The sequence below is a fragment of the Ruegeria sp. BHSB196 genome (genome assembly GCF_059613135.1).
In genome coordinates this window covers 1-54360 of record NZ_JBXWRY010000026.1, presented here as the reverse complement: position 1 = coordinate 54360, position 54360 = coordinate 1, and the positions used below count along the sequence as shown (strand labels likewise).

Genomic DNA, 54360 nt, shown 5'->3' with positions numbered 1-54360 from the left:
TGCCGACGCCGCCGCCCAGCGGCACGTCGTCGCCCACGAACATCAGTTCGCCGCCCGACTCCGCGACCAGCGGCACCAGATAGTCCTTGTCGGCGAAGACGGCATCGGCCTCGCCGTTGCGGACGGCGGCGATGGTTTCCTCGGGGGTGGCGAACTCGACCAGGGTGGCGCCGCTTTCCGCGACATAGCCGGCCTGGATGGTGGCGGTCTGGGCCGCGATCACGCCGCCGGTCAGGTCAACCCCTTCGGAGGCGGCGACAAAAGCCGAGGCGGCGGGCGGGATGTAGTTCTGGGTGAAGTCGATGACCTCGTCGCGTTCGTCGGTGATCGACATGCCGGCGATGATGGTGTCGTAGTTGCCCGAGACCAGGTTCGGGATGATCGAATCCCAGTCGTTCTTGACCCATTCGCAGGTCAGGCCGGCGCGCTTGCACAGCTCGTCGCCCAGTTCACGCTCGAACCCGTCCACTTCGCCGGCATCGTTGATGAAGTTGTACGGAGGATAGGCGCCTTCGGTGCCCATGCGGATGGTTTCGGCCATGGCCATGCTGGCGCCCAGCGCCAAGGCCGCGGTGGTCAGAATCAGGTGTTTCATCGGTTGCTCCCCTGTTTGGTTCTGTCTTGAAGTTATGCCGCCTGGGTGGCGGAAAGAAAGCCCTGAAGCCGCGGGGATTCAGGGGCGGTGAAAATGTCCTCGGGCGAGCCTTCTTCCTCGATCAGGCCCTGATGCAGGAAGACGACGTGGCTGGAAATGTCGGCGGCCATCTTCATGTCGTGGGTCACGATGATCATGGTGCGGCCTTCGGCGGCCAGGTCCTTGATCACCTTGATCACTTCCTGTTCCAGTTCCGGGTCCAGCGCCGAGGTGGGTTCGTCGAACAGAAGCGCCTCGGGCTCCATGCAGAGCCCGCGGGCGATGGCGGCGCGTTGCTGTTGGCCGCCCGAGAGCTGTGCCGGGTAGGCGTCGCATTTGTCGCCGATGCCGACCTTGTCCAGATACCGGCGCGCGCTGTCCTCGGCCTCGGCCCGGTCGCGGCCCAGCACGGTCACGGGCGCCTCCATCACGTTCTGGAGAATGGTCATGTGCGCCCACAGGTTGAACTGCTGGAACACCATGCTGAGATTGGTGCGGATGCGCAGAACCTGTTTCGGGTCGGCAGGGCGGCGGTTGTGGCCGGTGCCGGTCCAGCGCACGGGTTCGCCCTTGAACACGATCTCGCCCTGCTGGCTGTCCTCGAGCAGGTTGCAGCAGCGCAGCAGGGTGGATTTGCCCGATCCGGAGGATCCGATCAGCGAAACGACATCGCCCCGGTGTGCGGTGATATCGACCCCTTTGAGCACCTCGAGCCGACCGAAGCTCTTGTGCAGGTTTCTGATCTCGATGACAGGGTCGGTAGTCGTCACGGGCGGTCCAGCGGTTGTTGGCGGTGTTGGTGCGGTACTAGGGCCGAAAATTCGGGGCAATGCAATGCGCAATTGAAACGATTGGGGGTGGATTTGGCCGAAATGGCAAGAATGACTGCGCGAAACGGTCAGGACGCCGTGGCGTAAGCGTCCGGTCCGGCAGGCGTGGGAACGGCGAGATAGGTTTCGGGCGGAATATCCACCAGGCCCTTGAGGTGCAGCAGGCGCCGATCGGGTTCGGAGAGGTCGGAAATGGCGCGTCGGACGGCGCGGGCGATGGCGCGCGCGTCCCGGCCCGGCGCGGTCACGTAGGGCAGGGTCGGGGTGGGTTCGGTGCGCGCGACGGCGCGGAGCCGGCCGCCGAGATCGGTGTGTTCGCGCAGAAGCTCCCAGGTCAGCGCGTCCAGCGCGGCCAGATCGGCGCGCCCCTCGGCGACCGCCTGGGCCGAACGCGCGTGGCCGCCGGTTTCGAGCAGATGCGCGGGGCGCAGTGCGAGGGCGGCAAGATGCGTCACCGGCGCGGCCCAGCCGGATTGCGACAGCGCCTCGTTATAGGCAAAGACGCCCCCGGTCAGTTCGGTGAGCGGGCGGGCGTCATCGGCGCGGGCGACGAGGACCGAGCAATAGTGGCCGGGCGGACAGCCGGGCAGGCCGTAGTCGGGCGTGCCGACGATCTGCACCCGGCCGTGCAGGCGGGTGCGGTAGGGCATGCCGCAGGTCTGGGCGAACACCAGCTGCGGATCGAGCCAGATGTCCCAGAAGTCCCGGTCGCGGGTCAGGTGTTCGGGTCCGTGGCCGAGATGGGTGCGAATCAGCGACCAGAACCGGTCGTTGGCAGAGTGCAGGGCCGGCATGTCGTACATGCCGAGCATCGCCGTCATGCGCGGGCCGCCTTTTGCCGCGCCTGCGCCGAATCGACATCGCTCACCCCCAGCAGGCTGGTGACGAGGCGCAGCAGCGAATCCTCTTCGCCGGTCCGGGCGCCGTCCGCCAGCACCACCGACCACATCGCCTCGACCACGGCGAGGCGGTCGTCATAGGGCACCGCCGCCTTGATGGCGCGGGTGAAGCGCACGGTGTCGGGGGCCTGCGCCTCCAGGTCTTCGCCGCGGCTGCGCAGGGCGGCGGCCTCGAAAGGCGACAGGCCGTAGCGCCTGGCGGTGATGCGGTCGATCCGTGCCATTTCGGTATCGGCATAGTCGTTGTCGGACCGGGCGATGCGCACCAGAAGCGCGGTCAGCGCCAGCCGGGCGTCTTCGTCGGACAGCGGGTCGGGCTGCGGCTGCGACAGCCGGGAAAGGAAATTGCCAAACATGGACCGGTTATAGGACGGCTCTAGCGCGTGTCCAAGCGGCTTTGCACACGTTCGCGCGACTCCTTGCTGTCATTGAAGCTGAGCCCCATGGCGATGCGCGCCTCTTCGACGATCTTGAGCTCGCCTTCCTCCAGATCGCCGTCGGCCAGCACCACTTCCCACAGCGCGTCCATCGCGGCGAGCCGCTCCTCGAGCCCGGTGGTTTCCCGGATCAGCTTGCCGAAGGTGTCGGTATCGGGGGCCGCCGCATGCAGCTTTTCGCAGGTGGCGCGCACTTTGGCGGCCTCGATGGCGTTGTGCTGATAGAGCCGCGCGAGGATCTTGTCGATCAGGCTGATCTCTTCGACCTGATAGTCGCGATCCGCCTGAGCCACACGCACAAGCAGAGCCCCCAGCGCCAGTTCGGCGTCAGGATCGGGGAGCGCGGTCTGCTGCGGCGGGCGGAAAGCCTGAAAGAATTTCTTCAGCATGTGTTCAGGTTATTCCAGATCTAGGGGTTCTCCAAGCGGGATCTACCCGTCATAGCCCTTGATGATCACTAAATCACCGGTTGAGACGGGATCGCGCAGGGCCTTGGCATCCTGATAGCTGACGCTGTCATAGCACGCCACGGCATCTTCGTAGGAGGGAAACTCGATCACGACCGTGCGGTCACGGACCCGGCCCTCGCGCACCTGATATTCGCCGCCGCGGACCAGGAACCGGGCACCGTATTCCGCGAACGGCGCGGCATTGGCGGCGATGTAGTTCTTGTATGTGTCCATGTCGTCCACATCCACATGGGCGACCCAGTATCCCTTGCTCATATCTGCCTCTTTGCCTCGCGTCGGCGACAGGGTGGCGCGAATTCGCGCGTCGCGCAAGTTCGTTGGCGTCAATTTCGCGGCACTTGCCAAATCCGCCGCGCCGGCACAGGCTCGGGTCGGGGCTGCCGTGTGACACCGCAGCGGCGAGTCGGATCACGGGAGCCGGGCATGGAGCACCTTTTCGTCAATGTTTTCAACGTCGTCCTGCCGGTGCTGATCTGCGCCGGCATCGGGTATCTGCTGGCGGTGACGCAGGCGCCGTTCGACAACAAGATCATCGGCGGAATCGTGTCGAGGGTGGGGTATCCGACCCTGATCATCTCGCATCTGTCCACCACGCATATCGATGTTTCGACATTTCTGGACATGATGCTGGCCAGCGCCCTTGCCGTGGCGGCGTTCGGGGTGCTGGGATTTGCCGTGCTCAGGGCGCTGCGGCTGCCGGTGCGGGCGTTCCTGACGCCGATGATGCACGCGAATGTCGGCAATATCGGGTTGCCGATCACCCTGCTGGCGCTGGGCGATGCGGGGATGGCCTATTCCATGGCCTTTGTCGTGATCGTGGTGATCAGCATCTTCACGGTGGGCGTGTGGGTGCCGGCCGGGTCGTTTTCGTTCCAGGGTCTCGTGACCTCGCCGGTGATCTGGGCGGTCGTCGTCGCGCTGGGGCTGATGGCCACCGGGCAGCACCTGCCGAAACCGGTCGAGAAGTCGTTCGACATCCTCGGCGGATTGTCGATTCCGCTGATGCTGCTGACGCTGGGTCATACGCTGGCCACGCTGCGGGTCGCCGGGCTGTGGCTGGCAGTGCTGCTGACGGGAGTGCATCTGGTTCTGGCGGTGGTGATCGCCTGGGCGCTGGTATGGCTGTTCGGGTTCACCGGGGTCGAGCGGGGGGCGCTGATCCTGTGCTGCCTGATGCCGGTTTCGGTCGCCACCTATCTGTTCATCGACCAGCACGTGCCGGACTATGCGCCGGATGTGGCCGGGTTCATCCTGGTTTCGACCCTGGCCACGATCCTGGTTCTGCCGATTGCCCTGTCCTACTGGATCTGACGGCGCGCCGGGTCGTGGCGATGCTTGATCAAACCAGACGCAGCCGCGCGGTCTGCAGGAAGCGGGAGACCTCCAGCCCGAGACTGGCCTCGATCGCAATCTGCAGATCGGTGTCTTTCGCGAACTGCGCCTTCAGGTCCGACAGGTTCCACACGATGAGGCGCGACGGTTTGGCGGCCGTCACCGTGACTGGCGCGGTGAAGTGCCGGTTGTCGCTCAGCAAGGCCGTGCCGCCGAGGAAGCGGCCCTGTCCAAGCCGGTCCATCGGCGCGCCGTCCATTTCGACATCGACCGCGCCATCCACGATGAGCGACAGGCTTTGGACCTTTTCGCCCTGTTTCAGCAGCGCGGTTCCCGCCGGAACCGAGGTGGCGGCGCCCATGCGCAGGAGTTTGAACGCCTCCCGCTCGCCGAAGTTGCGGAGCGCGGTCTGGTAGAGGTGCCGTTCCTCGTCGGTGAAGGGGGCCGGGCGGCGTTCGAGCAGCAGGCGGGCGATCCACAGGATGTTGATCGCGGTGAAGAACAGGTTCCATCCGATCGGCGCCCAAAGCGGCGTGCTTTGAAGATAGTAGTACGGCAGCAGGATCGCGGCGCCGACCACCGACAGCGCGCGCAGCCACAGGATGTCTCGTACCGAATAGGACAGAAGGTAGAATACGTTCGCCGCGTTCACCAGCAAGTCCAAGCCCGACATGATCCTACCCCCGTCCTGCGCGCGCCGGTCATCGTAGTCGACGACGGCGGCAGGGCAAGCTGCGTGTCGGGCCTTGTCCGGGACGTGCGGTTCGGATCGATCCTTGCGTTGCGACCTCAGACCAGGCGCGAGGTGTCCTTGGCGGCGCGCACGAAATCGCGGAACAGCGGGTGCGGGTCGAAGGGTTTGGACTTCAGTTCCGGGTGGTACTGAACGCCGATGAACCACGGGTGATCCGACCATTCGACGATCTCGGGCAGGCGGCCGTCGGGGCTCATGCCAGAGAATTTCAGGCCCGCTTCCTCGAGCTTTTCCCGATACTTGATGTCCACCTCGTAGCGGTGGCGGTGGCGTTCCTCGATATTGCAGGCGCCATAGACCTGCGCCACTTTCGAGCCTTCGGTGAGAATGGCGTCATAGGCCCCCAGCCGCATCGTCCCGCCCTTGTCGTCGCCCACCTTGCGTTCGACCTTGGCGTTGCCCTGGATCCATTCCTTGAGGTGATAGACCACCGGCTCGAACCGTTTCTTGCCGGCCTCGTGGTCGAACTCCTCGGAGCCCGCCCCGGCGATGCCGGCCACGTTGCGGGCGGCCTCGATCACCGCCATCTGCATGCCCAGGCAGATACCCAGATAGGGGACGTTGTGTTCTCGGGCATATTGCGCGGCCTTGATCTTGCCTTCGGTGCCGCGCTCACCGAATCCGCCGGGCACCAGGATGGCGTGGAAGCCTTCCAGATAGGGGCCGGGATCCTCGGTGTCGAAGATCTCGGCATCGACCCATTCGACCTTGACCCGGACCCGGTTGGCCATGCCGCCGTGGGTCAGCGCCTCGGCGATGGATTTGTAGGCGTCCTCCAGCTGGGTGTACTTGCCGACGATGGCCACCTTCACCTCGCCCTCGGCGTGGTGGATGCGGTCGCTGACATCTTCCCACTTGCTCAGGTCGGGCTTGGGGGCCGGGCTGATCTGGAAGGCGTCGAGCACCGCCTGATCCAGCCCTTCCTTGTGGTAGGCCAGCGGCGCGTCGTAGATGGTGGACAGATCCTGCGCCGCGATCACCGCATCGGGGCGCACGTTGCAGAACAGGGCCAGCTTGGCGCGTTCCTTTTCCGGGATCGGGCCTTCGGAGCGGCACACCAGGATGTCCGGGGCCAGGCCGATCGAACGCAGTTCCTTGACCGAGTGCTGGGTGGGCTTGGTCTTCAGCTCGCCGGACGCCTTGATGTAGGGCAGCAGGGTCAGGTGCATGAAGATGCACTGCCCGCGCGGCTTGTCCTGGCTGAACTGGCGGATGGCCTCGAAAAAGGGCAGGCCCTCGATGTCGCCCACGGTGCCGCCGATCTCGCACAGCATGAAATCGACCTCGTCCTCGCCGATGGCGATGAAATCCTTGATCTCGTTGGTGACGTGCGGGATCACCTGGATGGTCTTGCCCAGATAGTCGCCGCGGCGCTCCTTTTCGAGCACGTTCATGTAGATGCGGCCCGAGGAGATGGAATCGGTCTTGCGCGCCGGAACGCCGGTGAAGCGTTCGTAATGGCCCAGGTCCAGATCGGTCTCGGCGCCGTCATCGGTGACGAACACCTCGCCATGCTCGAACGGCGACATGGTGCCGGGATCGACGTTCAGATAGGGGTCGAGTTTGCGCAGCCGCACCGAGTATCCCCGCGCCTGCAGCAGCGCGCCCAGCGCCGCCGAGGCCAGCCCCTTGCCAAGCGAAGAGACCACACCGCCCGTGATGAAAATGAATCGCGCCATGTTTTCGGCTGCTCCCGTGAGACGTCTTTATCTGCTGCCCGGCGGCCTAAAAAACCGCAGCATCACGGGACTTCACATATAAGAGATTCGCGCAAAAGGCGCAAGAGAACCGCAAGATGCTGTTGCCGTTCCCGTGCGGATTTCTAGGTTTTGTGGATCAGTCGGCCTGCGGAATCAGCGGTGCATTGTCCCCCTCGGCCGGGGGCAGAAGATCGTCCGCCGAAGGTGCGACCGGTGCGGTCTGTTCGGTCTCGGCCGGGGCGGGAACGCCCAGCCGGTCGATGACCGAACTGCCCGCCGACTTGCGCGCCGCGATGATGGTGAGCGTCATCGAAGTGATGATGAAGCAGATCGCCAGCACCCAGGTCAGCTTGCCCAATGCGGTCGCCGCCGCGCGGCCGGTCATGACGCCGCCGCCACCACCGCTGCCCATTCCCAGACCGCCACCTTCGGACCGCTGCATCAGGACGACGGCGATCAGGCCCAGGGCCAGGAGAAGGTGAATGATGAGAACGACGTTTTCCATGGTGTTCCTGCGCAGCGTGGCGTGTATCGCGTGGTATCTATGCAAGTTTGCCCGAAGGGGCAAGGGAGGAGTTTCCGCCCCCCGGGCATCGGGCCGGATCGCGCCAAAGGGGCTGGACAGGATGACGTCCCTCGCGCACCCTGCGGTCATGCCGCATGACGATCCCGACCATCCCCACGCCCTGCTGCCGCCCGAGCCGGCGCTGCGCGTCAAGGCGCTGGAGACGATTCTGACCCGGAAGGGGCTGATCGACCCGGCGGCGCTGGACGAGATCATCGACACCTACGAGAACCGGATCGGCCCGAAGAACGGCGCCCGGGTGGTGGCGCGGGCGTGGCTGGACCCCGAGTTCCGGGCGGCGCTGCTGGAGGATGCCACGCCGGTGGTGGCCGATCTGGGGTACTACGGCCGGCAGGGCGAACACATGGTGGTGGTCGAAAACACGCCGGCGCGGCACAACATGGTCGTCTGCACCCTGTGCAGCTGCTATCCGTGGCCGCTGCTGGGCATTCCGCCCGGCTGGTACAAGTCCGACGCCTACCGCGCCCGGGCGGTGCGCGAGCCGCGCAGGGTGCTGGCGGAATTCGGCGTCGCCCTGCCGCCGGAAACCGCGGTCAGGGTCTGGGATTCGACGGCCGAGGTCCGCTATCTCGTCCTGCCGATGCGGCCTGCGGGAACCGAGGGCATGGACGAGGACGCGCTCGCGGCGCTGGTCACGCGCGACAGCATGATCGGCACCGGCCAGCCGCAGGTGCCGTCATGACCCGCGTGCATGACATGGGCGGGCGGTTCGGGGACGGCCCGGTGCGCCCCGAAGCCGAAGGCGATCCGGTCTTTGCCGAGGACTGGCACGCGCGGGCGCTGGCGGTCACGCTGGCCGCCGGGGCGCTGGGCCAGTGGAACATCGACATGTCGCGGCACGCCCGCGAGCGGCTGTCGCCCGGGGATTACGCGCGGTTCAGCTATTACGAGAAATGGATTTCGGCGTTGGCCGATCTGCTGGTCGGGACCGGGGTGCTGACCGAGGACGATCTGCGCGGAACGGGCGGGTCCGGGGCGCACCCGCTGGCGGAGCGGGCGCTCGGGGCCGGGGCGGTGGCCGGTGTCCTGGCCAAGGGCGGCCCGGCCGACCGCGCCGGCGGGCCGGCGCCGCGCTTTTCCGCCGGCCAGGCCGTGCGGACGCGGCTGCCGTCGGACAACGCGCTGGTGCCGGGCGGCCATACCCGCCTGCCGAAATACGTGGCGGGGGCGCTGGGCTACGTCCATCGGATCCACGGCGCCCACGTGCTGCCGGACAGCAACGCGCATGGGCTGGGCGAGGCGCCCGAGCCGCTCTATGCCGTGCGGTTCTACGCGCGCGAGCTGTGGGCGCATCCCGAACATCCCGAGGATGAGGTGGTGCTGGACCTCTGGCAAAGCTACCTGGTGCCGGCATGACCGCCGGTGCCGCGCCCGAACCGGTCTTCGAGCAGCCCTGGCACGCCCAGGTCTTCGCGCTGACGGTTGCGCTGAACGAGGCCGGGCGGTTCGACTGGCCGGATTGGGCGGCGCGGTTTTCGGCGGTGTTGAAGCGGCGCGGCCTGGACCGCGCGCTGGACGGCGGCGACGACTATTTCAACGCCTGGCTGGAGACGCTGGAGGCGCTGCTGGCCGAAACCGGCACCGCCGCCCCGGACGAGGTCGCGGCGCTGCGCAACGCCTGGGAAGACGCCTATCTGTCAACGCCCCATGGCCGGCCGGTGCGCCTGCCCCGGCGGTAGCAGGGGGGCGCTGCCCCCGTCGCGGCAAGCCGCGACTCCCCCGGGATATTTCGGGCCAGATGAAGCAGGGGCCCCTCGTTCATCTGGCTGAAAATATCCCCGCCGGAGGCATCGCGCGGCATGCGCGATTTTCCAAAGGCGCACCGCCCGGTGCGTCGAAATTGCGGTTTCACTGACTCGCGCGCCCCGGTATACGGGCCGGGTTCGAAGCATCGCAGCAAAAGGACCGGATATGGCCAATGTGGTTGTGGTCGGCGCCCAGTGGGGCGACGAGGGAAAAGGCAAGATCGTCGATTGGCTGAGCGAGCGGGCGGATGTGATCGCGCGCTTCCAGGGCGGGCACAATGCCGGGCATACCCTGGTCATCGACGGCAAGGTCTACAAGCTGCACGCGCTGCCGTCGGGCGTGGTCCGCGGCGGCAAGCTGAGCGTGATCGGCAATGGGGTCGTTCTGGATCCGTGGCATCTGATCCGGGAGATCGAGACCGTCCGCGCACAGGGCGTCGCCATCACGCCCGAGACTCTGATGATCGCCGAGAACACGCCGCTGATCCTGCCCATCCACGGAGAACTGGACCGCGCGCGCGAGGAAGCCGCCAGCAAGGGCACCAAGATCGGCACCACCGGGCGCGGCATCGGCCCGGCCTATGAGGACAAGGTGGGGCGCCGCTCGATCCGGGTGGCCGATCTGGCGGATGCGGCGACGCTGGAGGCGCGGGTGGATCGCGCCCTGCAGCATCACGACCCGCTGCGCAAGGGGTTGGGGATCGCGCCGGTGGACCGGGACGCGCTGATTGCGCAGCTGAAGGAGATCGCGCCGGAAATCCTGAAATATGCCGGGCCGGTCTGGAAGGTGATGAACGAAAAGCGCAAGGCGGGAAAGCGCATCCTGTTCGAGGGCGCGCAGGGCGCGCTGCTGGACATCGATTTCGGCACCTATCCCTTCGTCACCTCGTCGAACGTGATCGCCGGGCAGGCGGCGACCGGCGTCGGCATCGGGCCGGGGTCGATCGACTTCGTGCTGGGCATCGTCAAGGCCTATACCACGCGCGTGGGCGAGGGGCCGTTTCCGACCGAGCTGGACGATGCGGACGGGCAGCGCCTGGGCGAGCGGGGGCATGAGTTCGGCACCACCACCGGCCGCAAGCGGCGCTGCGGCTGGTTCGACGCCTGCCTGGTCCGGCAGACCTGCGCCACCAGCGGCGTGAACGGCATCTCGCTGACCAAGCTCGACGTGCTGGACGGGTTCGAGACGCTGAAGATCTGCGTCGGCTACGACCTGGACGGCGCGCGGCTGGACTATCTGCCGATCGCCGCCGATCTGCAGGCGCGCTGCAGGCCGATCTACGAAGAGATGGAAGGCTGGAGCGAGTCCACCGAGGGGGCGCGCAGTTGGGCGGACCTGCCGGCCAACGCCATCAAGTATGTGCGCCGGGTCGAGGAACTGATCGAATGTCCGGTGGCGCTGCTGTCCACCAGCCCGGAGCGGGACGACACCATTCTGGTGACCGACCCGTTTGCCGACTGATGGGCGGGCCGGAAAAGAGGGGCCTCGGCTACAAGGCCCGGCGGCGCTGGTCGCTGGTCATCCTGCTGGTCGGCCTGCCGCTTTACATCGTGGCGGTGGTGACGGTTCTGAACCTGATGGACCGGCCGCCGATCTGGCTGGAACTGTTGGTCTATGTCGTGCTGGGCATTCTGTGGGCCTTGCCCTTCAAATTCGTGTTCCGGGGCGTCGGCCAGGAAGACCCGGACCGCAAGGGCGACTGACCGCGCCGGTGGCCCTCACGGTTCGGGCCAGCTGAAGATCGCGCGGGCGATGGCGTGATACTCTCCGGCGATTTCCGCAGCCATGGTCAAGGGCGTCGGCCAGGGCGCGGTCACGGTGGCCTCGACCTGGCCGGGAACGAATCGCAGTTCGGCGCGGTGCTTGTGCGCCAGGTGGCGCATCTTCTGGTTCCCGGCCAGACAGATCATGTGAACCTCGCGGATGCCCCGGTTGCGCGCGACGGTGATCAGGCGGGACAGGAGCGCATCGCCGATCCCCCGATCCTGCCAGTCGGTTTCCACCGTCAGGGCCATCTCGGCGGCGCGGCTGTGGCTGTCCGGCAGGGGCCGCAATTCGGCCAGGCCGCGCAGCCGGTTGTCCGGAAAGGCGCCGTGAACGAGCGCGCCGGGGTCCAGGATGCGGGCCACGTAGGTCCAGAGGAAGTCGGCGGGAACCGCACGCCCGAAGCGCGAGGTCAGGGCCTCGGCGTCAAGCCGGTGGAAATGCGCCTCGATCGCGGGCTGGTCAAAACTGCGCAGGCGTCGAATGGCCGGTTCGGACATAGGAGACACTCCGTTTGACCCGGTTCATCTCCTCCCCTTGACCGCAGTCTAGCACGTTTTCTGCAATGCAGCATCAGAATCGTCCCTCGCGGCCTGCGACAAACCGAACCTGCCCGAGGGCGGCGGGTTCGACCTTGCCTCAAGGGCAAAGGAAAGGGGCCAGGGCGCAGGCCCCGGCCCCCAAGTCCGTGTGTCGCCGCGGGTTCAGCCGACGGCGCGTTTGTCGTCCGGGCGGTATCCGATCTGGCTGGAGGCGGAAAAGCGGCCGCCGCCCGCCTTTTCGATCTTGCCGTCGCGCAGCAACTGCCCGAACGACCGAAGGCTGTCTTCGCGGTCGAAACCGGCGCGGTCCACCGACCGGACTTTGTTCATCAGCTGCGGGCGCGAAAACTGCTTCTGACCTTCGACAAAGGACAGGTAGGCGGCGGCGGCTTCAAGAAGTTCGGGCATGGATTGCGCGCCCTGTTCCTCGGCAAACCGCTTGAAGCCCGCGTTGGCGCCGTCGTCCTCGTCCTCGGCCGCGACACGGCGGGGCTGCACCGGGCCGTCCGTGTCGGCCTCGGCGGTGTCGTCGATGCGCTGCGCGGCGACGAGCCGCAGAAGGCCCTCACGAGGTCCGGCTTCCTCGGGCGCTTGCGTGTCGCTGTGTGTCTCCCGGGCGGCGGGTGCGGCCGGCGGTTCCGGTTGGTCCGCGACCGGGTCGAGTTTGCCGGTCTCGCGCAGTTTCTGTTCCGCGGTGGCCATCAGGCGCAACAGCTCGTCGGCCTTGTCGTCTGGTTCTTCCGGGGCCGTTTCGGGCGCGGCCGGATCGGAGGCTTCGGCCGGCTGCGCCGGGGAAGCGGCCTGATCCGCGGGCGCTGCCGCCACAGCGGCGTCTTCCGGTGCCGCATCCCGGTCTTCCGGTTCGTCCGGCTGCGCGGTGTCGGGCATCTCGTCGGCGTCAGCCTTGTCCGTGGGCCGGTCCTTGGCCGCCGCCGGCTTGCCGATGTCGGAGAACAGGAACCCGTCGCTCAGTTCCTCGACCGATTTCGTGCCAAGGATCAGGACCGCCTCGCTGTTGCGCTCGGCCTCTTCCTTTTCGGCATTGGCGAAGGCGGCCGAGATCGCGTCGATGGTCTGCTGCGCCTCGGGCGGCTTGAATTCGGCGTGTTCGTCCTCGGAGTACTTCGTGGCTTCGGTGTCGTGGCGCGAGACCACGGCGCGGATGCGCTGCAACTTGGCGGCGATGCTGTCGGCCGGCGGCAGTTTCTCCGGCTTGCTGACGCCGGTTTCCTGAAACGGGTCGCCCAGCACCGGCATCTTGGCGGCTGCATGTTTCGTCATATGATCGCGGTCCGTCGATGTTGGGGCAGAGGGACGCCCTGCGGATGTCTGAGTGGCCTTCAGGACGATCCCGCCGGCGTCATGTCGGGCCTCTATATGGCGGGCCCGGTCGCGGCGTGCAATGTGGGTGAGCATCTCGGGGTCGGGTTGCGGCGGTTCTGAGCCGAAATAGCGGTCATCGGCGGCGAGATCCCGGAAGTATTCGGCAATCGCCTTCATCGTCTCGAAGGAATCGTCAAATCCTTCCAAGGTGCAGGAAAATGATCCATATGAGACGGTTAAGACCTTGTTGCTCTGTACCATGCGACGCTCGTCCTCTACATACCAATTGTCTAGCTTATATTGCGCCCAGAGCCATTTTCGGCGCAAAACTGTGTAATTCAAGGTATCATTTTGTGGTTGGAATGTGTCGGAATTCACCAAATAAGTCCAATGAGCCTCATTCTGGCGCAATTGTTCAGTCTTTTGAGCCAATTGGATTGGTTGGTGGGGGTGAAATCGGCGAAAATGACTTCGATCTGATGCTGAACGCCGTCAAGACGGTCGTGGCCGCCGATGGCGGCGCGCGCGCGGTACTGGCGAGTGGCCGAATGCCCGATGCCGTTATAGGCGATTTTGATTCGTTCACGCAGGCCGAACTGAGCCGGCTTCCGGCCGAACGGCTGTTTCCGATTCGCGAACAGGACAGCACCGATTTCGACAAGGCGCTGCGCAGTATCGAGGCGCCGGTGGTGGTCGGAATCGGCTTTCTGGGGCGGCGGATCGATCATCAGCTGGCGGTGTTCAACAGCCTGGTGCGCCACGCTGATCGGCCCTGCGTGCTGGTCGGTGCGCATGAGGTGGTGTTTCACGCGCCGCCGCAGATCCGGCTGGAGATCGCGCCGGGCAGCCTCCTGTCATTGTTTCCGCTGCGGCGGGTGACGGGGCGCAGCCGCGGGCTGGAATGGCCGATCGACGGGCTGGTGTTCGAGCCGGACGGGCAGATCGGAACCTCGAACCGGGTTCTGGGCGCGGTCGAGATTGCGTTCGACGAACCGGGGCTGCTGGCGATGGTGCCGCGCGCGGCGTTCGGTACGGTCATGCGGGCGTTTCTGTCGGGGCGGACCGGGCGATGGCCCGCTCGCGCAGGATGACGTAGAGCCCGGCGGCGACCGTGATGCAGATGCCCAGCGCGGCCAGACCGTTGGGCAGGTCGCGGAAGATCAGCCAGCCGATCACCGTCGCCACCGGGATTTCGAGATACTGCATCGGGGCCAGCGTGGCCGAGGGCGCGTAGCGCAGCGACCAGGTCATCAGCAGATGCGCGACCGTTCCCAGAACGCCGATGGCCAGCAGCAGCCATGCGATGAAAAGGTCGTCGAGGGGGGCCAGCGACACTTGCGGCCAGCCGAACAGGTCGCCGGCGATCAGCACGGGCAGCAGAGCCGCCGAGGCCAGCACCCCGGACACCGCCTGAAGCGAGACCGGATCGGTTTCCTTGGCGATCTGCCGGGTGACGAGCATGAAGAGCGCAAAGACCACCGCGACCACCAGCGGCAGCAGGGCGGGCAGGCCGACCTCGGCAAAGCTGGGCTGGATGACCAGCAGCGTGCCGGAGAACCCGACGATGCAGGCGCCCAGCCTGCGCGCGCCCACCTCTTCGCCCAGCACGTATTTGCCCAGCAGCAGCATGATGAACGGCATCACGAAGGCAATCGCGATGGCATCGGCCAGCGGCAGGTATTGCAGCGAGGTGAACATGGCGCCGATGCCGACGATGTGCAGCGCGGTGCGGATCACGGTCAGCCGGAACACCCGCCCGCGCATCCGCCAGGGCCGCCCGGTCACGGCGATCAGCGGAATCAGGAGCGCCGCCTGCACCGCGAAGCGCACCAGCAGGAGCTGGCCGATGGGCAGGGTCTCGCCCAACAGCTTGGCCAGCGCGTCGCCCATCGGTGCGAGCACGCAGAAGCCGAGCATCAGAAGGATGCCGAGAACGGGGCGGTCCTGGGTCATTGCGCCAAGCTAGGCCAAGGGGTCGGAATGCAAAAGGGTGAAACGCTGCCTCTTGGCCCGCGCCGGTCCTCAGCAGTTGGGGACGTTCACCGCCAGACCGCCCAGCGAGGTTTCCTTGTACTTTTCGTTCATGTCGGCGCCGGTCTGGCGCATGGTCTCGATCACCGCGTCCAGCGGCACGAAATGCTTGCCGTCGCCGCGCAGCGCCAGCGAGGCCGCCGACACCGCCTTGATTGCGCCCAGCCCGTTGCGTTCGATGCAGGGCACCTGCACCAGCCCGGCCACCGGGTCGCAGGTCATGCCCAGATGGTGCTCCAGCGCGATCTCGGCGGCGTTCTCCACCTGTTCGGGCGTGCCGCCCATCACCGCGCAGAGGCCGGCCGCCGCCATCGCTGCGGCGCTGCCGACCTCGGCCTGGCATCCGGCCTCGGCACCCGAGATCGAGGCGTTGTACTTGACCAGCCCGCCGATGGCGGCGGCGGTCAGCAGGAAATCCTCGATATGGCTTTCCGAGGCGCCGGGCACGTGGTCGAGGTAATAGCGCAGCACCGCCGGCAGCACGCCCGCCGCGCCGTTGGTGGGGGCGGTGACGACCTGGCCGCCGGCGGCGTTTTCCTCGTTCACCGCCATGGCGTAGACGCTCATCCAGTCGTTGATCGTGTGCGGGGCGTTCAGGTTCATGCCGCGTTCGGCCATCAGCGCGTCATAGATCCCCTTGGCGCGGCGGCGGACGTTCAGCCCGCCCGGCAGGATGCCGTCGGTGGTCAGGCCGCGTTCGATGCAGGCGTTCATCACTTCCCAGAGGCGGGCGGTTCCCTTGGCGAAACTGTCGGCGCAGCCGCGCGCGATCTCGTTGGCGCGCTTCATCTCGGCGATGGACTTGCCCGAGTCGGCGGCCATCTGCAGCATCTCGGCGGCTGATTTGAACGGGTAGGGCACCGGCGGGCCGTCATTGGTGTCCTTGCCCTGGGCCAGTTCCTCTTCGGTCAGGACGAAGCCGCCGCCGACCGAGTAATAGACCTGCCGCAGGATCACGTCGCCCTGCGCGTCGGTGGCCATCAGGATCATGCCGTTGGCGTGGCCGGGCAGGGCGTTGTCATAGTCGAAGATCAGATCCGCCTTGGGGTCGAACCCGAGCGTGGGCAGGCCCTGGGGCGTGACGGTGCGGGTTTCGTTGATCGCCGTCAGCGTGGCTTCGGCCTTGTCGCGGTCGTAGGTGTCGGGCACGAACCCCGCCAGCCCGAGAATGGTGGCGCGGTCGGTGGCGTGACCGACGCCGGTGAAGGCGAGCGAGCCGTGCAGCGAGGCCCGGAGTCCCGAGAACTCGAAGGGCGAGGCGCGCATGAGGTCGAGAAACCGCGCGGCGGCGACCATCGGCCCCATCGTGTGCGAGGACGAGGGGCCGACGCCCACCTTGAACATATCGAAGACGGAGAGGAACATGTCAGGTCGCTGAGCCTTCTGAAGGAGTGGCGTAGACGGGTGATGTGAAGGGCATCGCCCCCAGCCCCTCGGCCGCGATGGCGGCCCGGGTCGCGGGGCGGGATTCCAGCCCTTGCAGGATGCGTTGCAGGTGCGGCGTGTCGGCGATGTTGAACCAGCTGCGGTCGCTGGCCTGCGGATAGAGGCTCATCCAGCGCATCTGGCAGGCGATGTAATAGGTCAGGACCGACGGAGTGTCGGGGTGCAGCCAGTCCGGCTTGGCCGCCGCAGCCTCGTCGAGCAGCGCCAGGTGCCGGCGCAGGCGGGGACGGATGCCGGCGCGCAGGGTCTCGGCCGCCTGCGGGTCGATATAGGTGTCGGCGTAGAACAGGATGCGCAGATCGGCATGCAGCGTGTTCGAGGCGAAGAACAGCCACTTCAGGAACGCGCCGCGGTCGGGGTCCGCAGGAGCGGGGGCCAGCGCCCCATGGGTATCGGCCAGCCACAGCAGGATGGCCGCGGTTTCAAAGATCGGCCCCTGCGGCGTTTCCAGAACCGGGATCAGCCCGTTCGGGTTGAGCGCGCGATAGGCCGCGCCGTCCTGCGCGCGCCGGCTGCGGTCCACCAGCGCGGTGTCGTAGGGCAGGCCCATCTCTTCCAATACCAGCCGGACGATCAGCGAGGCATTGTCGGGGGCGTAGTGCAGGCGATAGCGCGTTTCCATACCGCCTATTTAGGCCCAAGCCCCGATTCCCAAATCTCCATTTGCGACGTTTCCTATCGGAAACCCGCATTTTCCCGACATCTTTGGTCACTCCGGCCCGGGCAACCGCCGCGCCACGCAGACGAAATGGGTGATCGAAAAGAAGAACCGCCCCTGTTCGGCCAGCTTCTCCTGTTCCCGTGCCCAGGCGTGCACCCGGTCGGCGGGCATCCCCTCGGTTCCCAGCGCGTAGGCGGTCATCAGGCGAATCATCATGTTGGCCAGGCCGTCGGGCCGCAGCACCGTGTCGGTCAGGCACAGGGGTCGGACGGCCTCCACCTCGAACCCGCAGTCGCGCAGCTGCGGCGGCAGGTGGGCGGGAGCGTCCCGTTGCGCAAGGTGCCCGTCCCAGATCCGGATCATGTGCGCCATCCGGGCGGGATCGTCGCTGTGCCAGGCCAGCGTGTCCCAGTGGACGTCGCCGATCACCAGCCGGCCGCCGGGGCGCAGCACGCGGTGGAGTTCGCGCAGGGCCGGGCGCATGTCGTCGAAATACTCGAAGACCTGCAGCGCCACCGCCTTGTCGAACTGGCCCGCGTCGAAGGGCAGGGATTCGGCCACGCCTTCGACGAGGTCCACGTTGTCCCGCTCCGCACATCGCGTGCGGGCGGCGCTCAGCATGTCGGGGCTGGGGTCCAGCCCGGCCACCCGTCCGCCAGGGCCGACGGCGCGCGACAGCTCCAGCGTCATCAGGCCGTTGCCGCAGCCGAGATCGAGGATGGTGTCGTCCGGCGCGGGCGACAGGGCGTCGAAACTGGCGCGGCGCCGGCGGGACACGTCCGCACCCTGATAGGCGATCTCCAGCAGCTGCGCCGTGGCCTCGTCGAATTTCAGCATATGCGCCCCCCCTGACCGCACAGCATAGCGTTTTTCCCGGCCTGCGGCGAGGAAAGCGGTGCAAGCCCCCTCGCACCGCCGGACGACATTGCCTATAAGGGCGCAACATCTGAATTCGGAGTTGCTGCCATGACCGGAGAGTTGTCGCCCATCGACAAGGCCAAATTCGTTGCCGCGCGCCGCGCTGCCGACATGGTCGAGGACGGGATGCGGGTCGGGCTCGGGACCGGTTCGACCGCGGCCTGGCTGGTGCGGTGCCTGGGCGAGCGGGTGCGGGAGGAAGGATTGCGCATCAAGGGCGTGCCGACCTCGACCCGGACCGCGCAGCTGGCGCTGGAGGAAGGGATCGAGGTGGTGTCGCTGGATCAGGCCGGGTGGCTCGACCTCACCATCGACGGCGCGGACGAGTTCGACGGCGACCTGAACCTGATCAAGGGCGGCGGCGGGGCGCTGTTGCAGGAAAAGATCGTGGCCACCGCCAGCGAACAGATGGTGGTGATCGCCGATGCCGGCAAGGAGGTCGAAACGCTGGGCGCGTTTCCCCTGCCGGTCGAGGTGATTCCGTTCGGCTGGCAGACCACCCGCTCGCTGATCGAAGAGACCCTTGTGGCGATGGATGTGCTGGGCCGCTCGACCTCGTTGCGGATGAACGGCGAGGCGCCGTTCATCACCGACGAGGGCAATCACATCCTCGACCTGCACCTGCAGCGGATCGGCAATGCCCGGCAACTGGCGCTGGTGCTCAACCAGATCCCCGGCGTGGTTGAAAACGGCCTGTTCATTGATATCTGTGACAGGGTCGTGATCGGCTTCGGCGATGGCCGGGTCGATGTGCGCGACATCAACGAAGGCACCATTGAGCATGATCAGATGAACCTTGCCGAAAGCGACAACCTGTTTTCCGATCTCGCGGACTGAGGGTGAAATCCATGAGTTTTGACTATGACCTGTTCGTCATCGGCGGCGGTTCCGGCGGTGTGCGGGCGGCGCGCGTGGCGGCGGGCGAGGCGGGGGCCAGGGTGGCGCTGGCCGAGGAGGACCGCTATGGCGGCACCTGCGTGATCCGGGGCTGCGTGCCCAAGAAGCTCATGGTTTTCGCCAGCGAATATTCCGGCATGGTCGAGGATGCGCGGTCCTACGGATGGGACATCCGGCCGGGCGCGTTCGACTGGTCCACCTTCCACGGCAAGCTGACCGCCGAACTGGACCGGCTGGAGGGCATCTATCGCAACATCCTGAAGACCAACGGGGTGGAGAGTTTCGATCTGCGGGCGCGGCTGGTCGATCCGCACACCGTGGAACTGGCTGACGGCACCCGCAAGACCGCCAAGCATATCCTGATCGCCACCGGCGGGCGGCCCGTGGTGCCGGAGTTTCCCGGCTCGGAGCTGGCGATCACCTCGAACGAGATCTTCCACCTGGAAAAGCTGCCCGACAGCATCCTGATCGTCGGCGGCGGCTACATCGCCTGCGAGTTTGCCGGGATCATGAACGGGATGGGGGTGAAGACCACGCAGTTCTACCGCGGCGCGCAGATCCTGCGCGGCTTCGACGACGAGGCCCGCGGGCTGATCTGCGAGGAGATGTGCCAGAACGGCATCGACGTGCATCTGGGCACCAACGTGCTGGAGATGACCCGCGACGGCGACAGGATCCGCGTCAAGGCCACCAACGGCACCGAGCGGTCGTTCGACGTGGTGATGTATGCCACCGGCCGCCGGCCCAACACCGACGATCTGGGGCTTGAGGGTCTGGGCGTGGACCTGGGCCGCAAGGGCGAGATCGTGGTGAACGAATACAGCCAGACGGCGGTGCCCTCGATCTACGCCATCGGCGATGTCACCGACCGGGTGAACCTGACCCCGGTGGCGATCCGCGAGGGCATGGCCTTTGTCGAAACGGTGTTCAAGGGCAATCCGACGCCGGTGGATCACGAACTGATCCCGACCGCGATCTTCACCCAGCCCGAGATGGGCACGGTGGGCCTGAGCGAGGAAGCCGCGGCCGAGCAGGAGCCGATCGACGTCTACGCCACGTCGTTCAAGCCGATGCAGCAGGCGTTTGCCGGCCGGTCGCAGCGGGTTCTGATGAAACTGATCGTCTCGAAGGCTACCCGCAAGGTTCTGGGGTGCCATATCGTCGCTCCGGGCGCGGGCGAGATGATCCAGTTGGCCGGCATCGCGATAAAAATGGGAGCGACCAAGGAGGACTTTGACCGCACCGTGGCGGTGCATCCGGTCATGGCCGAGGAATTGGTCACATTGCGGCAACCCGTACGCAGCGCTTGATTTGCAAGCCGGCGTACACAGGTTAGAAGAGACCCCGTGATCACACGGGCCATAAAAAGGGATTGAAAACACATGGCGGGCAACAGCGGCGGCCCCTGGGGGGGCGGAGGCTCTTCCGGCGGCGGAGGAAAACGGGGCAACAACGGGGATGGGCGTCGCCCACCCGAAGGTGACGGTCCGCAGATCCCCGAGATCGACGAGCTGATGAAGAAGGGCCAGGAGCAGCTGCGCGTGCTGATGGGCGGGCGCGGCGGCGGTGGCCGTGGCGGCGGCCAGGGTCAGGGCGGCGGCGGCGGGCCGGTCTTTACCCGCGGAACTCTCATGTTGGGCGGCGTCGTGGCCGTGGGCCTGTGGGCGTTTGCCAGCCTCTACACCGTCAAGCCCGAGGAACAGTCCGTCGAGCTGCTGTTCGGCAGCTTCTCGGGCATCGGCACCGAAGGTCTGAACTTTGCCCCCTGGCCGGTGGTGACGGCGGAAGTGATCCCGGTGAAGGTCGAACAGACCGAAACCATCGGGTCCGGCGGGCGCGGCAGCGATGCCGGGCTGATGCTGACCGGCGACGAGAACATCGTCGATATCGATTTCCAGGTGGTGTGGAACATCAACGATCCCGCCAACTATCTGTTCAACCTGCGCGATCCGCGCCAGACCATCCAGGCGGTGTCCGAGTCGGCGATGCGCGAGATCATCGCGCAATCCGACCTGGCGCCGATCCTCAACCGGGACCGGGCGATCATTGCCGAGCGGCTGGAAGAGCTCATCCAGTCCACGCTGGACAGCTACAATTCCGGCATCAACATCGTGCGTGTGAACTTTGACGGGGCCGATCCGCCGGAACCGGTCAAGGACGCCTTCCGCGAGGTCCAGTCGGCCGGACAGGAACGCGACCGGCTGGAGAAACAGGCCGACGCCTATGCCAACCGGGTTCTGGCCGGGGCGCGCGGTGAAGCCGCGCAGGTGCTGGAAGAGGCCGAAGGGTATCGCGCCCGCGTCGTGAACGAGGCGCAGGGTGAGGCCAGCCGTTTCAGCGCGGTGCTGGAGGAATACGTGAAGGCCCCCGAAGTGACGCGCAAGCGCCTGTATCTGGAACGGATGGAGCAGGTCTTGGGCGACGTGAACAAGATCATTCTGGACGAGAACGCGACCGGGCCGGGGCAGGGGGTCGTGCCCTACCTGCCGCTCAACGAGCTGCGTCGCAATACCACCGAGGGGAACTGAGACATGCGCAAATCGACGTTTATCCTTCCGGTCATCGTGATCGCCGTGGTGGTCGCCCTGTCCTCGATCTTCATCGTGGACGAACGCGAAAAGGCGCTGGTGCTGCAATTCGGCCGCGTCGTGGATGTCAAGGAAGAGCCGGGGCTGGCCTTCAAGATCCCGCTGATTCAGGAAGTGGTCCGCTATGACGACCGGATCCTGAGCCGCGAGGTCGGGCCGCTCGAAGTCACGCCGCTCGACGACCGGCGTCTGGTGGTCGATGCCTTCGCCCGCTACCGCATCGCCGATGTCCGCCAGTTCCGTCAGGCGGTGGGTGCCGGCGGTGTCGCGACCGCCGAATCGCGTCTGGATTCGATCCTGCGCGCCAAGACCCGCGAAGTGCTGGGTTCGGTTAGTTCGAACGACATCCTCAGCTCGGACCGGGCGGCGCTGATGCTGCGCATCCGCAACGGCGCGATTTCCGAGGCGCGCGATCTGGGGCTGGAGGTCATCGACGTGCGGCTGAAGCGCACCGACCTGCCGCAGGCGAACCTGGAGGCGACCTTTGCCCGGATGCGCGCCGAGCGTGAACGCGAGGCCGCCGACGAAGTGGCGCGCGGTGAGGAAGCCGCGCAGCGGATCCGCGCCCAGGCCGACCGGACCGTGGTCGAGCTGGTGTCGGAAGCGCGCCGCGAGGCCGAGATCATCCGTGGTGAGGCCGACGCGCAGCGCAACGCGATCTTCGCCGAAGCCTTCGGCAAGGATCCGGGCTTTTTCGAGTTCTACCGGTCGCTTTCGGCCTACGAACGCGCCCTGACCGGCGGCAACAGCTCGCTGGTTCTGAGCCCGGACTCAGAGTTCTTCAACTACCTCGGCTCGGCCACGGGCCGGCAGACGGATTGATGGGACTGATCCTTCTGGCCCTCGGGCTGGTTCTGATCGTCGAGGGGCTGGCCTATGCGCTGGCCCCTTCGCTTGTCGAGCGGATGCTCGAGGCGCTGCGCATGCTCCCGGAAAGCGCGCGCCGCAATGTCGGGCTGTTGTGCCTGGTGAGCGGGGCGATCCTGCTGTGGGCGGCGCATCAGATCGGATTCTGACCCGGTTCGGCGGCGCGCGTGGCGGGGCAAGCCCCCACCGCGTTCGGCCGGTATCGGCTCACGCGCCGGTGAATTGGCCGTTTTCCCGAGTTGCGGGCAGGGCCAAACTGACTACATTGGGGTTAAGGAACCGGCCTCCCGTTGGCGGCCGGATGAGTTGCTTGGTGATAAGGAGACCTCCAGTGCAGGCACAGGCACGCGGTATTTCGTTGACGCAGGACGACACAAGGATGCGTTTGAGCCTTTTGTGGCTGGCCTTGCTGACGACGCTTTTCGTGCTGGCGCAGTCGCTGACGGCCCTGGCAAAGCCAGAAAGCCTGGCGCCGCTGGCCGAACAGGTCAGCCCGGCGGTCGTCAACATCACCACCACGACGCTGATCGAAAGCCAGGCCGGCCCGCGCGGCATCGTGCCCGAGGGGTCGCCCTTCGAGGACTTCTTCCGGGAATTCCAGGACCGCAACGGCGACGGCAACCGGCCGCGCCGCAGCAACGCGCTGGGGTCGGGTTTCGTGATTTCCGAGGACGGCTTTATCGTGACCAACAACCACGTCATCGCCGAGGCCGACGAAATCCTGGTGGAGTTCTTTCCGGGCGAGGGGCAGCCGGCCAAGGAAATGCCGGCCAAGGTGGTCGGCCGGGACGAAAAGACCGACATCGCCCTGTTGAAGGTCGAAGCGGAAGGCCCTCTGAAATTTGTCAAATTCGGCGACAGCGACACGGCCCGCGTGGGCGACTGGGTGGTGGCCATGGGCAATCCGCTGGGACAGGGGTTTTCGGTCTCCGCCGGAATCGTGTCGGCGCGGAACCGCGAGTTGAGCGGATCGTATGACGACTACATCCAGACCGACGCGGCCATCAACCGGGGCAATTCCGGCGGGCCGCTGTTCAACATGGAGGGCGAGGTCATCGGGGTGAACACCGCGATCCTGTCGCCCAATGGCGGCTCGATCGGGATCGGGTTCTCGATGGCGTCCAACGTCGTGGTCAAGGTGGTCGAACAACTGCGCGAATTCGGAGAGACCCGCCGCGGCTGGCTGGGCGTGCGCATCCAGGACGTGACCGAGGACATGGCCGAGGCGATGGGGCTGGACAAGCCCGGCGGCGCGTTGATCAGCGACGTGCCGGACGGTCCCGCCAAGGAAGCCGGCCTGCTGGCCGGGGACGTGATCGTCAGTTTCGACGGCGTGGAGGTCGAGGACACCCGGGCGCTGGTGCGCCAGGTCGGCGAGACCACCGTGGGCAAGTCGGTGCGGGTGGTGGTCTATCGCGACGGCGCGACCCAGACCTTCCTGGTGACGCTGGGACGCCGCGAGGATGCCGAACGCGCGGAAAACGGCGACTCGTCGTCGACGGCGGAACCGCCGGCCGAGGCCGAACAGGACATCCTGGGCCTGACGGTCATGCAGCTCAACGCGCAGACCCGCAGCGATCTGGGTCTGGACGAGGACGCCACCGGTCTGGTGATCACCAATGTGGACGAAGCGTCCGAAGCCTATGAAAAGGGGCTGCGCGCTGGCGATCTGATCACCGAGGCGGGCCAGCAGAAGATCAACTCGCTCGAGGATCTGGATGCACGGATCGAAGAGGCGCGCGAGGCCGGGCGCAAGTCGCTTCTGCTGCTGGTGCGCCGGGGCGGGGAGCCGCGTTTCGTGGCGTTGAGCCTGTCGGAGTGATCGACGCTTGATCAAAATGGCGGCCGGGCAAGGCCCCGGCCGTTTTTCTTTGGATACCGGTCCTTTGCGGGATCGGATCGAAAGGAAAAGAGCCATATGCCGAAGCATATGGCTCTGGTTACAGGGAGAGGCCAGTTCGGACAGAAATCGGGGATGATCACCCGGCCTCGGTACGGTAACACCCTATGTGTAGCCCACGGACGCGGACGGGTCTGTGAACCGGATCACACCGCGAACAAGTCAGATCAGATCGGATTCCGCCAGCGCCTCCAAAGCCTCGAAATCCTTGATGCGCAGACCGCCGCGGGTCGCCTCGACGATGCCGTCCTTTTTCCAGGCCGACAGGGTCTTGGACACCGCCTCGCGCGTGGCGCCGACGAATTCGGCCAGATCGGTCTGCGACAGCGCCAGCTTTTCCTCGGGCTTGGGCTGAAGCTCTGCCAGGTGCAAGAGCTTGCGCGCCAGCCGGATCGGCATCGGCAGGAACACCTGTTCGGTCATTTGGGAATTCATCCAGCGCATCCGCAACCCGGCCAGCCGGATCATGTCCACCGCCATGTCGGGATGGGTCCGGATCTGCTGGAGCACGTCGCTGCTGCGCACGCGCAGAACGCGCGACGGTTCGGCGGCCGAGATGGTGGCGGTGCGCGGTCCGGGATCGAACAGGGCGATTTCGCCGAACACCATGCCGGGGCGCATGAAGTCGAGGGTCAGCTTCCGCCCGCTCATCGACAGGTAGGACACTTCGAGCGTGCCTTCGAGAATGGCGTAGAGCGCGTCGCCCTCGTCGCCCTGTTCGAACAGGACGTCGCCGCGCGCAAGCACGACTTCGGAGGCCTGGGCGGAAAGCATGGCCTTGAGACGGTCGGAGGCATCGGACAGGAATCCGGTGTCAGGAAAGGCTGTCATGAATTGGACAGGGCTCCGGTGTGAGTGAGTGTGGTGCGCTATTTTTCACAGGTTTGCGGCCAAACCAAGTGTTTTTCAGGGTCTTTCTTTCACCACCGTCGATGCCCGCACCCTGTCCGGCTGCGCCTCAGCGTTCGTCTGAGTCGTCCATATAGCCTTGCAGCATGTTGAACTGCATCATCAGGAAGGCCATCAGCGCCAGCGGGAAGCCGAAGGTTTCGATCTTGACCCAGAGATCGGTGGACAGGGTGCGCCACACCAGTTCGTTGGCGAGGGCGAGCGCGGCAAAGCCGGCGCAGAGGCGCCGGGTGAGGATCATCCAGCCCTCCATGCGCATCGGCAGCATGTCGTCGAGGATGTAGGCCAGATAGGACCGGCCCTGCAAAAGCCCGATCCCCAGCATCGCCGAGAAGAAGCCGTAGACCAGCGTCGTCTTCATCTTGAAGAACCGCTCGTCGTTGAACCAGGCGGTGAGGCCGCCGAAAAACACGACCATGAAGGCGGTGAAGATCTGGATGCGGCTCAGCTTGCCGGTCAGAACCCACAGGATGCCCATCGCGGCCAGCATGATCGGCACGAACAGGACGGCGGCGACGATGAACCCGGAATATTCGGTGCCGGAGACCACGAAGGTTTCATCCCGAAGGCGCAGGTAGATCACGAAGAAGGCCAGCGTGGGGCCGAGTTCCAGCACCTGTTTCAGAAACGGATTGATGTCTTTCCCGGTCGCCATGTCTTTCCACCTGCCGCTCAGCCGCCCATTTCAACTATCACAGCGCCGAGCGCAATCAATGCCATTAGGGCAATTCGTCTCGGCCCGACGGTCTCTTTCAGGACCAGCCAGCCGATCAGCGCGGCAAAGACCGTGGAGGTCTCCCGCAGCACCGCGGCTTCGCCCACCTTGTCGAGCCGCGTCGCCAGCATGATCGCGCCGAAGGACAGGAAGGCGACGATGCCGCCGACGACCCCGCGCAGCATCAGCGGGCCGGGCGCGGGCCGGTGCACCATCGCCCGCCAGCGCAGGAAGGCGTAGAACGGCAAGACCGCGCCGTCGATCATGAAGAACCAGGCCAGAAAGGTGAACGGATCGGCGGTGGCGCGGATGCCATAGGCGTCATAGGTGGTGTAGAGCGCCACGAACAGCCCGGTCACGAAGGCCAGCCCCAGCGCCACCACCAGCGTGTCGCGTTCAGTCTCGAGATATCTGAGATTGTAGACCGCAAGCCCGAAGATCCCCGACAGCAGCACCAGCACGCCCAGCCATTGCACAGGCGAAAACACCTCGTCGAACAGCAGATAGGCGCCGATCACCGCAAACAGGGGTCCGGTGCCGCGGACCACCGGGTAGACCACCGTGTAGGAACCCTTGGTATAGGCCATGGCCTGCAGGATCTTGTAGAGGATGTGGATGAGCCAGGCGGTGGCGACGATCGGCCACATATGCGGCTCGGGCCAGGGCACGACGAAGAGCGCGAAGGGCGCCGCCATGAGGCCGTAGGAAGCGTCGATCGCGCCGCGCGACAGCCAGGGATCGTGGCGGCCTTTCTGCAGGGCGCCGAACACGGCATGCAGGAAGGCGGCCATCAGGGCGAGGCCGAGGGCCAGGCGGTGGCCGGAGTCGGTGCCTTCGAGGGAGATCAGCCAGTCGCTCACGGCCGGGCCTTTCGCGGGGCGCAGAGGCCGGGGGCTGCCTGCCCCCGGACCCCCGGGAGTATTTTCGGCAAGATGAAGATCAGGACCGCTCGAGCCCGGTCAGGGCGGCGGCGAAGTCCTCGGGGTCGAAGGGGGCGAGGTCGTCGATCTGCTCGCCGACGCCGATGGCGTGGATCGGCAGGCCGAACCTGTCGGCCAGCGCCACCAGCACCCCGCCCTTGGCGGTGCCGTCGAGCTTGGTCATCACCAGGCCGGTGACATCGGCCAGCTTGCGGAAGGTTTCCACCTGGCTGAGCGCGTTCTGGCCGGTGGTGGCGTCGAGCACCAGGAGCGTGTTGTGGGGGGCGGTGTCGTCGATCTTGCGGATCACCCGGACGATCTTGGCCAGCTCCTCCATCAGGTCGGCGCGGTTCTGCAGGCGGCCGGCGGTGTCGATCAGCAGCAGGTCGGCGCCGTCCGCCTGCGCCTGGGTCAGGGCGTCGAAGGCCAGCGAGGCCGGATCGGAGCCTTCGGGCGCGGTCAGCACCGGCACGCCGGCGCGGTCGCCCCAGATCTGCAGCTGTTCGACCGCGGCGGCGCGGAAGGTGTCGCCGGCGGCGATCACCACCTTCTTGCCGGCGGCCTTGAACTGGCTGGCGAGCTTGCCGATGGTCGTGGTCTTTCCGGACCCGTTGACGCCGACCACCAGCACCACCTGCGGGCGCTTGGGGTAGAGCGGAAGGGGTTTGGCGACGGGCTCCATGACGCGGGCCACCTCGCGGGCCAGAAGCTGCTTGATCTCGTCGGTCGAGAGCTTCCTGCCATAGCGCCCTTCGGCCATGTTGGCGGTGACGCGCAGGGCGGTGTCCACGCCCATGTCCGAGGCGATCAGCAGTTCCTCGAGCTGTTCCAGCATGTCGTCGTCGAGCGTGCGGCGCATCACCCTGCGCGCATCGCCGCGGGAGAACAGGCGGCCCAGCAGGCCCTTTTGCGACTCCGGCGCGGGGTCCTCGGGCGGCGGGGGCGCGGGCGTCGGATCGGCCGGAGCGGGCGACGGCGTTTCCTGCGGTTGCGGGGCCGGGGCGGGCTCAGGGATCTCGGGCACCGGCTGCGGTTCCGGCTCGGGTTCGGGGATCACCGGGTCGGGCGTGCCGGGCGTTTCCTCGCCGCCATCCTCGACGATCGCGTCGAGCCCCTGTTCGAGCTTGGACGAGGATTTGAACAGCCGGTCCTTGAGCTTGGAAAAAAACGCCATCTTCGGTCTCCGCGGGTGTTTCCCTCACCTAATGCGGAATGGCGGCGGTTGCAAAGGGTCAGACGAAGGCTGCGACAAACCCGGCCTGGGCGCCCCAGTAGAGCGGCCAGACCAGATAGGGCGCCAGCCTGAGCGTCGGGTGGCCTTCGGGCAGGAGGAACTTTTCCGTGGCCAGGATCAGGTCCGAGGCGATGAAGGCCAGCGCCGCGGGCAGCGCCCAGCGCAGCGCGCCGATCTCGGGCAGGGCCAGCACCGCGATGCCCATGCCGAGGATGACCGGGATGTAGGCCAGGACCGGCCCCCTGAGATCGCCGGCGCGCGCCGCCAGCAGCGTGGCCATGACGATCCCCAGAATGACCAGCGACCAGACGATGGTGGGAAACTCCAGGATCCGGGCCGCATCGCTGCCCGGAAAGGTCAGGAACAGCGCGATATAGGCCAGGTGGCCCGCCGCAAAGGCGCCGACACCGCCCATGAAGGTCGCGTCGCTGTCGCGCGACAAAAGCGCATCGCCAAGCGCGCAGAGCGCCAGGGCCGCGACCAGCAGCCAGGGCCCGTCGGCAACCGCGGCCAGCACCGCCAGAAGCGCCACCGCTCCGGTTTTCAGCACCGTGCGCAGGAGGCCGGCCGGATGCGCGACCTTGGGCAGATAGGCCACCGCGCAGGCGGCCGCGGCCAGGAACAGGAAATGGGGCATGGGACGCATCCTCGGTTGGTTGGGCAAGGGGGGCAAAAACCGGCGCGGATTTCAACCGCAAAGGCGGAAACGGTGGGCGGAATGACGCGATGTCAATCCGGCCCGGACGCGGGCGTGTGGCGCCGGGCGGCGCGATCTGACAGAATTGGCGCATGTTGACGCGTATTGTGATTCCTCTGGTTCTGGCGGGCAAGGTCGCCGCCGCGGCCGAGCCGATGTCGGCCGATGAGTTCGACGCCTACACGCAGGGAAAGACCTTGTTTTACGGCTTTGACGGCGTGGCTTACGGCGTCGAGCGGTATCTGCCCAACCGGCGGGTGATCTGGTCGTTTCTGGACGGCGACTGCAAGGAAGGCGTCTGGTACGAGCAGGGCGAGCAGATCTGTTTCATCTACGAAGACCGGCTGGACCCGCAATGCTGGGTGTTTCTGCAGTCGCCCGCGGGCCTGATCGCGCAATTCGAGGGCGACCCGGAAGCCACCGAGCTGTACGAGGCCGAGGATATCGGCGAAGAGATGATCTGTTACGGGCCGGATGTGGGTGTGTGAGCCTCCGCTCCGGGGCTCAGAACAGCGAGCCCTGGGTGGGCGGTTCGGGTTTTGGCTTTCGGCTGGACGGTTTTTCGGGGGCTGCCGTTCCCGCGGTCATCTTGCCGTCGGCAAATTCGATTTCCAGCGTCCCGTGGCGGGCGGCCTCGGCCCTGGTCTTGATCAGCGCCCCCTCGGCCCGGACGACCGCATATCCGCGCTCCAGCGTCGCCTTGTAGCCGAGCGTTTCGCGCAGCCGGTCGGTGGCGTCGAGATTCTGGCGCAGCCGGTCGATGCGGGCGGTCTGCGCGGCGGTCAGCCGGTCGCCGAGGCGGGTCAGGTCGTCGCGGCGGGATCTGAGCTCGCGTGCAATCGGGCGCAGCGACAGGCGCGAGGCCAGGTTGCGCCAGCGATCCCGGCGCGCGTCAACCAGGTTGCGCAGGGTTGACGGGCGCAGGTGGGCCGACATGTCGAGCAGCCGGACGCGGCGGTTCTGGACGCCGCGGATCAGCGCGTTTGGCAGGCGCTCGGACGCCTGGTCCAGCCGCTGCCGGGGCGTGTCCAGCAGGGTGTCGGCGCGGGGCAGGGCGCGGGACAGGTCGCGCAGGCGCTGGGCGCGGCGCTGCACCGCGTCGGTGGCCGCGCGCGACAGGCGGGCGCCCTGTTCGCCGGTCCAGGCCAGCAGCTCCATCCGCACCGGCACGGCGAGTTCGGCGGCGGCGGTCGGCGTGGGCGCGCGGCGGTCGGACACATAGTCGATCAGGGTGGTGTCGGTTTCGTGGCCGACCGCCGAGATCAGCGGGATTTGCGAGGCGGCGGCGGCGCGGGCGACGATTTCCTCGTTGAAGCCCCACAGATCCTCGATCGAGCCGCCGCCGCGGGCGACGATGATCAGGTCCGGGCGCGGCAATGCGCCACCGGGGGTCAGGCGGTTGAACCCCTCGATGGCGCGGGCCACCTCGGGGGCGCAGCTGGACCCCTGCACCGCGACCGGCCAGATCAGCACCTTGCGCGGAAAGCGGTCGCGCAGGCGGTGCAGGATGTCGCGTATCACCGCGCCCGAGGGCGAGGTGACGACACCGATGATTCCCGGCAGGAACGGCAGGGGTTTCTTGCGTTCGGACGCGAACAGGCCCTCGGCCTCAAGCTGCTTCTTGCGTTTTTCCAGCAGCGCCATCAGCGCGCCCTGACCCGCGACGGCCACCTCGTCCACGTTCAGGTTGTACTTGGACTGCGCGCCAAAGGCGGTCAGCCGGCCGGTGACGACGACCTCCAGCCCCTCTTCAGGGATGACGGACAGCCCCGCGACCTGGCCTTTCCAGGTGGTGCAGGCCAGCACGTTGCGGTCATCCTTGATGTCGTAATAGAGATGCCCCGAACGCGCCTTGAACACGCGCCCCACCTCGCCGCGCACCCGGATGCGCCCGAAGCTGCCTTCGAGCGTGCGCTTCACCTCGCCGGAGATTTCCGAGACGGTGTATTCGGGCATGTTCTGCCCCGGAATCGGATCGTCGAGAAGGTCGGACATTTGATCGCCTTGTTTCGCCTGCCGGCCCAGCTTAGAACGCCGCGCAGGCAAGGCCAAGCAGATCGGAGACAGCTTCATGAACATCCTCATTCTCGGCGGCGGCGGGCGCGAGCACAGCTTGGCCTGGGCGGTGATGCAGAATCCCAAATGCGACCGCCTGATCGTCGCGCCGGGCAATGCGGGGATCGCGCAGATCGCGGAATGCGCGGCGCTGGACATCGAGAATGGCGGCGCGGTCGTCAACTTCGCCGAGGAGAACGCCATCGACTTCGTGATCGTGGGGCCCGAGGCGCCGCTGGCCGCGGGCGTGGCGGACCGGCTGCGCGAGGCGGGCATTCTGGTGTTCGGCCCGTCTGCCGAGGCGGCCCGGCTGGAAGCCTCGAAAAGCTTCACCAAGGAGATCTGCGATGCGGCGGGCGCGCCCACCGCGGCCTATGCCCGGTTCACCGAAGCCGCACCCGCCATCGCCCATATCCGCGCGCAGGGCGCGCCCATCGTGGTCAAGGCCGACGGTCTGGCCGCGGGCAAGGGGGTGATCGTCGCGATGGACGAGGAAACCGCGATTGCCGCCGTCGAGGAGATGTTCGGCGGCGCGTTCGGCGGGGCCGGGGCGGAAGTGGTGATCGAGGAATTCATGGAGGGTGAAGAGGCGTCGCTCTTCGTGCTCTGCGACGGCGAAAACATCCTGTCCGTCGGCACCGCGCAGGACCACAAGCGGATCGGCGAAGGCGACACCGGCCCGAACACCGGCGGCATGGGCGCCTATTCCCCCGCGCCGGTTCTGAGCCCCGAGGTCGAGGCACGGGCGCTGGACGAGATCGTGCGCCCCACCATCGCGGAAATGGCCCGGCGCGGCACACCGTTTCAGGGCGTGCTCTATGCCGGTCTGATGATCCGCGACGGCCGGCCGCGGCTGGTGGAATACAACGTGCGCTTCGGCGATCCGGAATGCCAGGTGCTGATGATGCGGCTGGGGGCGCAGGTTCTGGACCTGATGCAGGCGTCGGCCGAGGGGCGTCTGGCCGAGGCGCGGGTGAACTGGGCCGACGATCATGCGATCACGGTGGTGATGGCGGCGCAGGGGTATCCGGGCAGCTACGAGAAAGGGACGGTGATCCGGGGGCTGGATGCGCTGCCCGAGGACAGCGGCAACATGGTGTTCCACGCGGGAACCAAGGCGTCCGAAGGCGCGGTTCTGGCCAGCGGCGGGCGGGTTCTGAACGTCACCGCGCGCGGCGACAGCCTGCGCGAGGCGCGCGACCGGGCCTATGCCATGGTCGAGTCCATCGATTGGGCGGATGGCTATTTCCGCCGCGACATCGGTTGGCGGGCGCTCTGACCGGCCCTTGCGGGCGGCTTTTTCGGGCGCCGGCGTCACAGGAGGTTTTCTTTCGTCTTTCCGGTGCATTATGATCGGAGCGAGGAGAGACCGATGCCCGGACCGATTGCCCAGGCGGAACTGGACGCCGCTTATGCGGCCCGCGACCTGCGCGCGCTGGCCTTCGACTGGGTTCCGGTCGGGATCGTCGTGACCGAGTCGCGGGTGATCCGCGAGGTCAATCGCCGGTTCTGCCAGATGTTCGCCTATGAGCGCGAGGAGCTGCTGGACCGGTTGTTCGCCTTCCTCTATCCCAGCGAAGAGGAATTCTCGAACATCCTGCATCGCGGCGACAAGGAGCTGGGCGAGGGCAACCTGTACTGGGACGAACGGGTGATGCGGCGCAAGACCGGCGACCTGTTCTGGTGCCGGGTGCGGGGCCAGACCTTCACGCCCGAGGATCCGCTGGGGCGGGCGGTGTGGAGCTTTGCCGATCTCTCGGCCATCCGGCCCTACCAGCCGCTGACGCGGCGCGAGCGCGAGGTGTTCTCGCTGTTGAGCGAGGGGCGCACCAGCAAGGAGATCGCCCGCGAGCTGGATCTGAGCTATCGCACCGTCGAAGTGCATCGCGCGCGGCTGCTGAAGAAGTTCGGGGCCAGCAACACCGCCGCCCTGTTCCAGTCGCTGGGCGGGATCGACGGCGATCACGTGGTGCGGACCGGACCCTGACGGGTCAGTCGCAGGCGAGCGCGCCGGACATGGCCTTGGCGGTGAAGGGGCCGAGGGCCTCGGTGATCCAGCCCCCGTCATACCGGACCGCGACGATTTCGCGCCAGTCGGCGCTGGCGATGATCAGCTCCGGTCCCGCACCGCAGTCGCGCAGCCCGCCCGAGATGAAATCCTCGCCGATGCGGTGGTTGGTCAGGCCGGGCAGGGCGGCGATTTCGCTCAGCGCGCCGTTTTCATAGCGCCAGATGCGCAGGGTCTTGGCCAGGTGCGGGCGATCCACATAGGCGATTTCCACATGACCGTCGCCATCCAGATCGGCCGCGCCGACCGGGGCCAGCCAGCGGAACCGGGTGCCGATATGCGGGGTGGCGGCCAGCTTGCCGCCGGGGCCATAGATGGCGAGGCTCGCGCCGGTCTGCGCCTCGCTTTCCACCACGATCACCTCGGGCGTTCCATCGCTGTCGAGATCCGCGAGGCGCGGGCTCAGATCTTCGAAAACCCGGTTCCGGTCCAGCCGGTGGGTGACGGTGCGGCCATCTGCCAGGGTCAGTTCCAGCGCGCCCCATTCCAGCGCATCGCCCAGGACCGCATGGGGGTAGCGCGGGGTCGGCTCGGCATACCGGGCCGCCGCGATCGTGTCGGCCTGGACCGCGGCGCCCATGCCGGCCACCAGCCACAGGCCCAGAGCCGCGGCACCGCCGCGAAACGGCCGCCGGCAGCCGGCGCGGCGCGGCATCAGATCTGTTTTTCCGGCATCTGCACGACCAACCCGTCCAGCGCATCTGTGACCTTGATCTGGCAGGTCAGGCGCGAGCGGGCCGGGTCGGGTTCATAGGCAAAGTCCAGCATGTCCTCTTCCATGTCGTCCTTGGCGGGCAGTTTTTCGACCCAGTCGGGATGGACATAGACATGGCAGGTCGAACAGGCGCAGGCGCCGCCGCAATCGGCTTCGATGCCGGGAATGTTGTTGTCGCGGGCGCCTTCCATCACGGTCAGACCGTTGGCGACCTCGACGGTGTGCTCGGTGCCACCGTGCTCGATATAGGTGATCTTTGCCATTCGCGCGTCTTCCTTCTGCGATGTTCCGAACCTTCCTTAGTCAAGCCATTTGGCTGTTTCCACCCCCATTTGCGACCCGTGACGGCGCGTCTGGACATTCGCGGCAAGTGTTCTATCTTTGTTCTCATGATCGTGACACCCATATCTCCCGCCGCCCCGGCCCGCGACTGGCCCCGCCCGCCCGCCTGCCTGCCCGCCAACCGGCTGGACGCCCCGCCCGAGGGCGCGCGGGTGACGGTGGCCGGGCTGGTGATCCTGCGGCAGCGGCCGGGGACGGCCAAGGGGGTGATCTTCGTCACGCTCGAGGACGAGACCGGGGTGGTCAACGTGGTGGTCTGGCGCAAGATCTACGAACGCTTCCGCCGGGCGGTGATTTCGGGGCGGCTGCTGCGGGTCACGGGCCGGATGCAGCGGGCGCATTCGGTGACCCATGTGATCGCGGAAGAGATCGAGGACATCTCGGAGATGCTGGACCTGCTGGTGCGGGGGGAGGGGGTGGAGCCCCGCCCTGACGGACGAAGCTGACAGGGCGCCGTTTTGCAGCTAGCGTTTTGCAAACGGAGGGAGAAGCATGCAGGATACCGTGACGGGCGGGTGCAAATGCGGCTTGGTCAGATACAGCGGCGACCGGGCCGAGGCGCCAATGTTTCGCTGTCACTGCCGCGATTGTCAGCAACTCACCGGCACCGGGCATTCCGAAATGATGCCGCTCGACGCCGCGACCTTCTCGATCGGCGATGCCTGCAGGACGTTTGAAATGGCCGGCGGATCGGGCCGACCGACCTACAGCGGGTTTTGCCCGCGTTGCGGATCGCAATTGACGCGCCGAAGCGCGCGGATGGGCGACCGCATCTATGTTCATGCAGCCTCGCTGGACGATCCCTCGGCTTACGCGCCGGCAAAATCCATCTATTCGAACGCCGCGCAACTCTGGGATGACGGGGTCATCGTGAGCAAGGACTAGCGATCGCGGCGAAGCCCGGCGCCAAGACGTTGGAAATGCGGCGCTTTCAAACCGGATGCCCGTGGAGAGACCCGTTCCGGACGCGCCTGACATGCCCGGCCAACACGGCTGCGTGCCCATGTCTCCTGGTCGCAAATCTCCACCGTCGTCATGCCGCTTTGACGACAAACCGTTCCAATCTAGATCGAATTGCGTTGCACATATTGGGACAAAGCTATGAAACCAAGATACTTTGCAGTTCTTGCCGGGCTGATTTCCACGCCTTTGGCCGCACAGGAAACGGTAACTCCCGAAACCTACATCCGTTCCGAAGTCGACATGTCGTTCGCGCAGTTTCAGTTCAACGCGGGCAGCGACGTGAACCGCTTCTATTACATCCGCAAGCCTACGCCGCTGGATGCTCAGGCCGTGGTGCGCATGAACCGGGATACCCTCTATGCGGGCGCGGTCGTGGATACCGAAGGTGGCGCGACCATCACGATCCCCGAGTTCCCGGATGATCGGTATTTCTCGATCCTGGTGATCGACAACGACCACTATGCCCCGGTCGTGTTCTACGAACCCGGCACCCATGACATCCCCGGCGATACCAAATATGTGTCGTTGATCATGCGCATCCAGATCATGGACCCGTCCGACCCCGAGGACGTGAACTTGGTCAACCGGATGCAGAACGCGTTCCAGATCCAAGCCAACAGCCACGATCTTTTCCCCGAACCGAAATGGGACGTGGACAGCATGTTGGCGCTGCGGTCGGCCTATGAAACAGAGTTCCAGAAATTCGATCAATATGAGCCGGACTGGATGGGTCCGCGCGGTGAGGTCAACGAGGACACGCGCCATCTGGCCGTGGCGGGCGCCTGGGGCCTGTTTCCGGAAAAAGACGCGGTCTATATCAACTATGCCGGCCCGCCGAAGGCAGACGGATGCTACACCGCGACCTATGAGGTTCCGCCGAACGATGCCTTCTGGTCGATCACCGTCTACGGATCCGACGGCTTCATGAAAAGCGACACCAACATCGTCAACGACCGCAACGTGGCGCTCAACGACGATGGTACCTTCACGGTCTTTTTCGGCGCGGAGGAGGCCTGCGGCGCCCAGTCGAACCGCGTCGACATCACCGAAGGGTGGAACTTCCTGATGCGGATATATCGTCCGGGTCGGGCTGTGCTTGAGCGCACCTACAAGCTACCGGAAGTCGAGGAGGTCTCCTGATGAGAAGAGCGTTCTGGATTTCATTTGCGCTTGCCGCGATGGGCGCCGCCCCGGCCGTTTCCGGTGAAACGGAAGTCACGCTGGAGAATTTCACCCTTGCCGAAACGGATCTCTACATGTCGGATCATTCCGCCGAGCACGCGGTGAACACGATCCGCCATTCGCGGGAACCTTCCGGTCCTGACAACCAGTTCGTCATCACCGAAAACAAGGACGTTCTGTACAGTCACGCCGTCGTAGACACCGAAGGCGGGGTCACGATCACGAACCCGGACTGGGATTACCTGTCGATGATCCAGATCATCGATGAAGCCCACTATACGCTGCATGTACTGTATGCCGGCGAAAGCGTCACTCTGACGCCGCAAGACCTGTCGACGGGACGCTATGTGTTCCTGAACATGCGCACCGGTCTGAAATCCACCGATGAAGCGGGATTGAAGGAGGCGCATGCGCATCAGGACGGTTTTCTGATCGAGGCCGCCTCGGCCCAACCGTATTCTCCGAAAGGCTTTGACCGCGCCAGCCAGGACGAAATTCGCGCGTCGTTGGTTGCCCGGGCCGGCGAAGCCGATCAGCCCGAGAAGTTCTTTGGCCGGCCGGAAGATGTCGATCCCGAGATGTTCCTGATCGCGACGGCAAAGGGCTGGGGCGGGTTGCCCTTCAAGGATGCGGTCTACATCTCGACCATCGTGCCCGAAGGCGAGGCCGCCCAAGGCGCATGTTCCCAGATGACCTTGCCCGAACCCCCCCCTGAAGTTTGACGACGGCGCGTTCTTTTCGGTCACGACCTACAGTGCCGACAGCTGGATCGTCGAAGAGAACTTCGCGCTGAACAACCGTGCGGCCGAAGCCAATGACGATGGATCGATCACCTTCCGGTACAACTGCCCTGGGCAGGCGAACAATCTGGACGTTCAACCGGGCTGGACGCAGGTCATCCGTCTGTACCAGCCGGAAAGCTCCGAGGCGATCTCCGATTACGTGGACAAGATCACGTCGAGTGTCAGGATCCAGCCGGGCGGGTGATTCTGCGGCGGCGGAGCGATCCTCGGGATCGCCGCCCCGCTTCACCGCTTGAACAACACCGCCTGCGCCTCTTTGCTCCGGTGATCCCCGCGCAGTTCGGCGTGCAGTGCCCGCCCGGCCTGCACGCCGGGACGCGCGCCCACCACCTCCAGCCAGCGGGCGAAGTGCGGCTTGTCCTCCAAGCTCTGCTGCTGGCCCTCCCACAGGCTGGCCCAGCCCCAGATCGCCATGTCGGCGATGGAATAGAAGTCGCCGGCGACATATTCGTTCGCGGCCAACCGCCGGTCCAGCACGGCATACAGACGCGCGACCTCGGTGCGGTAGCGGTCCTTGGCATAGGGGATGTCCTGCGGCGGGTCCAGATGGGGCGCGTATTTCAGAAAGTGATGCGCCTGTCCCGCCATCGGGCCGACGCCGCCCATCTGCCACATCAGCCATTCCTCGACCGCGATCCGCTCGCGCTCGGTCCGCCCATGGAACCTGCCGGTCTTGCGCGCCAGATACATCAGGATCGCGCCGCTTTCGAACACCGAGACCGGCGCGCCGTCCGGACCCTCGGGATCGACGATGGCGGGCATCTTGTTGTTCGGCGCGATCCTGAGGAACTCGGGGTCGTACTGGTCGCCCTTGCCGATGTCGATCAGGCGCACGGCATAGGGCAGCCCCATCTCTTCCAGCGCGATGGAGACCTTCCAGCCGTTCGGCGTGGGCCAGTAATGGAATTCGATCGGGTCGGCCATGCGTCCTCCTCAGTCGGAGGGGATCATGAGGCATTCTCGGCAAACGGCAAGAGCTCTTGCGGGCGGGGCAGGGCAAAAAGCCGTGACCAGCGCCGGGACGGCCGCGCGGGCAGGCCGTGGCGCAGGACGGGCAGGCTCAGCCGTTCGGGGTTGCGCAGCAGGTTGTTGTAGGCCCGCATGACGCCCGGCCGGGTATAGCTGGACCAGTGGCAGACCCGGCGCTGCGGCGGCGCGATCGGAAAGACCAGGCGCGACAGGTGGTCGAGCGTGTCGGGGCAATCGAGTTGCAGCGTCACCGCGTTGGGCGCGTCCAGGCCCAGACCGATGGTCCGGTCGCCGCGCCGGGGCGGCTGGATCAGCCATTCGTAGAGATAGTCGAACAGATCGTTCTCGCGGCTGGTCACGTTGATGAGCTCGGCGGCCCGGCCTGCCGGTGTCGCAAGCGCGGCGCGGGCGCGGCTCTGATAGGCCGCGCCGGTCAGCGAGATGATCCGCCCCAGCGCGCCCGCGGGAATGTGGTGCAACGCTTCGAGCGCCAGTTCGGTGCCCATCGAATGGCCGATGAAATGGATCGGCCGGCCGGGCCTCGTCCGGTGCAGCTCGGTGACGATCCCGGCCAGCACGCGGCCGGCCCGGACCGCGCGCCGATGCGCCGCCCAGAGCGGTCCCCGCGCGTCCCAACCGAAGGCGATGGCGAGCCCTTCGTCGTCGAAGCCCGACCCGAAGCCCAGCTCCTGCGGCCAGCTTGCGCAATACCACGGCATCGGGGACGGGCTGAGCGACAGGATGTGGCGATGGGGGCAGGCATGGGCATCATCCGGGCGGTACTTGTAGCCGTGGGTCATGATGATCACCGGCCCGTCGACTTCGGGCATCTGCCGCAGCGTCCGATACATCGGTCGGCGGCTGCCGTGCAGTTCCGCACGGTCGCGTATGGCATTGATCCGGATCACTGGCATGGCGCAGCCTCACACAAGATGTTGTGGCCGTGCTCTGTCATAGCGCTATGACGGTTGCGTGAAACGACGGTTACAGAAGCGTGACGATGGCGCGTTCAGGCTTGACGGAACGCCAACTGCGGCGTAAGGGCAACATCAGGACCACGTGGCGATTTGTTACCGGATTGCGGGCCACGTTAAACAACACCGCTAAAAGGTCAGGATGAAAGACCCCTTTCGCTTGACCGCGTCAGGGGTTTTTTCTTTGCCCTCGGGGTCCGGGGCGGAAAGGGACGAGATGAGCGAGAGCTGGAGCAAGCGCACCCAGGCCGTGCATGGCGGGATCCGCCGCAGTCAGTACAACGAGGTGAGCGAGGCGATCTTTCTGACCCAGGGCTTCGTCTATGACACCGCCGAGCAGGCCGAGGCGCGGTTCATCGAATGCGGCCCGGACGAGTTCATCTATGCGCGCTACGGCAATCCGACCGTGTCGATGTTCGAACAGCGGATCGCGGCGCTGGAAGGCGGCGAGGATGCCTTTGCCACCGCCTCGGGCATGGCGGCGGTGAACGGCGCGTTGGCCTCGATGCTGAAGGCGGGGGATCACGTGGTCTCGGCCAAGGCGCTGTTCGGGTCGTGCCTTTACATCCTCGAAAACATCCTGACCCGCTATGGCGTCGAGGTGACATTTGTCGACGGCACCGATCTGGACCAGTGGCGGGCGGCGATCCGGCCCGACACCAGGGCGGTGTTCTTCGAATCCATGTCGAACCCGACGCTCGAGGTGATCGACATCGCCGGGGTCGCCGATCTGGCCCATGCGGTGGGGGCGACGGTGATCGTGGACAACGTGTTTTCCACCCCGGTCTATTCGCAGGCCATCGCGCAGGGGGCGGATGTGGTCGTCTATTCGGCGACCAAGCATATCGACGGACAGGGCCGCGCGCTGGGCGGGGTGATCATCGGCACCCGCGACTTCATCCGCGGCACGGTCGAGCCCTATCTGAAACACACCGGCGGCGCGCTGAGTCCGTTCAACGCCTGGATCATGCTCAAGGGGCTGGAGACCCTGTCCTTGCGGGTCAATGCCCAGACCGCAACGGCGCAGAAGATCGCCGAGGCGCTGGAGGGCCACCCGGCGCTGGCGCGCACGCTGTATCCGGGGCTGGCATCGCACGGGCAGAACGGGCTGGTGCAGCGCCAACTGGGCGGCAAGGGCGGCACGGTGCTGTCGCTGGACATCAAGGGCGGCAAGCCGGCGGCCTTCGCCTTTCTGAACGCCATGACCATTCCGGTGATTTCCAACAACCTGGGGGATGCGAAATCCATCGCCACCCACCCCGCCACCACCACGCATCAGCGGTTGAGCGAGGCGCAGCGCGCGGAACTTGGGATCACCCCCGGCCTGATCCGGGTTTCGGTCGGGCTGGAGGATGCCGACGACCTGCTGGCCGATCTGCGGCACGCTCTGGACGCTTCGCAGGCGTGACGGCGGTCGGGCCGCGGTCTCACATCTCCCAGGGGAACGTGTCCAGCCGTTCGGCCCCGGTTTCGGTGATCAGAACCTGCGTTTCCAGCTTGACGCTTTCCGATCCGTACTCGGCGATCAGGCTTTCGACGCAGACCACCTGACCGGCCTCGAAGCACCCGCCGTGGCTGGCGTCGAAATCCGGGTGCAGCAGCACCACGGGCCATTCGTCGGCCATGCCCACGCCATGCACCGCCAGGGAATAGCGGTAGGGCCGGTAGGCGGCGGGAATGCGCCAGCTTCTGGCGTTGAACTCGGCAAAGCTCAGGCCCGGTTCCAGCAGGGCGAGGTTGTGGTCGATCTGCGCCCGCGCCGCCGCGTACAGACGCTTCTGCCGGTCGGTCATCGGCGCGTCGCCGCAGGTCCAGGACCGGCTCAGGTCGGCGCAATAGCCGTAGGGGCCGATCATGTCGGTGTCGAAGGCGATCATCTCGCCCAGCCGGCACTCCCGGCCGGAACATTCCCTGTACCAGGGGTTGGTGTTCGGGCCGCAGGTCAAAAGCTTGGTTTCCAGCCACTCCCCGCCCGAGCGCGCGTTCTCGAAATGCAGTTGCGCCCACAGCGCCCGCTCGGTCACGCCGGGAACCGAGTGTTCATAGATCCGGGCCATCCCCGCCTCGCAGACGCGGATGGTCCACCGCATCAGGGCGATCTCGTCCTCGGACTTGATCGCGCGGGCGATCTCGGTGATCTGGCCGCCCTCGACGATCTCGACCCCACGCGCGCCCAGCGCGGCAACGCCCTCGGGGTCCAGCCGGTCCGCCGCCAGCCGCATGTTGCCGCTGCCATGCGCGCGCAGTTCGGCGGCGATCTCGTCGGCCCAGCGGGTCAGGCGTTCCTCCGACCTGTCACCGGCGCACATGAACATCCAGCCGATCGCAATGCGCAACTCGTCGATGCCCGGCAGGCCGTCGTTGAGGTGTTCGCAGCCCTTGAACTCGAACATAATCCCCGGCCCGCCATTCAGGATCAGCGCGTATCGGATCGGATTGTGGCTGGTCCAGACGCCCATGTTGGAACTGTCGAAGGCATAGCGGATGTTGACCGGGTCATAGAGCAGCAGGCCCGCCACGTCATGCAGGTCCATCATCGTCCGCAGCCGGCCCAGCCGATAGGCGCGGGCGCGGTCCAGAACCTCCTGCGGCAGGGGGCTTTTCAGCGGTTTCTCCGCGCCCTCGGCATTCAGATAGGCCAGCTTGCGGGCATCGCGGAAGGGGTCGGGCCGGTTCATGACGCGCGGCCGTAAAAGCCGATGCGCTCGCTTTCGGAAAACACGACGCCGGGGTGCTCGTAATAGGAGAACACCGCGATGACGCGGGCGCGCGCGCCCCTGACCGGCGTGACCCGATGGGCCGTGTTCTTGCCCTTGAACACGTTGAGCGTGCCGGGGCTGAGCGTGATCACCCGGCTTTCCGGATCCTCGCCGCGCAGGAGCCGCGCCACCCCGTCATAGTTCGGGTCCGCCGCGCTGCGCAGGTCGGTGCGGTACTCGAACCCGCCGCCCGCCTCGGGGGCTTGCAGCAGCAGGGTCGTGGTGAATTCCGACCGGTCGAAATGCCAGTTCAGCGCCTGCCCCTCGTGATAGGACATGACATTGATCCGGGCCAGCGGATCGTCCATCACATGCAGTTCCGGTTTGTCCATCGTCGCGGCAAGGAACTTCGCGAATTGCGGCCATTCGTACAGCCGCGTCAGGGCCGATCCGGCGATCTGGTCGGCGCAGAGCGTGCGGTTCGAGGTCATGAATTCGCGCAGGGCGGGATGATCCGGCGGCAGATCCTCGACCGGCTTGAAATAGATGTTGTGGCGCCGCTCGTGCAGAAACGCCTCGGTCTCGAACCGCGGGCGCATCTCGGCGACCGTCTGCGCGGCCACGTCCGGGCGCATCAGCCCGTCCAGATTGAACATGCCGTGCCGGGCCAGATCGGCGCGGCAGCGCCGCACCAGATCGGACCAGGCCGGGGTGCCGGGACGGTCGAGCGGAAAACGGTCGAGGTCGAGAATGTCGCGCATGTGCGGTCTCCTGCATGTGCCCGGATCAGAGTGCCGCGTCTTTGCATTTTTACCCACCATAAATTATCTTGCACAGCATAAGGAAAACTTGCGCCGATACAGATGAAGCTTCCCCCGCTCAATGCCCTGCGCGCCTTTGAATGCGCCGCCCGGACCGGCAGCTTTGCCGCGGCCGGTGCGGAACTGGGCGTGACCTCGGCGGCGGTCAGCCTGCAGGTCCGGAACCTGGAGGACTGGCTGGGCCGCCAGCTGTTCACCCGCAAGGCCAACCAGATCCGTCTCACCGATGCCGGGCGCGACTATTACGCGAACGCCGCCTCGGCGCTGACCGACATCGCCAGTTTCACCGAGGCGCTGACCGCCAGCGATCCGCGCCGCCCGCTGGTGATCAGCGCCACGCCGGCGCTGGGCGAGTTGTGGCTGCCCGCGCGGCTGGCCCGGTTTGCCGAGACCCACCCGCACGTCCCCGTCGCGCTGCACCTGGAGGCCGAGGACCGCGATCTGGAGCGCCACGGCATCGACGCCCGGCTGAGCTATGGCGGCGAGTTGCCCGACTATCGCCAGCACCCGCTGTTCACGGATCGGCTGATCCCGGTCGCCGACCGCCGGCGCGATCCGGTCACGGCGCGGCGCATCGCCGTCGATTGGGGCGACTCCATCGCCTCGGTGCCCGGCTGGTCCCGGTGGTTCGCGGCGCTGGGCGCGACGCCCGACCGGCAGGCCGAACTCACCGCGCCCTCGGTCCCGGCGGCGCTGGCGCTGGCCGAGGCCGGGGCGGGCGTGGCGCTGTTGCCCGCGCAGGTTCTCGACGGCGCGCTGCACGCGGGCAGGGTGCAGCGATGCCCCGGACCGGCCCTGACGATGCCGCGCCCCTATGTGGTGATCACGGCCCATCACAAGTCGAAATCGCGCAGATTGCAGGGTTTTCTGGCCAGTCTCGGGACGTGAGCCGGCGCAAATCCCTCCAGCATCGTGCGAAAAGACGGATTTCGGCTGAAAATGGCTGTTTTCCTGCGACTTTTTTTGATCCAGACTGCTACTTCCTCCGAAAACCGGTTAGATTGGATTTTGGCCCCACGTCGTTTAATCTCCGGCGACCAGATCAGGAAACGCGCAGATGAACTTTCACCCCCGCGACATCGAAGAAACTCCGGACCGCGAACAGGCCGCCGAGGCTCTGGCGCTGTTGCGGAAATGGGCGAAATCCGCCACGGCCGCGGAAATCGGCGCGCTCGATCCGGCGGTGGCCCGTCTGGTGCCGGGGCTGCTGCCCGAGAACTACCCGGCCTTGTCGCGCGAATACCCTCAGGACTTCGTCGCCGACGAAGCCTATCGGGCGACCCTGCCGGATCTGCAGAACGGCCCCGCCAGCCTGATCCGCGGCGCGAAGCAGCGGATTCAGCATGTGGGCATCTCCAATTTCCGCCTGCCGATCCGCTTCCACCGGAAACATGGCGAGGATCTGACCCTGCAGACCTCCGTCACCGGCACGGTGAGTCTGGATGCCGAAAAGAAGGGCATCAACATGTCCCGGATCATGCGCTCGTTCTACAAGCACGCCGAGCGCACCTTCAGTTTCGAGGTCATGGAGGCGGCGCTGAGCGACTACCTGACCGACCTGGACAGTTTCGACGCCCGCATCCAGATGCGTTTTTCCTATCCGGATCGGGTCGAAAGCCTGCGCTCGGGCCTGTCCGGCTATCAGTATTACGACATTGCGCTGGAGCTGGTCGAACAGGGCGGCGTGCGCCAGAAGATCATGCATCTCGACTATGTCTATTCGTCCACCTGCCCCTGCTCGCTGGAACTCAGCGAACATGCACGGGCGGCGCGCGGGCAACTGGCGACGCCGCATTCGCAGCGGTCGGTGGCGCGGATCTCGGTCGTCGTCGATACCGACGCGGATTGTCTGTGGTTCGAGGATCTGATCGCGCTGTGCCGCCGGGCGGTTCCCACCGAGACCCAGGTGATGGTCAAACGCGAGGACGAACAGGCCTTTGCCGAACTGAACGCGGCCAACCCGATCTTTGTCGAGGATGCGGCGCGGCTGTTCTGCGCCGAGTTGCTGGCCGATCACCATATCGGCGATTTCCGCGTCATCGCCAGCCATCAGGAAAGCCTTCACAGCCATGACGCGGTGTCGGTCCTGACCGAAGGTCCGACCTTTGCGGCCACCAGCCTGGATCCCAAGCTGTTCAATACCCTGATCCACGTCGGCTGAGGGCGGCAAACCCGTCCGATCGGGCGCACCCGCCGCCCGATTGGGGCGGCAATCGGTGTTTTTCTGCCGACAGGACCGGTTTTTCGCTGCGGTGCGGCAATATTGTGCTGCGGTCGCGCGATGATTCGCCCTATGCTGCGCGGGAATCCAGCACCTGCGCCTTGTCCACTGGGATTCAGGGCGCATCGGACCGAAAGGGCCGGAAACGCGCATGGCACGTGCCAGCACAATCAGGAGAGCCCGCCGCCTCTGCGCGGGCATCCCGCCGCTCGCCGCGACGCTGGCTTCTGCTCATCGGATTTTCAAAGGAGATACCCGTAAATGAACCCGATTACCCAACCTTTCGAATATCAGGCCGCCGCGATGCGCGTGGCCGGCTACGCGCTGGCCAGCCAGCTTCGGATCATGCAGATCGTGACCCGCTCGGCCATGGAGGCCCCGATGCTGCAGGTGCGCGCCCTGCAGGCGGCGGCCTCGGCCCCGAGCCGAGCCGCGCCCGCGCCCAAGGCCCGGCCTGCAAAGCCGAAGGTTGTGGCGAAATCGGCTGCGACCCCGGCCGCCAAGGCCAAACCCGCCGCGCGCAAGCGCAGCGCGGTCGCAAAGGCCGCGGCCCCGGCCAAGGACGCCGCGCCCACCAAGGCAGCACCCAAGCCCAAGGCACCGGCAAGGGCAGCGCCCAAGCCCAAGGCGCCGGCAAAGGCAGCCGCAAAGACAGCGCCCAGGCGCAAGGCGCCGGCAAAGGCAGCGCCCAGGCCCGAACCGGCGGTAAAAACGGCCCCCAAGCCCAAGGCACCGGCCCCCGAGGCGGTCGCGGCGAAACCGGCATCTCTGCCCCCCGTGGCGGCGGAAAAGACGGTTGCCGCTCAAGGCGAACCGCTGGCCAAGGCGCCGTCGCCCATGACCGCTGCGCCGCAGCCCGAGCCGCAAGCCGTGGCGCAACCCGCCGCACCGGTGGCGAAACCGGCGCCCGAGGCCAAGAGCGCGCAGCCGGAGCCGGTGAAACCCCAAGCCGCGACGGCACCGGTCAACGCGGATGCCAAGACGGCCCAACCGGCCCCGGCGAAACCCGCGGCAAAGGCCCCTACGGCTCCGGCCCGCAAGCGTGCGGCTGTCCGCACCGCGCCGGCGAAGCAAGAGCCTGCAAAACCGGCGACGCGCCGGCCCCGCGCGCCGTCCAAGCCGCCGGCGATGCCGGAAAGAAAGCCTCAATCCGAGAGCTGACGCCGCCTTCGGCTTGACAGTGCTTCGGTGACGCGCCAACGCTGCGCGTCATGATTGACCTGCGTCCCGTCGGATACGTGATCGGCCTGTTGGTCGCCATTCTCGGCGTCACGATGATGTTTCCGATGCTTGCCGACCTTGTCGAAGGGCGGGGCGAGTGGCATGTGTTCCTGGAAAGCGCCGTCATCACGATCCTGGCGGGGATCATCCTGGCGCTCAGCTGCGCCAATGGCGTGCGCGAAGGTCTGACGATCCGTCAGACCTTCCTTCTGACCACCGGCGTCTGGGTCGCCCTGCCGTTCTTCGGGGCGCTGCCGCTGATGTTCGGCGAGACCGAACTGCGCTTCGTGGACGCGTTCTTTGAATCCATGTCGGGCCTGACCACCACGGGATCGACCGTGATCGACGGCCTGGACGAACTGCCGCGCGGCCTGCTGCTGTGGCGGGGCATCCTGCAATGGCTGGGCGGCATCGGCATCATCGTCGTGGCCATGGTGTTCCTGCCCGAACTGCGGGTCGGCGGAATGCAGATCTTCCGGTCGGAAGGCTTTGAGACCATGGGAAAGATCCTGCCGCGCGCGCAGGAGATCGCGGGGCAGATCTCGTTCATCTACGTGGCGCTCACCCTGGTCTGCGCCATGGTCTATGCGGCGCTGGGGATGAGCTTTTTCGATGCCCTGGTGCATTCGATGACCACCATCGCAACCGGCGGGTTCGCGAATTACGACTCGTCCTTCGCGGCCTTCTCGGGTCCGGTGGAATATGCCGCCGCGATCTTCATGATCCTCGCGGCCCTGCCATTCGTCCGGTATGTGCAACTGGTCAACGGCACCGCGCGGCCCCTGTGGGAAGACAGCCAGATCCGGACCTTTCTGGCCACGGTCGCGGTGCTCGTGGCGGTGGCGACCCTGGTTCTGACCAACCTGTTTCCGCATGACCTCGAGCAGGCGTTCCGCCAGTCGCTCTTCAACATCACCTCGATCATATCCGGCACCGGCTATGCAAGCGCCGACTACATGACCTGGGGCAGCTTTCTGGTGATGGTGTTCTTCTTCATCGGGCTCATCGGCGGCTGCGCCGGTTCGACCGCCTGTTCGATCAAGATCTTCCGGTATCAGCTTCTGTTCGCCTCGATCCGGGTTCAGATCGACCGGATCCGCTCGCCCCACGGAGTCTTCGTCCCCCGCTACGCAGGCCGCGCCATCGGCCCGGACGTGCTGAATTCGGTGATCAGCTTCTTCGTGTTCTTCGTGGTCTCGGTCGGGATCCTGTCCTGGGGGCTGGCGCTGACCGGTCTCGATTTCATCACCTCGGTCTCGGGCGCGGCCACGGCGCTGGCCAATATCGGCCCCGGCCTGGGGCCGCAGATCGGGCCTTCGGGCAATTTCGCGGGCCTGAACGACGCCGCCAAGTGGATGCTGTCGGCGGGCATGCTGATCGGGCGGCTGGAACTGCTGGCGGTCTACGCAATCTTCACCGTGAAATTCTGGAGAGCATGATGAAAAGACCGCTGGGCGCACAGATTTCGCACATGCTCAAGGATCGCGGGGTCGAGGTCATCTTCGGCATTCCGGGCGTGCACAATCAGGAAATGTACCGCGGCATCGAGGAGGCCGGCCTCACCCACATCCTGGCCCGGCACGAACAGGGGGCCGGCTTCATGGCCGACGGCTATGCGCGGGCCAGCGGACGGCCGGGCGTGGCCTATGTGATCACCGGGCCGGGTCTGTGCAACATCATGACGCCGATGGGGCAGGCGCATTCGGATTCGGTGCCGCTGCTGGTGATCTCGTCCTGCCTGGACGAAACGGCGGCCACGCGCGGGCAGTTGCACCAGATGAAGGATCAGCGCGCGGCGGCCGAGACCGTGTGCGACTGGTCCCACACCGCCGGGTCCGCCGAGGCGGCCTATGGCCTGATCGAGCGGGCGTTCGAGGAGTTCGCGCTGTCGCGGCCGCGGGCCAAGCACATCCAGGTTCCGATCGCGCAGCTCGAAGCCGAGGCCGATCCGGCACCGGCGCCGATCCGGCCTGCACCGCGCCCTCGGCTGACCGGCGACGACATCGCTCCGGTCCTGTCGCGCCTGCGCGCCGCGCGGCGGCCGCTCTTCATTCTGGGCGGCGGTGCCCGGTCCGCGGATTGGCGGCGGATCCTGACCCGGATCGGCGCGGCCTGTTTCACGACCTATGCCGGCCGGGGTCTGGCCGGGGCAGGGTACGACCTGGATTTCGGGGCGACCCTGGCGCGCCCGGGCAGCGCCGACGTCATCGCCTCGGCGGATCTGGTCGTGGCGGTGGGCACCGAACTGGCCGAGGTCGATCTGTGGCGAACCCACCTGGGCCACAGGGCGCCGCTGGTGCGGGTGGATCTGGACCCCGAGGTGCTGGCGGATGCCCAGCGCGCCTCGGTCGGGCTGCAGGCCGACGCCGGCAGCTTCGCCGAAGCGCTTTTGGCGGCAAGCGACACGCTGGACCGGGCCGACGGCTGGCGGCCGGACGAGGTGGCCGAGGCGCGGGCGCGCTGGCGGGCCGAGGCGGATGCCGAACGCCCCGGCATCGTGCCGGTCGCCGACGCGCTGCGCGCGGCGGTGCCGGACGACACCATGATCTATTCCGACATGACCCAGTTCGCCTATGTGGCCAAGGAAGTCTGGGAGATGGCCCGTCCCGGCCACTGGCATCACCCGACCGGGTTCGGCACGCTGGGCTATGCCTTGCCTGCCGGCATCGGCGGCGCGGTGGCGCGAAACGGCAAGCCGACGATGGTGATCGCCGGGGATTACGGGTTTCAATACACCATGCAGGAACTGGGCGTTGCGGTCGAACTGGGCCTGCCGCTGCCGATCGTCCTATGGGACAACGGCAAGCTCAAGGAGATCGAGGACAGCATGACCCGCAGCCAGATCGCGCCGAACGCGGTGGTGGCGCGGAACCCGGATTTCTGCACGCTCGCCGCGGCGTTCGGCGCGGCCTCGGCGGCGCCGCGCACGTTGCCCGACTTGCAGGACGCGGTGCGTCGGGCCTTCGCGGCGGACGGCCCGACGCTGATCCACGTCACGCCGGACGTGCTCTGACCCCGTCTGCGCCGTCAGTCCCAGCAACTGACCAGAACGGTCATGCCCATGGCCCGGCGGTTCAGCTCCACCGGGGAGATCTCGTCCTGCGCCGAGGCCAGGCGCGGCGACAGGCCGACCCTGCCCAGCAGGCTCTCCAGCGCCCGCGCGGCGGCGGCCAGGCTCACGTCCCGCGGCAGGATCTGGCCGTTCCGCGGGTTCGCCAGCAGCATTCCCAGAACCGCGCCGCTCCGGTCCAGAACCGGCCCGCCGGCATCGCCGCTCTGCGCCGCCAGCGCCAGGCGCGATCTGTCGATTTCGCCGTCGAGCCCGCGGAGATCCGCCAGCCTGCCGAAGGTCAGGCTCGGGGCGCCGAGCCGGCCTTCATAGGAATATCCGGCCACCGCGACCTCGCTTAGCAACTGCGGCGAGGCGGTGCTGAACTCGGCGACCGACATCGGCGCGAGGGCTTCGGTCGGGCGCAGCAGGGATACGCCCAGCGCGTCGTCGCCGCCGATCACCGTCGCCTCGTGCTCGTCGTTCAGGGTGATGCGGGTGCAGCCCCGGACCGCTTCCGAAACGGTGGCCACGGTTCCGCCGTCATCCACGAAGAAGCCCGAGCGGGACAGGCGCGGTTTGCGCACGCTCAGACCCGCGACCAGATCGATGCTCTGCGCCGCGTCGGCCCCGGCGCTGGCGTCCAGCACGCCGTCGGTGCGGGTGAAACTGGCCTTCATGCGGGCCAGAACCCGCGTGCGCCGCGCTTCGTCCCCGTCGGGCCAGACCAGCGTGAAACCCTTGATGACGCCATCCTTCAATCCCGCCTGGGTGTAGGACACGATACCGTCGCCGCGGCCTTCCAGTGTGAATTGGTCGGCGCCGATCTCGCGCGGGCCGTCCAGCGGCACGATTTCCAGCGACTGCATGACGTCGTAGAGCCCGCGCAGCGTGGCGCGATCGCCGCGCTGGCTGATCAGCAGCACCCGCGCGCCCAGGTCCGACCGGCTCTCGAAATGGGCGAAGGGCGCTTCGTGCCGGGCAAATTCCACCACATCCAGCGGCAGGTCCATTTCGATGCCCGCCGCGCTGTCCGCATGGGGCTTCATGCCCACGCTGATCAGCGGGGCGTTGTACTCGTCCATCAGGATCTTGCGCTGCTGCGTTGTCAGAACCCCGGTCGGCTCAAAGCCGTTGAACCGCTGCCAGTCCTCCATCGAGCGCCGCGTGCCGGGCCCGAAGGCGCCGTCGATCGCCGCAGTGTAGAACCCGGCGGCCTGCAGCGCGATCTGCAGATCCTTGCGTTCCTCGGCGGTCAGCAGCCGCTCGCTCCGGCGCGCTTCGGCCGGGGTTTCGTCCGGCAGGGCCGATTGCAGGCCGACCACCGGCTGTTCGGGCTGCTGCGGGGCCGGCGCAAGCGCGCCCTGGCCCAGCACATTCGCCCCGATCGGCCAGAACTGCTGTCCCAACGCCTCGGTCCGGGCGATGAAGCTGTCCTGCGGGATCTGCCGTTCGGCCCGGTAGACGCGCAGCACCTGTTCCGCGTCGATCCGGGCATAGGGGCCGAGGACGATCGCATACCAGCCGCGCCCGATCTGGAACCCGTTCACGTCGGCAAGATAGTTGGAATAGACCTGCGCCCGGTCCTGCGCCTCGCGCAGCGACGGATGCGCCTCGATCTGGACCCAGGCGGCGTCCTCCCGGCCCTGCTGGGCCGAGGCCGCTGTCAGGCCGAATACCACGACAATCGTCAATGAAATAAATGCACGTATCATCTTATGTCCCGTGTCCCGGAATGCACTATCTTCGCGAAAGCTTATGCAGGATTTTCCGGCGAAGGCCATGCCCGCGGGCATTGCGGAACGGGGTGTGGCGGCTGCGCGACAGGGTTTGGTCGGACCGGGCCGCAAAGCGGCGTTGACGCCCCCGGACCCCTTGCATAGGTAGTGCGAAACCCGATGCGACCGGGTGAACATGCCCAAAGGGAGTGCCATGACCGACAAGCCCAACGCCCCACGATCCTTTCAGGAGATCATCCTGCGCCTGCAGACCTACTGGGCGTCCAAGGGATGCGCCATCCTGCAGCCCTATGACATGGAGGTGGGCGCGGGCACCTTTCACCCCGCAACCACCCTGCGGGCGCTGGGGGCCAGGCCATGGGCCGCGGCCTATGTGCAGCCCTCGCGCCGCCCGACCGACGGGCGCTATGGCGAGAATCCCAACCGCCTGCAGCACTACTACCAGTACCAGGTGCTGATCAAACCCAGCCCGCCCGACCTGCAGGAACTGTATCTGGGCAGCCTTCAGGCCATCGGCATCGACATGGACCTGCACGACATCCGTTTCGTCGAGGATGACTGGGAAAGCCCCACCCTGGGCGCCTGGGGGCTGGGCTGGGAGGTCTGGTGCGACGGCATGGAGGTCAGCCAATTCACCTACTTCCAGCAGGTCGGCGGCCATGACTGCGCCCCGGTCTCGGGCGAGCTGACCTATGGTCTGGAACGTCTGGCGATGTATGTGCTGGGCATCGACCACGTGATGGACATGCCCTTCAACGACCCGGATTCGCCGATCCCGCTGAGCTATGGCGACGTGTTCAAGCAGACCGAAGAGGAATATGCCCGCTGGAACTTCGACGTGGCCAATACCGAGATGCTGCTGCGCCACTTCGAGGAAGCCGAAGAGGAATGCGCCGCCATTCTGGCGCAGGACCATGACGACCCGAAGACCGGCAAGCGCATCGTCATGGCGCATCCCGCCTATGACCAGTGCATCAAGGCCAGCCACATCTTCAACCTGCTGGACGCGCGCGGCGTGATTTCCGTGACCGAGCGTCAGGCCTATATCGGCCGGGTGCGGGCGCTGGCCAAGCGCTGCGCCGACGCCTTCGTTCAGACCGAGGCCGGGGGCCAGGCCGCCTGATGGGCGGTTCAGGCCAGTCCTGGCAGCAGCGCCTTGAGCCCGTCGGTGATCATCCCGATCGCCAGCGCGGCCAGGATCATGCCCATGAACCGGCTGATGATCACCCGCGCCGTCATCGACAGCCGCCGCGCCAGCAGGGCGGCATTCCAGAAGGTGAAGGCCACCAGCGCCACCTCGAACAGGAACACGAACACGAAGACGACCAGATGCGCGGTGCTGGTGATCTTGTGGGCGTAGATGACCATCGTCGTGATCGTTCCCGGCCCGACCAGGATCGGAAAGGCCAGCGGATAGAAGGCCACGGTCTCGGGGTCGGGATAGGCGCGCTTTTCCCCCTCGGTTCCGTGATGCGAACTGGTTTCGTTGCCGTGCAGCATGTTGAAGGCGATGATCAGCACCACCGTGCCGCCGGCGACGCGGAAATCGTCCACGCTGATGTCGAACAGCTTCAGCACCTCGACGCCGACGCTCGCAAAGATCGCGCCGAGAAAGATGCAGTAGAGCGCGGATTTCAGGGCGACCTTGCGCTGATCGGCCACCGTGGCGCCCTCGGTCACGTTCAGGAACACCGGCAGGTTGATGATCGGGTTCATGATCGCGAAAAGCGCGCCGAAAAAGCCGACGGCAAAGCTGATGTCCATTCCCCGTGCCCCGCGTTACCCAGTTCCTGGCGCAACCCTGACCGATTTTTGACCGGCCCGAAAGAGGCGGCCTGACCCGAGGAGACGGACTATGACGGGAAAGCTACTGGTCATCATCCTGCTGCTGTGCGCCCTCGTCGCGGGCGGGGCGATGTATTACCTGCAGGTCTACGGGTTCTATTACCAGGTTGACGCCCAGCCCGGCCGCGATGTCGTGCTGCTCCCGCAGGACGGCGGCGCGGCCCGGCCGATCGCCTATGCCGGTTTTCAGGCCATCGACGCCGACAGTTCCCCGATCCGCTATCGCGCCTGTTTCACGACGGATCTGGATCTGGACGAACTGTCATCCACCTTTGTCGCCGTGGACGACCCCGAGCCGCTGACCGCGCCCGGCTGGTTCGACTGCTACGACGGCGCCGCCATTGCCGGGATGCTGCGGGACGGCACCGCGCGCGCCTTTCTGAGCGTCAAGAACCTGCATTACGGGGTGGACCGGATCGTCGCGATCACGCAGGACGGGCAGGGCTTTGCCTGGCACGCCCTGAACAATTGCGGCGAGAAAGCCTTTGACGGCACCGTGGTGGGCGAGGAATGCCCGCCGCGGCCCGAAAACTAGGCCGAAGCAGTCCGAATGGAGGCGGCGTCCGTGAACATACCGGCATTCATCACCGTGACCATCGGGTTCGCAGTGTTTCTGGCCGGGGCCGAGATCAACGCGCGCGTGGCCGCGCTGCGGCGCTACAACATCCCCGAACCCGTGACGGGCGGGCTGCTGGCATCCCTGGCCCTGTTGCTGGTCTATCTCGTGACCGGCGTCGAGTTGAACTTCGATCTCAGCCCGCGGGATTTCCTTCTGGTGCTGTTCTTTGCCGGGATCGGGCTGAACGCCCGCCTGGCCGACCTGATCGCGGGCGGCAAGCCCCTGCTGCTGCTGCTGCTGATCACGATCACCTGCATGATCGCGCAGAACCTGATCGGGGTCGCCGGGGCGCTGGCCTTCGGGTTTCCGGCGCAGGCGGGGGTTCTGTTCGGCTCGGCGTCTCTGATCGGCGGTCATGGCACCGCGATCGCCTGGGCGCCGCAGGTGGCCGAGGTGACGGGGCTGCAGGGCGCGACCGAACTGGGGGTCGCGGTGGCGACGCTCGGCCTGGTGCTGGCGGCCATCGTCGGCGGTCCGGTGGCCAAGTATCTGGTGGAACGGCACGACCTGAAATCCCCGGATCTCGGCGAGGAACTGACCGTCGGCGTGGCCGAAGAGGCAGGATCGCAGGGCGACGGGATCGGGCATCACGCGGTGATGCGGGTGCTGCTCTATCTCAACATCGCCATCGTTCTGGGCTATGGGGCGCATCAGGCCATCGCCGCCGCCGGAGTGATGCTGCCGCTGTTCGTGCCCTGCCTGATCATGGCGATACTGGTCGGCAATCTGCGCGCCTGGCTGTTTCCCAAGGCGCCGCCCGTCGCGCGCACCGCCGCCCTGGGCCTGATCTCCGAGTTTTCGCTGGGCGCGTTCCTGGCCATGTCGCTGATGAGCCTGCAACTCTGGACCATCGCCGGCAACGGGCTGGCGATCGGCTCGATCATGCTGGCGCAGACCGCCTTCACGGTCGTCTTCGTGATCGCCGGGCTGTTCGTCATCATGGGGCGGAGCTACATGGCCGCCGTGCTGGCCTCGGGATTTGCGGGGTTCTCGCTGGGGGCGACGCCCACGGCCATCGCCAACATGACCGCCGTCACCAAGCAATATGGCCCGTCGCCTATTGCCTTTATCGTGCTGCCCCTTGTATCCGCCTTCTTCGTGGATATCGCCAATGCCATCGTCATCCAGACGATTGTCAATTTCTGAGGACCGACCATGCCCGACCTGCTGATCGAACTGTTTTCCGAGGAAATCCCCGCGCGCATGCAGACCCGCGCGGGCGAGGATCTGAAGAAGCGGATCACCGACGGTCTGGTCGAGGCCGGTCTGACCTAT

Annotated in this window: 58 protein-coding genes and 1 riboswitch (1 of these 59 only partly in view); of the genes, 29 read left to right on the top strand and 29 right to left on the bottom strand. The window is 66.5% G+C overall.

The genetic code is table 11. The features are described from left to right. The 6 genes from AC2FNJ_RS13695 to AC2FNJ_RS13670 all read right to left on the bottom strand — a co-directional run. A protein-coding gene (locus tag AC2FNJ_RS13695; RefSeq protein WP_496764976.1) for a transporter substrate-binding domain-containing protein crosses the window boundary here: on the bottom strand, nt 1-595 show its 5' portion. 155 nt of this gene lie to the left of the window's left edge; the window shows 595 of its 750 coding nt (coding positions 1-595); it begins with the start codon at nt 593-595; the stop codon falls past the left edge of the window. Nucleotides 596-627: 32 nt separating this feature from the next. Next, nucleotides 628-1404: an ABC transporter ATP-binding protein gene (locus AC2FNJ_RS13690; protein ID WP_496764975.1), complete on the bottom strand. Its 777-nt coding sequence runs from the start codon at nt 1402-1404 to the stop codon at nt 628-630. A 128-nt stretch (nt 1405-1532) separates the two neighbouring features. Further along, nucleotides 1533-2285 (bottom strand): phosphate/phosphite/phosphonate ABC transporter substrate-binding protein, encoded by a 753-nt coding sequence (locus AC2FNJ_RS13685; RefSeq protein ID WP_496764973.1) that lies wholly within the window; start codon nt 2283-2285, stop codon nt 1533-1535. Further along, nucleotides 2282-2719 (bottom strand): tellurite resistance TerB family protein, encoded by a 438-nt coding sequence (locus tag AC2FNJ_RS13680; RefSeq protein WP_496764971.1) that lies wholly within the window; start codon nt 2717-2719, stop codon nt 2282-2284. Before AC2FNJ_RS13680 ends, AC2FNJ_RS13685 begins: the two co-directional genes overlap by 4 nt. 20 nt (nt 2720-2739) lie before the next feature. Then, on the bottom strand, nt 2740-3189 hold the full coding sequence (locus tag AC2FNJ_RS13675; protein WP_496764970.1) for a tellurite resistance TerB family protein: 450 nt from the start codon (nt 3187-3189) through the stop codon (nt 2740-2742). A 42-nt stretch (nt 3190-3231) separates the two neighbouring features. Next, nucleotides 3232-3525 carry a DUF1330 domain-containing protein gene (locus AC2FNJ_RS13670; protein WP_496764969.1) on the bottom strand — a complete coding sequence of 98 codons (294 nt, stop codon included), beginning with the start codon at nt 3523-3525 and terminating at the stop codon, nt 3232-3234. A 168-nt stretch (nt 3526-3693) separates the two neighbouring features. Between AC2FNJ_RS13670 and AC2FNJ_RS13665 the strand changes: the two genes are divergently transcribed. Then, nucleotides 3694-4581 carry an AEC family transporter gene (locus AC2FNJ_RS13665; RefSeq protein WP_496764967.1) on the top strand — a complete coding sequence of 296 codons (888 nt, stop codon included), beginning with the start codon at nt 3694-3696 and terminating at the stop codon, nt 4579-4581. A gap of 28 nt (nt 4582-4609) precedes the next feature. Here AC2FNJ_RS13665 and AC2FNJ_RS13660 read toward each other — a convergent pair whose 3' ends face one another. The 3 genes from AC2FNJ_RS13660 to secG form a co-directional block, all read right to left on the bottom strand. Next, nucleotides 4610-5275: a cyclic nucleotide-binding domain-containing protein gene (locus AC2FNJ_RS13660; protein ID WP_496764965.1), complete on the bottom strand. Its 666-nt coding sequence runs from the start codon at nt 5273-5275 to the stop codon at nt 4610-4612. Nucleotides 5276-5391: 116 nt separating this feature from the next. Further along, entirely contained in the window at nt 5392-7035 is a 1644-nt protein-coding gene (gene pyrG, locus AC2FNJ_RS13655; RefSeq protein WP_496764963.1) for a CTP synthase, read from the bottom strand. Between the two features lie 157 nt (nt 7036-7192). Continuing rightward, nucleotides 7193-7561: a preprotein translocase subunit SecG gene (gene secG / locus AC2FNJ_RS13650; protein WP_496764961.1), complete on the bottom strand. Its 369-nt coding sequence runs from the start codon at nt 7559-7561 to the stop codon at nt 7193-7195. A gap of 148 nt (nt 7562-7709) precedes the next feature. On the opposite strand from secG, the gene nthA reads away from it, so the two are divergent. From nthA to AC2FNJ_RS13625, 5 genes are all read left to right on the top strand, one after another. After that, nucleotides 7710-8324, top strand: a complete 615-nt coding sequence (gene nthA / locus AC2FNJ_RS13645) for a nitrile hydratase subunit alpha (RefSeq protein WP_496764981.1) — start codon at nt 7710-7712, stop codon at nt 8322-8324. Further along, nucleotides 8321-8998, top strand: coding sequence for a nitrile hydratase subunit beta (gene nthB, locus AC2FNJ_RS13640; RefSeq protein WP_496764960.1), 678 nt, complete (start codon nt 8321-8323; stop codon nt 8996-8998). Before nthA ends, nthB begins: the two co-directional genes overlap by 4 nt. Continuing rightward, nucleotides 8995-9321 carry a nitrile hydratase accessory protein gene (locus AC2FNJ_RS13635; RefSeq protein WP_496764958.1) on the top strand — a complete coding sequence of 109 codons (327 nt, stop codon included), beginning with the start codon at nt 8995-8997 and terminating at the stop codon, nt 9319-9321. Before nthB ends, AC2FNJ_RS13635 begins: the two co-directional genes overlap by 4 nt. Before the next feature lie 232 nt (nt 9322-9553). After that, on the top strand, nt 9554-10849 hold the full coding sequence (locus AC2FNJ_RS13630) for an adenylosuccinate synthase (RefSeq protein WP_496764957.1): 1296 nt from the start codon (nt 9554-9556) through the stop codon (nt 10847-10849). Next, nucleotides 10849-11091 carry a DUF2842 domain-containing protein gene (locus AC2FNJ_RS13625; RefSeq protein WP_496764955.1) on the top strand — a complete coding sequence of 81 codons (243 nt, stop codon included), beginning with the start codon at nt 10849-10851 and terminating at the stop codon, nt 11089-11091. Before AC2FNJ_RS13630 ends, AC2FNJ_RS13625 begins: the two co-directional genes overlap by 1 nt. 15 nt (nt 11092-11106) lie before the next feature. Here the strand turns inward: AC2FNJ_RS13625 and AC2FNJ_RS13620 are convergent, their stop codons facing one another. Further along, a complete protein-coding gene (locus AC2FNJ_RS13620) occupies nt 11107-11652 on the bottom strand; it encodes a GNAT family N-acetyltransferase (protein ID WP_496764954.1) in 546 nt (181 codons plus the stop codon). Nucleotides 11653-11856: 204 nt separating this feature from the next. After that, nucleotides 11857-12975, bottom strand: coding sequence for a hypothetical protein (locus tag AC2FNJ_RS13615; protein WP_496764953.1), 1119 nt, complete (start codon nt 12973-12975; stop codon nt 11857-11859). Between the two features lie 404 nt (nt 12976-13379). Here AC2FNJ_RS13615 and AC2FNJ_RS13610 point away from each other — a divergent pair, with 404 nt between their 5' ends. Next, nucleotides 13380-14108: a thiamine diphosphokinase gene (locus AC2FNJ_RS13610; protein ID WP_496764980.1), complete on the top strand. Its 729-nt coding sequence runs from the start codon at nt 13380-13382 to the stop codon at nt 14106-14108. On the opposite strand, the gene AC2FNJ_RS13605 is transcribed toward AC2FNJ_RS13610, so the two are convergent. The 4 genes from AC2FNJ_RS13605 to AC2FNJ_RS13590 all read right to left on the bottom strand — a co-directional run bounded on the left by AC2FNJ_RS13605 (nt 14053) and on the right by AC2FNJ_RS13590 (nt 17992). Continuing rightward, nucleotides 14053-14970, bottom strand: coding sequence for a DMT family transporter (locus tag AC2FNJ_RS13605; RefSeq protein ID WP_496764951.1), 918 nt, complete (start codon nt 14968-14970; stop codon nt 14053-14055). The two genes, AC2FNJ_RS13610 and AC2FNJ_RS13605, sit on opposite strands and share 56 nt — an antisense overlap. A 69-nt stretch (nt 14971-15039) precedes the next feature. Then, a complete protein-coding gene (locus AC2FNJ_RS13600) occupies nt 15040-16413 on the bottom strand; it encodes an L-serine ammonia-lyase (protein ID WP_496764950.1) in 1374 nt (457 codons plus the stop codon). A 1-nt stretch (nt 16414) separates the two neighbouring features. Beyond that, nucleotides 16415-17116 carry a glutathione S-transferase family protein gene (locus tag AC2FNJ_RS13595; protein WP_496764949.1) on the bottom strand — a complete coding sequence of 234 codons (702 nt, stop codon included), beginning with the start codon at nt 17114-17116 and terminating at the stop codon, nt 16415-16417. Nucleotides 17117-17203: 87 nt separating this feature from the next. After that, the gene (locus AC2FNJ_RS13590; RefSeq protein ID WP_496764948.1) at nt 17204-17992 is read right to left on the bottom strand and encodes a methyltransferase domain-containing protein; all 789 of its coding nucleotides are present in this window, start codon (nt 17990-17992) and stop codon (nt 17204-17206) included. Nucleotides 17993-18121: 129 nt separating this feature from the next. On the opposite strand from AC2FNJ_RS13590, the gene rpiA reads away from it, so the two are divergent. The 6 genes from rpiA to AC2FNJ_RS13560 all read left to right on the top strand — a co-directional run bounded on the left by rpiA (nt 18122) and on the right by AC2FNJ_RS13560 (nt 24247). After that, on the top strand, nt 18122-18910 hold the full coding sequence (rpiA, locus tag AC2FNJ_RS13585; RefSeq protein ID WP_496764947.1) for a ribose-5-phosphate isomerase RpiA: 789 nt from the start codon (nt 18122-18124) through the stop codon (nt 18908-18910). A gap of 11 nt (nt 18911-18921) precedes the next feature. Next, the gene (gene gor / locus AC2FNJ_RS13580; RefSeq protein WP_496764945.1) at nt 18922-20280 is read left to right on the top strand and encodes a glutathione-disulfide reductase; all 1359 of its coding nucleotides are present in this window, start codon (nt 18922-18924) and stop codon (nt 20278-20280) included. Between the two features lie 72 nt (nt 20281-20352). After that, the gene (gene hflK / locus AC2FNJ_RS13575; RefSeq protein ID WP_496764944.1) at nt 20353-21498 is read left to right on the top strand and encodes an FtsH protease activity modulator HflK; all 1146 of its coding nucleotides are present in this window, start codon (nt 20353-20355) and stop codon (nt 21496-21498) included. A 3-nt stretch (nt 21499-21501) separates the two neighbouring features. Then, complete coding sequence (gene hflC, locus AC2FNJ_RS13570; protein WP_496764942.1) at nt 21502-22380, top strand: protease modulator HflC; 879 nt, start codon at nt 21502-21504, stop codon at nt 22378-22380. Continuing rightward, nucleotides 22380-22574, top strand: a complete 195-nt coding sequence (locus AC2FNJ_RS13565) for a DUF2065 domain-containing protein (RefSeq protein WP_496764941.1) — start codon at nt 22380-22382, stop codon at nt 22572-22574. The genes hflC and AC2FNJ_RS13565 overlap by 1 nt, the downstream gene beginning before the upstream one ends. Nucleotides 22575-22804: 230 nt before the next feature. Further along, a complete protein-coding gene (locus AC2FNJ_RS13560; RefSeq protein WP_496764939.1) occupies nt 22805-24247 on the top strand; it encodes a Do family serine endopeptidase in 1443 nt (480 codons plus the stop codon). 240 nt (nt 24248-24487) lie between these two features. Here the strand turns inward: AC2FNJ_RS13560 and AC2FNJ_RS13555 are convergent, their stop codons facing one another. From AC2FNJ_RS13555 to AC2FNJ_RS13535, 5 genes are all read right to left on the bottom strand, one after another. Beyond that, nucleotides 24488-25156: a Crp/Fnr family transcriptional regulator gene (locus AC2FNJ_RS13555; protein ID WP_496764937.1), complete on the bottom strand. Its 669-nt coding sequence runs from the start codon at nt 25154-25156 to the stop codon at nt 24488-24490. A gap of 127 nt (nt 25157-25283) precedes the next feature. After that, a complete protein-coding gene (locus AC2FNJ_RS13550) occupies nt 25284-25889 on the bottom strand; it encodes an inner membrane-spanning protein YciB (protein ID WP_496764936.1) in 606 nt (201 codons plus the stop codon). Between the two features lie 17 nt (nt 25890-25906). Next, nucleotides 25907-26809 (bottom strand): EamA family transporter, encoded by a 903-nt coding sequence (locus tag AC2FNJ_RS13545; protein ID WP_496764935.1) that lies wholly within the window; start codon nt 26807-26809, stop codon nt 25907-25909. A gap of 79 nt (nt 26810-26888) precedes the next feature. Next, on the bottom strand, nt 26889-28043 hold the full coding sequence (gene ftsY / locus AC2FNJ_RS13540) for a signal recognition particle-docking protein FtsY (protein WP_496764934.1): 1155 nt from the start codon (nt 28041-28043) through the stop codon (nt 26889-26891). 58 nt (nt 28044-28101) lie between these two features. After that, on the bottom strand, nt 28102-28740 hold the full coding sequence (locus tag AC2FNJ_RS13535) for a lysoplasmalogenase (RefSeq protein WP_496764932.1): 639 nt from the start codon (nt 28738-28740) through the stop codon (nt 28102-28104). A gap of 152 nt (nt 28741-28892) precedes the next feature. On the opposite strand from AC2FNJ_RS13535, the gene AC2FNJ_RS13530 reads away from it, so the two are divergent. Next, a complete protein-coding gene (locus AC2FNJ_RS13530; protein ID WP_496764931.1) occupies nt 28893-29288 on the top strand; it encodes a hypothetical protein in 396 nt (131 codons plus the stop codon). A gap of 16 nt (nt 29289-29304) precedes the next feature. Here AC2FNJ_RS13530 and xseA read toward each other — a convergent pair whose 3' ends face one another. Continuing rightward, nucleotides 29305-30795, bottom strand: a complete 1491-nt coding sequence (xseA, locus tag AC2FNJ_RS13525) for an exodeoxyribonuclease VII large subunit (RefSeq protein WP_496764929.1) — start codon at nt 30793-30795, stop codon at nt 29305-29307. 76 nt (nt 30796-30871) lie between these two features. Here xseA and purD point away from each other — a divergent pair, with 76 nt between their 5' ends. Then, nucleotides 30872-32134: a phosphoribosylamine--glycine ligase gene (purD, locus tag AC2FNJ_RS13520; protein WP_496764928.1), complete on the top strand. Its 1263-nt coding sequence runs from the start codon at nt 30872-30874 to the stop codon at nt 32132-32134. Between the two features lie 93 nt (nt 32135-32227). Beyond that, nucleotides 32228-32842, top strand: a complete 615-nt coding sequence (locus AC2FNJ_RS13515; protein WP_496764926.1) for a LuxR C-terminal-related transcriptional regulator — start codon at nt 32228-32230, stop codon at nt 32840-32842. Nucleotides 32843-32846: 4 nt separating this feature from the next. Here the strand turns inward: AC2FNJ_RS13515 and AC2FNJ_RS13510 are convergent, their stop codons facing one another. Continuing rightward, nucleotides 32847-33578, bottom strand: a complete 732-nt coding sequence (locus tag AC2FNJ_RS13510; RefSeq protein WP_496764925.1) for an FG-GAP repeat domain-containing protein — start codon at nt 33576-33578, stop codon at nt 32847-32849. Next, a complete protein-coding gene (locus tag AC2FNJ_RS13505; RefSeq protein WP_496764924.1) occupies nt 33578-33901 on the bottom strand; it encodes a 2Fe-2S iron-sulfur cluster-binding protein in 324 nt (107 codons plus the stop codon). Before AC2FNJ_RS13505 ends, AC2FNJ_RS13510 begins: the two co-directional genes overlap by 1 nt. Nucleotides 33902-34027: 126 nt before the next feature. On the opposite strand from AC2FNJ_RS13505, the gene AC2FNJ_RS13500 reads away from it, so the two are divergent. The 4 genes from AC2FNJ_RS13500 to AC2FNJ_RS13485 all read left to right on the top strand — a co-directional run bounded on the left by AC2FNJ_RS13500 (nt 34028) and on the right by AC2FNJ_RS13485 (nt 36847). Beyond that, nucleotides 34028-34426, top strand: coding sequence for an OB-fold nucleic acid binding domain-containing protein (locus tag AC2FNJ_RS13500; protein WP_496764923.1), 399 nt, complete (start codon nt 34028-34030; stop codon nt 34424-34426). 46 nt (nt 34427-34472) lie between these two features. Then, entirely contained in the window at nt 34473-34865 is a 393-nt protein-coding gene (locus AC2FNJ_RS13495; RefSeq protein ID WP_496764921.1) for a GFA family protein, read from the top strand. 216 nt (nt 34866-35081) lie between these two features. Further along, a complete protein-coding gene (locus AC2FNJ_RS13490; RefSeq protein WP_496764920.1) occupies nt 35082-36083 on the top strand; it encodes a DUF1254 domain-containing protein in 1002 nt (333 codons plus the stop codon). Continuing rightward, entirely contained in the window at nt 36083-36847 is a 765-nt protein-coding gene (locus tag AC2FNJ_RS13485; RefSeq protein WP_496764918.1) for a DUF1254 domain-containing protein, read from the top strand. The genes AC2FNJ_RS13490 and AC2FNJ_RS13485 overlap by 1 nt, the downstream gene beginning before the upstream one ends. A 306-nt stretch (nt 36848-37153) precedes the next feature. Here the strand turns inward: AC2FNJ_RS13485 and AC2FNJ_RS13480 are convergent, their stop codons facing one another. Further along, nucleotides 37154-37852, bottom strand: a complete 699-nt coding sequence (locus tag AC2FNJ_RS13480) for a glutathione S-transferase N-terminal domain-containing protein (RefSeq protein ID WP_496764917.1) — start codon at nt 37850-37852, stop codon at nt 37154-37156. A gap of 23 nt (nt 37853-37875) precedes the next feature. Next, nucleotides 37876-38811: an alpha/beta hydrolase gene (locus AC2FNJ_RS13475; protein WP_496764916.1), complete on the bottom strand. Its 936-nt coding sequence runs from the start codon at nt 38809-38811 to the stop codon at nt 37876-37878. Between the two features lie 135 nt (nt 38812-38946). Then, a riboswitch (SAM riboswitch) is annotated at nt 38947-39024 on the top strand. Nucleotides 39025-39088: 64 nt separating this feature from the next. On the opposite strand from AC2FNJ_RS13475, the gene metZ reads away from it, so the two are divergent. After that, entirely contained in the window at nt 39089-40279 is a 1191-nt protein-coding gene (gene metZ, locus AC2FNJ_RS13470) for an O-succinylhomoserine sulfhydrylase (protein WP_496764915.1), read from the top strand. 19 nt (nt 40280-40298) lie between these two features. Here the strand turns inward: metZ and AC2FNJ_RS13465 are convergent, their stop codons facing one another. Beyond that, nucleotides 40299-41549, bottom strand: a complete 1251-nt coding sequence (locus tag AC2FNJ_RS13465; RefSeq protein ID WP_496764913.1) for a M24 family metallopeptidase — start codon at nt 41547-41549, stop codon at nt 40299-40301. Next, complete coding sequence (locus tag AC2FNJ_RS13460; RefSeq protein ID WP_496764912.1) at nt 41546-42331, bottom strand: HalD/BesD family halogenase; 786 nt, start codon at nt 42329-42331, stop codon at nt 41546-41548. Before AC2FNJ_RS13460 ends, AC2FNJ_RS13465 begins: the two co-directional genes overlap by 4 nt. 102 nt (nt 42332-42433) lie before the next feature. Here AC2FNJ_RS13460 and AC2FNJ_RS13455 point away from each other — a divergent pair, with 102 nt between their 5' ends. The 5 genes from AC2FNJ_RS13455 (at nt 42434) to AC2FNJ_RS13435 (ending at nt 48846) form a co-directional block, all read left to right on the top strand. After that, nucleotides 42434-43279: a LysR substrate-binding domain-containing protein gene (locus AC2FNJ_RS13455; RefSeq protein WP_496764911.1), complete on the top strand. Its 846-nt coding sequence runs from the start codon at nt 42434-42436 to the stop codon at nt 43277-43279. A 169-nt stretch (nt 43280-43448) separates the two neighbouring features. Further along, the gene (folE2, locus tag AC2FNJ_RS13450; RefSeq protein ID WP_496764910.1) at nt 43449-44552 is read left to right on the top strand and encodes a GTP cyclohydrolase FolE2; all 1104 of its coding nucleotides are present in this window, start codon (nt 43449-43451) and stop codon (nt 44550-44552) included. Nucleotides 44553-44873: 321 nt separating this feature from the next. Then, complete coding sequence (locus tag AC2FNJ_RS13445) at nt 44874-45773, top strand: hypothetical protein (protein ID WP_496764908.1); 900 nt, start codon at nt 44874-44876, stop codon at nt 45771-45773. Nucleotides 45774-45823: 50 nt separating this feature from the next. Beyond that, nucleotides 45824-47272 carry a TrkH family potassium uptake protein gene (locus AC2FNJ_RS13440; RefSeq protein WP_496764906.1) on the top strand — a complete coding sequence of 483 codons (1449 nt, stop codon included), beginning with the start codon at nt 45824-45826 and terminating at the stop codon, nt 47270-47272. Continuing rightward, the gene (locus tag AC2FNJ_RS13435; protein ID WP_496764905.1) at nt 47272-48846 is read left to right on the top strand and encodes a 5-guanidino-2-oxopentanoate decarboxylase; all 1575 of its coding nucleotides are present in this window, start codon (nt 47272-47274) and stop codon (nt 48844-48846) included. Before AC2FNJ_RS13440 ends, AC2FNJ_RS13435 begins: the two co-directional genes overlap by 1 nt. 14 nt (nt 48847-48860) lie before the next feature. Here the strand turns inward: AC2FNJ_RS13435 and AC2FNJ_RS13430 are convergent, their stop codons facing one another. Beyond that, nucleotides 48861-50597 carry a serine protease gene (locus tag AC2FNJ_RS13430; protein ID WP_496764903.1) on the bottom strand — a complete coding sequence of 579 codons (1737 nt, stop codon included), beginning with the start codon at nt 50595-50597 and terminating at the stop codon, nt 48861-48863. A gap of 217 nt (nt 50598-50814) precedes the next feature. Here AC2FNJ_RS13430 and AC2FNJ_RS13425 point away from each other — a divergent pair, with 217 nt between their 5' ends. Next, the gene (locus AC2FNJ_RS13425; protein ID WP_496764901.1) at nt 50815-51744 is read left to right on the top strand and encodes a glycine--tRNA ligase subunit alpha; all 930 of its coding nucleotides are present in this window, start codon (nt 50815-50817) and stop codon (nt 51742-51744) included. An 8-nt stretch (nt 51745-51752) separates the two neighbouring features. On the opposite strand, the gene AC2FNJ_RS13420 is transcribed toward AC2FNJ_RS13425, so the two are convergent. Then, nucleotides 51753-52385: a MarC family protein gene (locus AC2FNJ_RS13420; RefSeq protein ID WP_496764899.1), complete on the bottom strand. Its 633-nt coding sequence runs from the start codon at nt 52383-52385 to the stop codon at nt 51753-51755. A gap of 91 nt (nt 52386-52476) precedes the next feature. Here AC2FNJ_RS13420 and AC2FNJ_RS13415 point away from each other — a divergent pair, with 91 nt between their 5' ends. Both AC2FNJ_RS13415 and gltS read left to right on the top strand, forming a co-directional pair. Then, on the top strand, nt 52477-53001 hold the full coding sequence (locus AC2FNJ_RS13415) for a DUF6446 family protein (protein ID WP_496764898.1): 525 nt from the start codon (nt 52477-52479) through the stop codon (nt 52999-53001). A 15-nt stretch (nt 53002-53016) separates the two neighbouring features. Then, nucleotides 53017-54231, top strand: coding sequence for a sodium/glutamate symporter (gene gltS, locus AC2FNJ_RS13410; protein WP_496764897.1), 1215 nt, complete (start codon nt 53017-53019; stop codon nt 54229-54231). Nucleotides 54232-54360 lie beyond the last annotated feature (129 nt).

Coding starts and splice junctions, on each gene's coding strand:
- AC2FNJ_RS13435 (WP_496764905.1), top strand. CDS start 47,272: ATGAAAAGACCGCTGGGCGCACAGATTTCGCACATGCTCAAGGATCGC.
- AC2FNJ_RS13465 (WP_496764913.1), bottom strand. CDS start 41,549: ATGAACCGGCCCGACCCCTTCCGCGATGCCCGCAAGCTGGCCTATCTG.
- gltS (WP_496764897.1), top strand. CDS start 53,017: ATGGAGGCGGCGTCCGTGAACATACCGGCATTCATCACCGTGACCATC.
- AC2FNJ_RS13480 (WP_496764917.1), bottom strand. CDS start 37,852: ATGGCCGACCCGATCGAATTCCATTACTGGCCCACGCCGAACGGCTGG.
- AC2FNJ_RS13500 (WP_496764923.1), top strand. CDS start 34,028: ATGATCGTGACACCCATATCTCCCGCCGCCCCGGCCCGCGACTGGCCC.
- AC2FNJ_RS13595 (WP_496764949.1), bottom strand. CDS start 17,116: ATGGAAACGCGCTATCGCCTGCACTACGCCCCCGACAATGCCTCGCTG.
- AC2FNJ_RS13535 (WP_496764932.1), bottom strand. CDS start 28,740: ATGCCCCATTTCCTGTTCCTGGCCGCGGCCGCCTGCGCGGTGGCCTAT.
- AC2FNJ_RS13630 (WP_496764957.1), top strand. CDS start 9,554: ATGGCCAATGTGGTTGTGGTCGGCGCCCAGTGGGGCGACGAGGGAAAA.
- AC2FNJ_RS13475 (WP_496764916.1), bottom strand. CDS start 38,811: ATGCCAGTGATCCGGATCAATGCCATACGCGACCGTGCGGAACTGCAC.
- AC2FNJ_RS13505 (WP_496764924.1), bottom strand. CDS start 33,901: ATGGCAAAGATCACCTATATCGAGCACGGTGGCACCGAGCACACCGTC.
- AC2FNJ_RS13660 (WP_496764965.1), bottom strand. CDS start 5,275: ATGTCGGGCTTGGACTTGCTGGTGAACGCGGCGAACGTATTCTACCTT.
- AC2FNJ_RS13485 (WP_496764918.1), top strand. CDS start 36,083: ATGAGAAGAGCGTTCTGGATTTCATTTGCGCTTGCCGCGATGGGCGCC.
- AC2FNJ_RS13675 (WP_496764970.1), bottom strand. CDS start 3,189: ATGCTGAAGAAATTCTTTCAGGCTTTCCGCCCGCCGCAGCAGACCGCG.
- AC2FNJ_RS13550 (WP_496764936.1), bottom strand. CDS start 25,889: ATGGCGACCGGGAAAGACATCAATCCGTTTCTGAAACAGGTGCTGGAA.
- hflK (WP_496764944.1), top strand. CDS start 20,353: ATGGCGGGCAACAGCGGCGGCCCCTGGGGGGGCGGAGGCTCTTCCGGC.
- secG (WP_496764961.1), bottom strand. CDS start 7,561: ATGGAAAACGTCGTTCTCATCATTCACCTTCTCCTGGCCCTGGGCCTG.
- AC2FNJ_RS13460 (WP_496764912.1), bottom strand. CDS start 42,331: ATGCGCGACATTCTCGACCTCGACCGTTTTCCGCTCGACCGTCCCGGC.
- AC2FNJ_RS13420 (WP_496764899.1), bottom strand. CDS start 52,385: ATGGACATCAGCTTTGCCGTCGGCTTTTTCGGCGCGCTTTTCGCGATC.
- AC2FNJ_RS13615 (WP_496764953.1), bottom strand. CDS start 12,975: ATGACGAAACATGCAGCCGCCAAGATGCCGGTGCTGGGCGACCCGTTT.
- AC2FNJ_RS13530 (WP_496764931.1), top strand. CDS start 28,893: ATGTTGACGCGTATTGTGATTCCTCTGGTTCTGGCGGGCAAGGTCGCC.
- AC2FNJ_RS13560 (WP_496764939.1), top strand. CDS start 22,805: ATGCGTTTGAGCCTTTTGTGGCTGGCCTTGCTGACGACGCTTTTCGTG.
- AC2FNJ_RS13605 (WP_496764951.1), bottom strand. CDS start 14,970: ATGACCCAGGACCGCCCCGTTCTCGGCATCCTTCTGATGCTCGGCTTC.
- AC2FNJ_RS13620 (WP_496764954.1), bottom strand. CDS start 11,652: ATGTCCGAACCGGCCATTCGACGCCTGCGCAGTTTTGACCAGCCCGCG.
- AC2FNJ_RS13490 (WP_496764920.1), top strand. CDS start 35,082: ATGAAACCAAGATACTTTGCAGTTCTTGCCGGGCTGATTTCCACGCCT.
- AC2FNJ_RS13440 (WP_496764906.1), top strand. CDS start 45,824: ATGATTGACCTGCGTCCCGTCGGATACGTGATCGGCCTGTTGGTCGCC.
- AC2FNJ_RS13665 (WP_496764967.1), top strand. CDS start 3,694: ATGGAGCACCTTTTCGTCAATGTTTTCAACGTCGTCCTGCCGGTGCTG.
- gor (WP_496764945.1), top strand. CDS start 18,922: ATGAGTTTTGACTATGACCTGTTCGTCATCGGCGGCGGTTCCGGCGGT.
- AC2FNJ_RS13415 (WP_496764898.1), top strand. CDS start 52,477: ATGACGGGAAAGCTACTGGTCATCATCCTGCTGCTGTGCGCCCTCGTC.
- AC2FNJ_RS13515 (WP_496764926.1), top strand. CDS start 32,228: ATGCCCGGACCGATTGCCCAGGCGGAACTGGACGCCGCTTATGCGGCC.
- AC2FNJ_RS13685 (WP_496764973.1), bottom strand. CDS start 2,285: ATGACGGCGATGCTCGGCATGTACGACATGCCGGCCCTGCACTCTGCC.
- AC2FNJ_RS13430 (WP_496764903.1), bottom strand. CDS start 50,597: ATGATACGTGCATTTATTTCATTGACGATTGTCGTGGTATTCGGCCTG.
- AC2FNJ_RS13455 (WP_496764911.1), top strand. CDS start 42,434: ATGAAGCTTCCCCCGCTCAATGCCCTGCGCGCCTTTGAATGCGCCGCC.
- folE2 (WP_496764910.1), top strand. CDS start 43,449: ATGAACTTTCACCCCCGCGACATCGAAGAAACTCCGGACCGCGAACAG.
- ftsY (WP_496764934.1), bottom strand. CDS start 28,043: ATGGCGTTTTTTTCCAAGCTCAAGGACCGGCTGTTCAAATCCTCGTCC.
- hflC (WP_496764942.1), top strand. CDS start 21,502: ATGCGCAAATCGACGTTTATCCTTCCGGTCATCGTGATCGCCGTGGTG.
- AC2FNJ_RS13600 (WP_496764950.1), bottom strand. CDS start 16,413: ATGTTCCTCTCCGTCTTCGATATGTTCAAGGTGGGCGTCGGCCCCTCG.
- purD (WP_496764928.1), top strand. CDS start 30,872: ATGAACATCCTCATTCTCGGCGGCGGCGGGCGCGAGCACAGCTTGGCC.
- nthA (WP_496764981.1), top strand. CDS start 7,710: ATGCCGCATGACGATCCCGACCATCCCCACGCCCTGCTGCCGCCCGAG.
- AC2FNJ_RS13425 (WP_496764901.1), top strand. CDS start 50,815: ATGACCGACAAGCCCAACGCCCCACGATCCTTTCAGGAGATCATCCTG.
- AC2FNJ_RS13610 (WP_496764980.1), top strand. CDS start 13,380: ATGTGTCGGAATTCACCAAATAAGTCCAATGAGCCTCATTCTGGCGCA.
- AC2FNJ_RS13555 (WP_496764937.1), bottom strand. CDS start 25,156: ATGACAGCCTTTCCTGACACCGGATTCCTGTCCGATGCCTCCGACCGT.
- AC2FNJ_RS13510 (WP_496764925.1), bottom strand. CDS start 33,578: ATGCCGCGCCGCGCCGGCTGCCGGCGGCCGTTTCGCGGCGGTGCCGCG.
- rpiA (WP_496764947.1), top strand. CDS start 18,122: ATGACCGGAGAGTTGTCGCCCATCGACAAGGCCAAATTCGTTGCCGCG.
- AC2FNJ_RS13495 (WP_496764921.1), top strand. CDS start 34,473: ATGCAGGATACCGTGACGGGCGGGTGCAAATGCGGCTTGGTCAGATAC.
- pyrG (WP_496764963.1), bottom strand. CDS start 7,035: ATGGCGCGATTCATTTTCATCACGGGCGGTGTGGTCTCTTCGCTTGGC.
- AC2FNJ_RS13625 (WP_496764955.1), top strand. CDS start 10,849: ATGGGCGGGCCGGAAAAGAGGGGCCTCGGCTACAAGGCCCGGCGGCGC.
- AC2FNJ_RS13590 (WP_496764948.1), bottom strand. CDS start 17,992: ATGCTGAAATTCGACGAGGCCACGGCGCAGCTGCTGGAGATCGCCTAT.
- AC2FNJ_RS13445 (WP_496764908.1), top strand. CDS start 44,874: ATGAACCCGATTACCCAACCTTTCGAATATCAGGCCGCCGCGATGCGC.
- nthB (WP_496764960.1), top strand. CDS start 8,321: ATGACCCGCGTGCATGACATGGGCGGGCGGTTCGGGGACGGCCCGGTG.
- AC2FNJ_RS13680 (WP_496764971.1), bottom strand. CDS start 2,719: ATGTTTGGCAATTTCCTTTCCCGGCTGTCGCAGCCGCAGCCCGACCCG.
- AC2FNJ_RS13635 (WP_496764958.1), top strand. CDS start 8,995: ATGACCGCCGGTGCCGCGCCCGAACCGGTCTTCGAGCAGCCCTGGCAC.
- AC2FNJ_RS13670 (WP_496764969.1), bottom strand. CDS start 3,525: ATGAGCAAGGGATACTGGGTCGCCCATGTGGATGTGGACGACATGGAC.
- xseA (WP_496764929.1), bottom strand. CDS start 30,795: ATGTCCGACCTTCTCGACGATCCGATTCCGGGGCAGAACATGCCCGAA.
- metZ (WP_496764915.1), top strand. CDS start 39,089: ATGAGCGAGAGCTGGAGCAAGCGCACCCAGGCCGTGCATGGCGGGATC.
- AC2FNJ_RS13565 (WP_496764941.1), top strand. CDS start 22,380: ATGGGACTGATCCTTCTGGCCCTCGGGCTGGTTCTGATCGTCGAGGGG.